50 protein-coding genes and 2 pseudogenes (2 of these 52 cut by a window edge) are annotated in these 56,969 nt (G+C 70.5%); 30 read left to right on the top strand and 22 right to left on the bottom strand.

The window, feature by feature from the left end:
* The 5 genes and pseudogenes from G4G93_RS09140 to G4G93_RS09160 form a co-directional block, all read left to right on the top strand.
* On the top strand, positions 1-363 hold the end of the coding sequence (locus G4G93_RS09140) for a transporter substrate-binding domain-containing protein (RefSeq protein ID WP_165083337.1). It extends 537 nt beyond the left edge of the window; only the last 363 of its 900 coding nucleotides appear in the window; its start codon lies beyond the left edge, outside the window; its stop codon occupies positions 361-363.
* Between the two features lie 90 nt (positions 364-453).
* A complete protein-coding gene (locus tag G4G93_RS09145) occupies positions 454-600 on the top strand; it encodes a hypothetical protein (protein ID WP_165083339.1) in 147 nt (48 codons plus the stop codon).
* An 879-nt stretch (positions 601-1,479) separates the two neighbouring features.
* Positions 1,480-1,860: pseudogene (locus G4G93_RS09150) on the top strand (transposase); the annotation flags it as partial.
* A gap of 283 nt (positions 1,861-2,143) precedes the next feature.
* Complete coding sequence (locus G4G93_RS09155; protein WP_165083341.1) at positions 2,144-3,601, top strand: aldehyde dehydrogenase family protein; 1,458 nt, start codon at positions 2,144-2,146, stop codon at positions 3,599-3,601.
* Positions 3,598-4,170 (top strand): UbiX family flavin prenyltransferase, encoded by a 573-nt coding sequence (locus G4G93_RS09160; RefSeq protein ID WP_165083343.1) that lies wholly within the window; start codon positions 3,598-3,600, stop codon positions 4,168-4,170. Before G4G93_RS09155 ends, G4G93_RS09160 begins: the two co-directional genes overlap by 4 nt.
* A 2-nt stretch (positions 4,171-4,172) precedes the next feature.
* Here the strand turns inward: G4G93_RS09160 and G4G93_RS09165 are convergent, their stop codons facing one another.
* The 11 genes and pseudogenes from G4G93_RS09165 to G4G93_RS35825 all read right to left on the bottom strand — a co-directional run.
* Complete coding sequence (locus tag G4G93_RS09165) at positions 4,173-4,655, bottom strand: TIGR02444 family protein (protein ID WP_165083345.1); 483 nt, start codon at positions 4,653-4,655, stop codon at positions 4,173-4,175.
* 99 nt (positions 4,656-4,754) lie between these two features.
* On the bottom strand, positions 4,755-6,101 hold the full coding sequence (locus tag G4G93_RS09170; RefSeq protein ID WP_165083347.1) for an MFS transporter: 1,347 nt from the start codon (positions 6,099-6,101) through the stop codon (positions 4,755-4,757).
* Positions 6,102-6,238: 137 nt separating this feature from the next.
* Positions 6,239-7,030: an enoyl-CoA hydratase/isomerase family protein gene (locus G4G93_RS09175; protein ID WP_165083349.1), complete on the bottom strand. Its 792-nt coding sequence runs from the start codon at positions 7,028-7,030 to the stop codon at positions 6,239-6,241.
* A 55-nt stretch (positions 7,031-7,085) separates the two neighbouring features.
* The gene (locus G4G93_RS09180) at positions 7,086-8,642 is read right to left on the bottom strand and encodes an AMP-binding protein (protein ID WP_165083351.1); all 1,557 of its coding nucleotides are present in this window, start codon (positions 8,640-8,642) and stop codon (positions 7,086-7,088) included.
* On the bottom strand, positions 8,635-9,159 hold the full coding sequence (locus G4G93_RS09185; RefSeq protein WP_165083353.1) for a (2Fe-2S)-binding protein: 525 nt from the start codon (positions 9,157-9,159) through the stop codon (positions 8,635-8,637). The genes G4G93_RS09180 and G4G93_RS09185 overlap by 8 nt, the downstream gene beginning before the upstream one ends.
* Positions 9,147-9,986, bottom strand: coding sequence for a xanthine dehydrogenase family protein subunit M (locus tag G4G93_RS09190; protein WP_165083355.1), 840 nt, complete (start codon positions 9,984-9,986; stop codon positions 9,147-9,149). The genes G4G93_RS09185 and G4G93_RS09190 overlap by 13 nt, the downstream gene beginning before the upstream one ends.
* Positions 9,983-12,940 (bottom strand): molybdopterin cofactor-binding domain-containing protein, encoded by a 2,958-nt coding sequence (locus tag G4G93_RS09195; protein WP_165083357.1) that lies wholly within the window; start codon positions 12,938-12,940, stop codon positions 9,983-9,985. The genes G4G93_RS09190 and G4G93_RS09195 overlap by 4 nt, the downstream gene beginning before the upstream one ends.
* Before the next feature lie 276 nt (positions 12,941-13,216).
* Entirely contained in the window at positions 13,217-14,074 is an 858-nt protein-coding gene (locus G4G93_RS09200; RefSeq protein ID WP_165083359.1) for an AraC family transcriptional regulator, read from the bottom strand.
* 60 nt (positions 14,075-14,134) lie between these two features.
* A complete protein-coding gene (locus G4G93_RS09205) occupies positions 14,135-14,656 on the bottom strand; it encodes a sodium:solute symporter family transporter (protein WP_312891833.1) in 522 nt (173 codons plus the stop codon).
* A 6-nt stretch (positions 14,657-14,662) separates the two neighbouring features.
* Entirely contained in the window at positions 14,663-14,893 is a 231-nt protein-coding gene (locus G4G93_RS35820) for a hypothetical protein (protein WP_246736638.1), read from the bottom strand.
* A 641-nt stretch (positions 14,894-15,534) separates the two neighbouring features.
* A pseudogene (locus tag G4G93_RS35825) lies at positions 15,535-15,663 on the bottom strand (IS256 family transposase); the annotation flags it as partial.
* Positions 15,664-16,034: 371 nt separating this feature from the next.
* Between G4G93_RS35825 and speB the strand changes: the two are divergent.
* Positions 16,035-16,949: an agmatinase gene (gene speB / locus G4G93_RS09210; protein WP_246736660.1), complete on the top strand. Its 915-nt coding sequence runs from the start codon at positions 16,035-16,037 to the stop codon at positions 16,947-16,949.
* Between the two features lie 191 nt (positions 16,950-17,140).
* Positions 17,141-17,770, top strand: coding sequence for a tyrosine-type recombinase/integrase (locus G4G93_RS09215; RefSeq protein WP_165083363.1), 630 nt, complete (start codon positions 17,141-17,143; stop codon positions 17,768-17,770).
* A gap of 319 nt (positions 17,771-18,089) precedes the next feature.
* On the opposite strand, the gene G4G93_RS09220 is transcribed toward G4G93_RS09215, so the two are convergent.
* Both G4G93_RS09220 and G4G93_RS09225 read right to left on the bottom strand, forming a co-directional pair.
* Entirely contained in the window at positions 18,090-19,958 is a 1,869-nt protein-coding gene (locus G4G93_RS09220) for a TRAP transporter large permease subunit (RefSeq protein WP_165083365.1), read from the bottom strand.
* Complete coding sequence (locus tag G4G93_RS09225; protein WP_165083367.1) at positions 19,955-20,980, bottom strand: TRAP transporter substrate-binding protein; 1,026 nt, start codon at positions 20,978-20,980, stop codon at positions 19,955-19,957. Before G4G93_RS09225 ends, G4G93_RS09220 begins: the two co-directional genes overlap by 4 nt.
* Positions 20,981-21,196: 216 nt before the next feature.
* On the opposite strand from G4G93_RS09225, the gene G4G93_RS09230 reads away from it, so the two are divergent.
* From G4G93_RS09230 to G4G93_RS09270, 9 genes are all read left to right on the top strand, one after another.
* Positions 21,197-22,102 (top strand): LysR substrate-binding domain-containing protein, encoded by a 906-nt coding sequence (locus tag G4G93_RS09230; RefSeq protein ID WP_165083369.1) that lies wholly within the window; start codon positions 21,197-21,199, stop codon positions 22,100-22,102.
* 203 nt (positions 22,103-22,305) lie between these two features.
* Positions 22,306-23,667 (top strand): NAD(P)H-dependent oxidoreductase, encoded by a 1,362-nt coding sequence (locus G4G93_RS09235; RefSeq protein WP_165083371.1) that lies wholly within the window; start codon positions 22,306-22,308, stop codon positions 23,665-23,667.
* Positions 23,668-23,732: 65 nt separating this feature from the next.
* Entirely contained in the window at positions 23,733-24,056 is a 324-nt protein-coding gene (locus G4G93_RS09240) for a putative quinol monooxygenase (protein WP_165083373.1), read from the top strand.
* The gene (locus G4G93_RS09245) at positions 24,056-24,943 is read left to right on the top strand and encodes an NAD(P)-dependent oxidoreductase (RefSeq protein ID WP_206289646.1); all 888 of its coding nucleotides are present in this window, start codon (positions 24,056-24,058) and stop codon (positions 24,941-24,943) included. The genes G4G93_RS09240 and G4G93_RS09245 overlap by 1 nt, the downstream gene beginning before the upstream one ends.
* Positions 24,944-25,222: 279 nt before the next feature.
* Positions 25,223-26,185: an alpha/beta hydrolase gene (locus G4G93_RS09250; RefSeq protein ID WP_165083375.1), complete on the top strand. Its 963-nt coding sequence runs from the start codon at positions 25,223-25,225 to the stop codon at positions 26,183-26,185.
* Positions 26,182-27,234 (top strand): alcohol dehydrogenase, encoded by a 1,053-nt coding sequence (locus tag G4G93_RS09255; protein WP_165083377.1) that lies wholly within the window; start codon positions 26,182-26,184, stop codon positions 27,232-27,234. The genes G4G93_RS09250 and G4G93_RS09255 overlap by 4 nt, the downstream gene beginning before the upstream one ends.
* Positions 27,235-27,353: 119 nt before the next feature.
* Entirely contained in the window at positions 27,354-28,520 is a 1,167-nt protein-coding gene (locus tag G4G93_RS09260) for an ABC transporter substrate-binding protein (protein ID WP_312891836.1), read from the top strand.
* Positions 28,521-28,657: 137 nt separating this feature from the next.
* Positions 28,658-30,322: an NAD(P)/FAD-dependent oxidoreductase gene (locus G4G93_RS09265; protein ID WP_165083381.1), complete on the top strand. Its 1,665-nt coding sequence runs from the start codon at positions 28,658-28,660 to the stop codon at positions 30,320-30,322.
* A 242-nt stretch (positions 30,323-30,564) separates the two neighbouring features.
* Entirely contained in the window at positions 30,565-31,155 is a 591-nt protein-coding gene (locus G4G93_RS09270) for a MarR family winged helix-turn-helix transcriptional regulator (protein WP_206289647.1), read from the top strand.
* Between the two features lie 6 nt (positions 31,156-31,161).
* On the opposite strand, the gene G4G93_RS09275 is transcribed toward G4G93_RS09270, so the two are convergent.
* Entirely contained in the window at positions 31,162-32,328 is a 1,167-nt protein-coding gene (locus tag G4G93_RS09275) for an acyl-CoA dehydrogenase family protein (RefSeq protein WP_165083385.1), read from the bottom strand.
* Positions 32,329-32,499: 171 nt separating this feature from the next.
* Here G4G93_RS09275 and G4G93_RS09280 point away from each other — a divergent pair, with 171 nt between their 5' ends.
* A complete protein-coding gene (locus G4G93_RS09280; RefSeq protein ID WP_206289648.1) occupies positions 32,500-33,534 on the top strand; it encodes an NADP-dependent oxidoreductase in 1,035 nt (344 codons plus the stop codon).
* 132 nt (positions 33,535-33,666) lie between these two features.
* On the opposite strand, the gene G4G93_RS09285 is transcribed toward G4G93_RS09280, so the two are convergent.
* The 4 genes from G4G93_RS09285 to G4G93_RS09300 are packed head-to-tail and all read right to left on the bottom strand — an operon-like array spanning position 33,667 to position 37,232.
* A complete protein-coding gene (locus tag G4G93_RS09285; RefSeq protein WP_165083387.1) occupies positions 33,667-34,599 on the bottom strand; it encodes a 3-keto-5-aminohexanoate cleavage protein in 933 nt (310 codons plus the stop codon).
* A gap of 18 nt (positions 34,600-34,617) precedes the next feature.
* Positions 34,618-35,874, bottom strand: coding sequence for an acetyl-CoA hydrolase/transferase family protein (locus G4G93_RS09290; RefSeq protein ID WP_165083389.1), 1,257 nt, complete (start codon positions 35,872-35,874; stop codon positions 34,618-34,620).
* 24 nt (positions 35,875-35,898) lie between these two features.
* A complete protein-coding gene (locus G4G93_RS09295) occupies positions 35,899-36,777 on the bottom strand; it encodes an HpcH/HpaI aldolase/citrate lyase family protein (RefSeq protein WP_165083392.1) in 879 nt (292 codons plus the stop codon).
* Positions 36,774-37,232, bottom strand: coding sequence for a MaoC family dehydratase (locus G4G93_RS09300; protein WP_060851021.1), 459 nt, complete (start codon positions 37,230-37,232; stop codon positions 36,774-36,776). The genes G4G93_RS09295 and G4G93_RS09300 overlap by 4 nt, the downstream gene beginning before the upstream one ends.
* 208 nt (positions 37,233-37,440) lie before the next feature.
* Here G4G93_RS09300 and G4G93_RS09305 point away from each other — a divergent pair, with 208 nt between their 5' ends.
* The 13 genes from G4G93_RS09305 to G4G93_RS09365 all read left to right on the top strand — a co-directional run bounded on the left by G4G93_RS09305 (position 37,441) and on the right by G4G93_RS09365 (position 53,406).
* The gene (locus G4G93_RS09305; RefSeq protein WP_165083394.1) at positions 37,441-38,835 is read left to right on the top strand and encodes a phosphotransferase family protein; all 1,395 of its coding nucleotides are present in this window, start codon (positions 37,441-37,443) and stop codon (positions 38,833-38,835) included.
* Complete coding sequence (locus tag G4G93_RS09310) at positions 38,832-39,776, top strand: hypothetical protein (RefSeq protein WP_165083396.1); 945 nt, start codon at positions 38,832-38,834, stop codon at positions 39,774-39,776. Before G4G93_RS09305 ends, G4G93_RS09310 begins: the two co-directional genes overlap by 4 nt.
* Positions 39,773-40,993 carry a CaiB/BaiF CoA-transferase family protein gene (locus tag G4G93_RS09315; protein ID WP_165083398.1) on the top strand — a complete coding sequence of 407 codons (1,221 nt, stop codon included), beginning with the start codon at positions 39,773-39,775 and terminating at the stop codon, positions 40,991-40,993. The genes G4G93_RS09310 and G4G93_RS09315 overlap by 4 nt, the downstream gene beginning before the upstream one ends.
* Positions 40,993-43,014: a hydantoinase/oxoprolinase family protein gene (locus G4G93_RS09320; protein ID WP_165083400.1), complete on the top strand. Its 2,022-nt coding sequence runs from the start codon at positions 40,993-40,995 to the stop codon at positions 43,012-43,014. The genes G4G93_RS09315 and G4G93_RS09320 overlap by 1 nt, the downstream gene beginning before the upstream one ends.
* Entirely contained in the window at positions 43,014-44,768 is a 1,755-nt protein-coding gene (locus G4G93_RS09325; RefSeq protein WP_165083402.1) for a hydantoinase B/oxoprolinase family protein, read from the top strand. The genes G4G93_RS09320 and G4G93_RS09325 overlap by 1 nt, the downstream gene beginning before the upstream one ends.
* A gap of 145 nt (positions 44,769-44,913) precedes the next feature.
* Positions 44,914-45,729: an SDR family NAD(P)-dependent oxidoreductase gene (locus G4G93_RS09330; protein WP_165083404.1), complete on the top strand. Its 816-nt coding sequence runs from the start codon at positions 44,914-44,916 to the stop codon at positions 45,727-45,729.
* A 10-nt stretch (positions 45,730-45,739) separates the two neighbouring features.
* Complete coding sequence (locus tag G4G93_RS09335) at positions 45,740-47,086, top strand: NAD(P)/FAD-dependent oxidoreductase (RefSeq protein WP_165083406.1); 1,347 nt, start codon at positions 45,740-45,742, stop codon at positions 47,084-47,086.
* 95 nt (positions 47,087-47,181) lie between these two features.
* Entirely contained in the window at positions 47,182-48,411 is a 1,230-nt protein-coding gene (locus G4G93_RS09340) for an ABC transporter substrate-binding protein (protein WP_165083408.1), read from the top strand.
* A 10-nt stretch (positions 48,412-48,421) separates the two neighbouring features.
* Positions 48,422-49,312, top strand: a complete 891-nt coding sequence (locus tag G4G93_RS09345) for a branched-chain amino acid ABC transporter permease (protein WP_165083410.1) — start codon at positions 48,422-48,424, stop codon at positions 49,310-49,312.
* Positions 49,299-50,366 carry a branched-chain amino acid ABC transporter permease gene (locus G4G93_RS09350; protein ID WP_165083412.1) on the top strand — a complete coding sequence of 356 codons (1,068 nt, stop codon included), beginning with the start codon at positions 49,299-49,301 and terminating at the stop codon, positions 50,364-50,366. Before G4G93_RS09345 ends, G4G93_RS09350 begins: the two co-directional genes overlap by 14 nt.
* A complete protein-coding gene (locus G4G93_RS09355; protein ID WP_165083414.1) occupies positions 50,363-51,088 on the top strand; it encodes an ABC transporter ATP-binding protein in 726 nt (241 codons plus the stop codon). The genes G4G93_RS09350 and G4G93_RS09355 overlap by 4 nt, the downstream gene beginning before the upstream one ends.
* Before the next feature lie 19 nt (positions 51,089-51,107).
* Positions 51,108-51,815: an ABC transporter ATP-binding protein gene (locus G4G93_RS09360; protein WP_165083726.1), complete on the top strand. Its 708-nt coding sequence runs from the start codon at positions 51,108-51,110 to the stop codon at positions 51,813-51,815.
* A gap of 370 nt (positions 51,816-52,185) precedes the next feature.
* Positions 52,186-53,406, top strand: a complete 1,221-nt coding sequence (locus G4G93_RS09365) for an ABC transporter substrate-binding protein (RefSeq protein ID WP_165083416.1) — start codon at positions 52,186-52,188, stop codon at positions 53,404-53,406.
* Positions 53,407-53,758: 352 nt separating this feature from the next.
* On the opposite strand, the gene G4G93_RS09370 is transcribed toward G4G93_RS09365, so the two are convergent.
* The 4 genes in view from G4G93_RS09370 to G4G93_RS09385 are tightly spaced (each overlapping or abutting the next) and all read right to left on the bottom strand, a layout consistent with a single transcriptional unit that may run on beyond the window.
* The gene (locus G4G93_RS09370; RefSeq protein WP_165083418.1) at positions 53,759-54,229 is read right to left on the bottom strand and encodes a ParB N-terminal domain-containing protein; all 471 of its coding nucleotides are present in this window, start codon (positions 54,227-54,229) and stop codon (positions 53,759-53,761) included.
* Entirely contained in the window at positions 54,226-55,434 is a 1,209-nt protein-coding gene (locus tag G4G93_RS09375; protein WP_165083421.1) for a type III PLP-dependent enzyme, read from the bottom strand. The genes G4G93_RS09370 and G4G93_RS09375 overlap by 4 nt, the downstream gene beginning before the upstream one ends.
* On the bottom strand, positions 55,431-56,213 hold the full coding sequence (locus G4G93_RS09380) for an HpcH/HpaI aldolase/citrate lyase family protein (RefSeq protein ID WP_165083423.1): 783 nt from the start codon (positions 56,211-56,213) through the stop codon (positions 55,431-55,433). The genes G4G93_RS09375 and G4G93_RS09380 overlap by 4 nt, the downstream gene beginning before the upstream one ends.
* Positions 56,210-56,969 carry the 3' end of an IucA/IucC family siderophore biosynthesis protein gene (locus G4G93_RS09385; RefSeq protein WP_165083425.1) on the bottom strand. 2,645 nt of this gene lie beyond the right edge of the window, so 760 of the gene's 3,405 nt are visible here — the last part of the coding sequence; its start codon lies beyond the right edge, outside the window; the stop codon is at positions 56,210-56,212. Before G4G93_RS09385 ends, G4G93_RS09380 begins: the two co-directional genes overlap by 4 nt.

Below are 56,969 nucleotides of genomic sequence, written 5' to 3' on the forward strand. Positions count from 1 at the left end.
CAGGGCAAGGACCACGCCGAGAGCTTCCTGCTCGTCGATACCGGGCGCGCCGCGGCGTTCATGGAGGACGACATCCTGCTCGCCGGCCTGAAGGCGAACGCCAAGGATCCGTCCCGGTTCAAGATCCTCGACAAGTCCTACTCGGCAGACCCCTATGCGCTGATGTTCCGCCGCGACGATCTGGCATTCAAGGCGCTGGTCGACGAGACATTGATCGGATTGATGACATCGGGTGAATTCGCCAAGCTCTACGCCAAGTGGTTCGAGTCGCCGATCCCGCCGCGCAATCTCAATATCGACTTCCCGATGTCGGACAAGCTCAAGTATCTGATCAAGTCTCCGTCCGACAAGGCGAATTCCTGATCATGTCTCGCGCCCGGCCGTACTTGGGCGGCCGTGGCGCCCGTCCGGCGGCCGATCTCCGGATGATACGTCGCTCGTGAGGATCCACCGATGATTTGGCAGGCCTACCGTGCGCTCGCACTTGAATTGGCAGCTCAAGAAGCCGCGATGAGACTGATCGTCAACAGCACCGTCGACCTCGAAATTGGCTCGACGTGGATACTGCCGGCGAATCCTTCTGTCTGGTTGGCTCGTTGATGTGGCGTCGTCATCCGACGCTCGCGGAGGCTCGTCATGTCGCTGCAGCCAAGCTCGTCCGCCGCGGTTCCCAGCCAGACCGCGGCCATGGCGAGAGCCGCGTTCCCGCGCGGCAATGCCGACCTGCGGCTGAGGGATGAACTCGGCACCGTGGTCACCGATGCACAGTTCACGGCGTTGGTCTCCGCCCGCGGCCGCCCGGCCGAAGCGCCCCGGCGGCTGGCGCTCGTCACCGTGCTGCAGTTTTCGGAAAACCTCTCGGATCGCCAGCGCGGCCGAGGCGGCGTGCGGCCGCATCGACTGGAAGTAGCTCCTGGGCCCAGACCTCACCGACCCGGGCTTCGACGCCTCGGTCTTGAGCGAGTTCCGCTCCCGCCTCGTGGCCGGCCACGCCGAGTCGCTCCTGCTCGACACGCTCCTGGCCCTGTGCCGCGAGCGCCGGCGCCTGGTGGCGCGCGGCCCCCAGCGCACCGACAGCACGCATGTCCTGGGCGCGGTTCGCAGCCTCACCAGCCTCGGCGGCGTCACCGAGACCCTGCATGCCGCGCTCAATGCCCTCGCGGTCGCGGCTCCCGAGTGGCTGCGTGCCCACGCCGAGAAGGCTTGGAGCGAGCGTTACGCCACACCCTCCGACGATCTGTACGTTCCGCAGGGCGAGGCGGCCCGTCGGGCTCATGCCGAACGGATCGGCCGCGACGGCTACAGGCTCCTGGCGGCCGTGTTCTCGCCCGACGCACCGGCCTGGCTGCACGAGATCCCAGCCGTGATCCTGCTCGGCCGGGTCTGGCTGCAGAACTTCCAGGTCGTCTCGGTCGATGACGAGACTGGCACGAAAGACGACGTGGATCATACAAAGCCGCAGACGATGCAGGTTGTCGCGCCGCTCATCGCGACCAGTCCCTCAAGGAGATCCGGCCCGAAGAATGGTTCCTCGTCGAATGGCCCCAGGACAAGGAACAGCCAGCAAAATATCGGCCGAGCCCCCTTCCCACCGACATGAGCTTTGCAGACCTCGTCGAGACCACGAAACTGCGCTGGCGCATCGAGAGAGATTACCAGGATCCGAAGCAACAGGTGGGCCGCGGTCACTATGAGGGGCGAGGATGGCGGGGCTTCCACCATCACGCTACGCTGTGCATCGCCGCCTACGGCTTCCTGATCACCGAACGCAGCGCTCTTCCCCCCTCAGGACGGCTCAGAGCCCGCAAACGCCCGCAGGTTGCCCTTCCTCCCCGCGGACGACCCCACCCCGCCGCTGCTGCGTCCCCAGCGCCACGTCGCGACCTCGATCGCCACCATGCGATGGCGCCTCGTCGTTGCACTCGCCAACACGCTCAGCCATCGTCCCTGCTGCCTGGCACCGCGCCGCAGACCCAGACCTCCACAGCGCTCGTGACGCAGTAAGACTAACCAGCGGCCCGACTTCCCGCTGATCGCCCGCATCATCCATCCTTATTCGACAGGAAAACACCCCCACCCCTACCATTCCGCCCCGACCCCGCGCGCAAGCCCGGGACGTACACCAAAGAGCGGGGAAGCGGGCATGGACGCGGTGGCACGCCACTGGATCGACGGGGAGGCCTACGGCCGGCCGGAGGCGGACAGCCTCGATCCGGCGAGCGGCGAGCGGGTCGGACACCTCGCGCAGGGTGGCGCCGGGGAGGCCGAAGCGGCCGTCGCCGCCGCGCGGCGGGCCTTCGACCGAGGCATCTGGGCGTCATCGCCTCGGTTGCGGCAAACGGTGCTGCTGCATTGGGCGGCCGCGCTCGAAGCCGACAAGGAGCCCCTCGCCGAACTCCTGACCCGCGACAACGGCAAGCCGCTCGCGCAGGCGCGCGGGGAACTCGCGGGCGCGATTTCCGAGATCCTCTACTACGCGGGCCTCGCCCGCCACATCCCGGGCCACGTGCTGGAACCCGAGCCCGGCGTGCTCTCGACCATGCTGCGCGAGCCGGCCGGCGTCGCCGGCATCATCGTGCCGTGGAACGCGCCCGCGGTGCTGCTCGTCCGCTCGCTCGCTCCGGCGCTGGCCGCGGGCTGCACCGCCGTCGTCAAGCCGGCGGCGCAGACGGCGGTGTTCAACGCGGCCCTGATGGCGCCGCTCCTGGCCGCCCCCGGGCTGCCGCCGGGCGTCGTCAACGTCGTGGTCGAGACCGGGCACGCGTGCGCCCAGCACTTGTCGGCGTCGCACGCCGTCGACGTCCTGAGCTTCACCGGGTCGACGGCGACCGGCAAGGCGATCATGCGGGCCGCCGCCGACAGCATGAAGAAGCTCTCGCTGGAACTCGGGGGAAAATCCGCCTGCCTCGTCTTCCCGGACGCGGAGATCGGCGACGTCGCGCGCAAGCTCGCCGCCGCTGCGACGATCATCTCGGGCCAGCAATGCACCGCCGCGCGGCGCGTCCTCGTCCACCGTGCGGGGCTGCCCGCGATGCGCGACGCCCTGGCCGGTGCCCTGGCCCACCTGCGGGTGGGACCGGGCCTCGAGGCTGGCACGCAGATGGGTCCGCTGATCGACCGGGCGAGCCGCGACGCGGTCGCGGCCCGGATGGAGGCGGCCTGCGCAGCGGCCGACCGGGTGCTGCTGCGGCCCACGATTCCCGACGGCGCGCGGGCGCGCGGCGCCTTCCTCACGCCGGCCCTCGTCGCGCACGACGATCCGCATGCGGACTTCGTGCAGGAGGAGATCTTCGGGCCCTTCGTGGTGCTCGAAGCCTTCGACAGCGAGGCCGAGGCGGTCGCGCGGGCGAACGATACCGTGTTCGGCCTCTCCGCCAGCGTCTGGACCCATGACGGGGCGCGGGCGCTGCGGGTGGCCCGGGCGCTGCGCAACGGCACGGTCTGGATCAACGACCACAACAAGCTGTTCGCCGAAGCCGAAACCGGCGGTTACCGGCAGAGCGGCCTGGGGCGCCTGCACGGCTACGACGCATTTCATGACTTCACGGAATTGAAGCACGTCTATCAGGCGCCGGGCCTCGTCGAGGGTACGGTGCCGTGACGAACCTGCCCCTGGTGGTCGGTATCTCGGGGGCCTCGGGCGTGATCTATGGGATCCGCCTGCTGGAGATCCTGCGCGACCTCGACATTCCGGCACATCTCGTGATGTCGCGTTCGGCCGAGGTGACGCTCGCGCAAGAGACCGACCTCAAGGTCTCGGAGGTGCGCGCACTGGCCGCCCGGACATACGCACAGGCCGATATCGGCGCAGCGATCTCCTCCGGTTCCTTCCGCACCCGCGGCATGATCGTGGCGCCATGCTCGATGCGCAGCATGGCGGAGATCGCAACCGGCGTGACCTCCGGCCTGCTGACCCGGGCCGCGGACGTGGTGCTGAAGGAGCGCCGCCGCCTCGTCCTGATGGTGCGCGAGACGCCCCTGCACACCGGCCACCTGCGCACCATGACGGCCCTATCGGAGATGGGGGCGATCATCGCGCCCCCGGTACCTGCCTTCTACGCGCGGCCCGTGAGCCTCGCCGAGATGATCGACCACACGCTCGGCCGGGTCCTCGACCTCTTCGAGATCGAATCCGGCCGGGTCCGGCGCTGGCGCGACGCCGGGTCCTGAGGTCAGGCTCCCGCCAAGGCGCGAAGCAGCGCCTCGCGGGGGCCTCGCGGCAGCGGCCGGCCGAGATGGCAGGCGTAAAGGTCGAGGTATCGGTTTGCCGCTGCGAGGGGCTCGGGAGCAGACGGCTGCGGAGCGGGCGCACTCGCCGCGAGCACCCCCAGGGCGAGGCGCTCCGCCTCGATCTCCGCGGCCTTGATCCTGTCCCGCAGCGGCTCCGTCGCGAGGCCGGGCAGGAGGGGCGCCTTCATGGCCCTGCGCACGGCCCTGAGCGGTGCGACCACGGCTGCGCGCCACGGTGCGACGGCGGCATCGGCCGACCGGACCGCTTCTGCATCGAGGGGGCGGCCGGTCTCCGCGCACCAGATCAGGTAGAGCACGAGGATCACGTCCGCCCCCGCCTTGTCCTGGAGGGCGAGGCAGGCCGGCGCGGCCCCCGGACGGCCGTAGAGGGCCAGGGCAAAGGCCCAGAGCGGGTGGTCGTCCATCACGCAACTCCGATCTCGGAAACGGGAACGACCGGCCAGGGGTGCCCCTGGCCGGTCGCGAGATCCGCCGCAGGTCCCGGTCTGCGGCGAAGGGAGCGCTCAGATGCGCTCGAGGTTGCCCCGCGTCTCCTCCGTCATGAAGGCGCCGACGAGGTAGACGGCGGTGACGGCGGTCGTGAAGATCGCGAGCATCATCGGGATCTGGCCGGGACCGTCGACCGCCAGCGACACCAGCGTCGGCAGCATGCCGCCCAGCGCGAAACCGACGTTCCAGGTCAGGCCGGTGCCGGTGGCGCGCAAAGCGGTCGGGAACTTCTCGTTGAGAAAGATCAAGAGCGGGCCGTAGCTCGCATTGGCGATGAGGGACAGGAGCATGACGTAGACCGTGAGGAGCGCGGTGTCCGTGGTCCGGGCCATGGCGAGGAAGAGTGCCGGGAAGGCCACCAGCCGCACCGCGCCCATGAGCAGGAAGCTCGACCGGCGTCCGATGCGCTGACTCAGCTCGCCGAGCGCGCAGGCGCCGAATGCGGCGGCGACGTTGGCGGCGATGAGCATCATCGACGCGGTCGCGTTCGGCACGCCGTTCACGAGCTTGAGGTAGGTCGGCAGGTAGCCGGAGGTGAGGTAGTAGGCCGCGCCACCGCCGAACGAGATCAGGGTCGAGACCAGGAAGGCCCGGATGTGCTCGGCCGAGAACAGGGCGCGCACCGGCGAGGCGACGACGGGCGCCCCGGCGCGGCGTGCCGACTTCTCGGCCTGGAGCTGCCGGAAGATCGGCGATTCCTCGAGGTTGCGGAACAGGATCAGGCCGATGGCCGAGGTCAGGAGCCCCGAGAAGAACATCGCCCGCCAGCCCCAGGAGGCGAAGGCCTCGCCGGGCGCGAGGAGGGAGATGACGTAGAAGACCAGCGAGGCCAGCAACCCGCCGATCGCCGCCCCGCCGCCGCCGACCGCGCCCGACATCAGGCCGCGCCAGCGCTCGGGGACGGATTCGGTGCCGATCGTGTGCGAGGCCGCGACCACGCCGCCGACGAAGATGCCCTGGATCAGGCGAAAGGCGAGGAAGATCGCCGTGGCGCCCCAGCCGATCTGGCCGACCGTGGGCAGGAGCCCGAAGGCCGCGGTCGAGATGCCGACCCCGACCACCGCGATCATCAGCGCGCGCCGCCGGCCGAGGCGGTCGGCGTAGGAGCCGAACAGGGCCGAGCCGAGGGGACGGATCAGCAGCGTGACGGCGAAGGACGCGTAGGCGCCCGCAAGCGACAGCATCGGCTTGTCGGCGGGGAAGAACAGCGTCCCGATGACGGGAGCGACGTAGAGCAGGATGAAGAGGTCGAACAGGTCGAGGCCCCATCCGAACAGCGAGGCCATCGCGGCGGTGGCGGTCTGGCGGGTCGTCGGCCTGGGCAAGGCCTCGGACACGGGAATCGTGGTGGCGGCGGACATCGGGTTTCCTCCTTCGGGCATGCGACCTCGTTGGCCCGGCCGGTGCGGCCGGGCCTTGCGATGGTCGTGAGGTCGGTTTCGGAATCGCCCGGCCGGTTCTTCGTGCTCGTTCTTGGCGCCGGCTCGGGCGGGCGGGGCTACGAGCCGCGGAAGCTCGGCTTGCGCTTGGCGTGGAAGGCCTCGACGCCCTCGCGGAAGTCGTCGGACTGGCGCAGGCGGCTGTAGCAGTGGCCTTCGAGCTCGATGGCGATCGAGAGGGTCGAGTCCTCGGTGTCGTTGAGGAGCTTCTTGGCCGTGCGCTGGGCGATGGGCGAGAAGCCGCGCAACTCCTCCACCAGCGCGTCGACGGCGGCTTCGAGTTCGCCGTCCGGCACGCACTCGGTGGCGATCCCCCAGTCCAGCGCCTGCCGGCCGGGAATGCGCTTCGAGCGCATCACGATGTCCTTGGTGCGGGTGATGCCGACGATCTTCTGCAGGCGGGCCGAGCCGCCGGAGCCCGGGATCTGGCCGAGCTTCTGCTCGGGAAGCGCGTACCGGCAGGTCTCCGAGACGATGCGGAAGTCGCAGGCGAGCGAGATCTCGAAGCCGACGCCGAACGTATAGCCGCGGTTGGCCGCGATCACCGGCTTGGAGCAGCGGGCCGGCGCGGCCATGTTCCAGGCGAGCTTGGACACGTGCTCGGGCGAGGCGTCGAGGAAGCCCTTGATGTAGCCGCCCGAGGAGAAGTGCTCACCCTCGGCGCGCAGCACGATCACGCGGACGCGGTCATCCTCGTCGAGGGCCTCGAATACCTTCCGGATCTGGTCGCGCTGGGGCATCTCGATCACGTTCATCGGCGGGCGGGCCAGGATGACGTCGGCGCGCTCACGGGCGGGATCGATCTCCACGCGAAAGCCGTCGAGGTTGGAAAGCCGGGGATCGCTGGTCATGGGGTCTCTCTTTCGTAGACCTTGGGTGCAAGGCCTTTGGGGGGAGGGAATTGCCTCAGGCGGCGGCGGAGGGGTCGCTCGCCGCCTCGGCCTCGGCCTCGTACGCGCCCGCGACGAGCTGGCGGCGCAGGAGCTTGCCGACCGGGGATTTCGGAATCTCGGCGACGAAGACGTAGGCGCGCGGGCGCTTGTGGCTCGGCAGTCCGGCCGCGCGGCAATGGGCGTCGAGGGCGGCTTCGTCGACGGGTGCACGGCGCTTGACGAAGGCGGCGACCACCTTCCCCCAGCGCGCGTCGGGCAGGCCGACCACGGCGATCTCCGAGACGGCCGGGTGCAGCGACAGGCAGCTCTCGATCTCGACCGGAGAGACGTTCTCCCCACCCGTGATGATCATGTCGTCGACCCGCCCGGTCACGAACACGTCGCCGTCGCCGTCCATGAAGCCGGTGTCGCCCGTGAAGTACCAGCCGTCGCGAAACGCCTTCGCGTCGGCCTCCGGGCGGCGCCAGTAGCCCTCGAAGGCCTCGTCGCCGCGCGCGATCACGGCGATCTCGCCCTCCTCGCCGGGGGCGGCGGCCGCATGCGGGTCGGTGGCCCCGAGCGGGACGATCCGCACCAGGGTGTTGAGGCCAGCCCGCCCCGCCGAGCCGGGCTTCACCGCGGCGTCCTGGTTGATCGTGAAGGTGTAGACCTCCGACGAGCCGTAATGGTTGACGAAGAGGTCCGGCCGGAACGCCTCGGTCAGCCGGCCGAGGAGGCCGTCCGTCATCGGCGCGCCCGCGAAGCCGAGCTTGCGCACCGACGACGTGTCGGTCCCGGCGAAGTCCGGATGGTGGACGAGGTCGTGGTAGAGGGTCGGCACGAGGTAGAGGTTCGTTACCCGCTCGGCCGCGATCAGGCGCAGCGCGCCCGCCACGTCGAAGCGCGGCAGGCACACGAAGGTGCCGCCGATGAGCGACATGGCGAGCAGCGAGCGCACCCCCATCGTGTGGTAGAGCGGCATGACGCCGAGGGTCCGCTCGCCGCGGCCATAGAGGTTCTGGGCCAGGTGGGCGAGGGCGGCGGCGCGCTCCGTGCGGTGGCGGCGCGGCACGCCCTTGGGCTTGGCCGTGGTGCCCGAGGTGTAGAGCATCAGAGAGACCGCCTCGGCATCGGCCCGCGGCGCGACCGGCTCGGCCGGCACGGCGGCGAGGTCGGCAAAGTGCGCCTCGCCGGGCTCGGGCTCCACGTCGACGACGATGCGCGAGCAGAGGCGAGCGGCGGCACTCGCCCGCACGCTCGCGGCCGAGACACCCTCGTAGGCGACCGCCTTCGCCTCCGCGTTCTCGACCACGAAGTCGATCTCGTCGGGGTTGGCCCGCCAGTTGACCGGCGTGAGCACGAGGCCGGCGAACTGGCAGGCCCAGTGGAGCGTCGCCGCTTCCAGGCGGTTCTGCAGCACCGTGACGAGGTGGTCGCCGGGCTGGAGGCCGAGCGCGTCGAGGGCCGCGACCACGGAGGAGATCAGCCGATACCACTCCGCGTAGGTGAGGCGGGTCTCCCCGTCGACGATGGCGATGCCCCGCGGGTCGCGGGACACGCTCGCCAGGAAGCTGGTGCCAAGGTCAAGCATAGGTCGGGGTCTCCTCGGTCGGTTCGCCGCGCAGCAGGGCGGCGGCCTCGACGGCCGCCGCGATGATCGGGGCGTAGCCGGTGCAGCGGCACAGATGCCCGCCGATCACGTCGGTGAGGTCGTCCCGCGTCGCGTGCGGGCGGTGCCGCAGGTAGGCGTCGAGCGACATCAGGATGCCGGCGGTGCAGAAGCCGCATTGCAGGGCGTGGTGGCGCCGGAAGGCCGCCTGGAGCACGCCGAGCCGGCCGGGTTCCGGCGCGAGCCCTTCGACGGTGCGCAGGTCGCAGCCCTCCACGGCGACGGCGAGCGTCAGGCAGGCGCGGGCGGGCATCCCGTCGATGGTGATCGTGCAGGCGCCGCAGGCACCGTGCTCGCAGCCGACATGGGTGCCGGTCATGCCGAGGCCGTGGCGGAGCGCGTCGGTGAGCAGCGTCCGCGGTTCGACCTCGACCCGGGCGGGGGCGCCGTTCAGCGTGAAGGCGACCTCGTGGCGTTGCGCTGCATTCAGCCTTGGCATCGGCGGGCCTCCTCTGCGGCCTGTTCGAGGACCCGGCGGCCGAGGCGGCGCACGAGGTCGCGGCGGTAGCGGGCGGTGGCGTGGAGGTCGTCCCCGGCGCCGAGGTCCCAGGCGAGGGCGTTGAGGGCGTCGTCGAGGGCGGCCCCGTCGAGGAGAGGCCAGTCGCGGGCGGTCGGCCGGTCGGCGACGCCACCCACCGCGAGGCGCATCCGCTGCCCGTCGACCACGCCCGCGCAGGCCACGATGGCGAAATCGCCGTGACGCCGGGCCATCTCCGCGAAGGCGTAGCCGGTGCCCGGCCTGCGCACGGGCAGGGCGATCGCCTCGACGAGTTCGTCGTCGGCCCGGTCGGTCACCATCATCCCGACGAAGAAGTCGTCGGCCCGCACCCGCCGCGCCCGCTTGGCGGAGCGCAGATGCACCTCGCCCTCGAGGGCGACGAGGCAGAGCGGGACCTCGGCGCTCGGGTCGGCATGGGCGACGGAGCCGCACAGGGTGCCCCGGGCCCGGGTCTGGACGTGGCCCACCAAGGGGAGGGCGGCGGCCAGCAGCGGTACCTCGTCGGCGAGGCCCGGCCGGTCGAGGAGCAGCGCCTGCCGCGTGCCCGCCGGGACGACGAGGGCGCCGTTCTCGCGGCGGGGCGCGCACAGCGTCTCGATCCGCATGAGGTCGACGAGCAGGGCGGGCTTCGTCAGCCGCATGTTCAGCATCGGCACGAGCGACTGGCCGCCCGCGACGATGCGGGCCTCGTCGCCGTGGCGGGTCAGCGCCTCCAGGGCCTCGTCGAGGCTCGCGGCGCGCAGGTAGTCGAAGCGGGCGGGCTTCATGCGGAGATTCCCAGGCGGGCGAGGAGCCGGCGCAGCAGGCCGGGCCGGGCCTCGCCGCCGGCACGGCGCGCGAGGGCGGAGAAGAAGCCGCCGATGATCACCCGGGCCGCCCCGTCGAGGAGCCGGCCGCCCACCGCCGCGACCTTGCCGCCGACGGAGGCCTCGTAGGCGTAGCCGATGCGCGTCCCGCCCCGGGCGTCCGGCGTCAGGGTGATCCGCCCGCTGCCGCCGCCGTTGCCGAGCGCCCCCGTCACGGTGCCCGACAACGTCGCGGCCCGGGGCGGATCGAGGTCCGAGAGCGTGATGTCGGCCTTGTAGCGGCCCTTCACGGGGCCGACGCCGAGGGTCACGTCGGCCCGGAAATGCGTGTCCGACAGCTTGCGCACGCCATGCGCGCCGGGGATCACCGAGGTCAGCACGGCGGGGTCGAGCAGCATTGCCCAGACCGCCTCCGGAGCCGCCGCCACCCGGGCCTCGCCCTCGCCGCGCATGGTCCGGTCGCCCGGGCGGGCGTGCGCCTGGGCGGCACGGCCCTGTGGTGGCGCCGGCTCGTCGCCGCGCGCGCTGAGCGCGGCGAGCTTGGCGGGCGTCAGCGGCAGGTCGATGGCGTCGATCCCGAGCGCGTCCGCCACCGCATTGGCGAGGCAGACCGGCGTCGACATGCAGTTGCCCTCGCCCACGCCCTTCGCTCCGAGGGGCGTGAAGGGGGAGGGGCTCTCAACGTGCAGGACGACGAGGTCGGGGATCTCGGTCGCGGTCGGCAGGAGGTAATCGGCGAAGGTGCCGGACAGGAAGGCGCCGTCCTCGCCGTAGGCGAGCTCCTCGTACACGGCAGCCCCGAGCGCCTGGGCGAAGCCGCCGCGCACCTGCCCCTCGACCATGCCGGGGTGGAGGATCCGGCCGCAATCGTGCATCGAGACGTAGCGGTCGATGACGAGCCTGCCCGTCGCCCGATCCACCTCCACGCCGCAGAAATCGAAGATGAAGCCGTGGCAGAGCGAGGAGTTGACGGCATCGCCCTCGTCGGGCGCGGTCAGCTCCGGCGGCGTCCAGAACGCCGTCTCGCGGATGACGGAGCCGGCCTCGTCGGGCACGAGGCCCGGCGACCAGTGGCTCGTCGCGGCGACGCGCGCGAAGGGCAGGGCGGCGTCCGGGTTCGTCCGCGAGGCCACGCGGCCGCCCGCGAAGACGAGGTCGTCGGCCCGCACGTTGATCTGGGCCGCCGCCACCAGGGCGAGCCGGTCGCGCAGGCGCGTGGCGGCCTGATGCGCCACACCGGCGACCGCGGCGGCGAAGCGGCTCGAATAGTTGCCCGAGGCGATCGACCACGCATCCTTGGCGGTGTCGAGATCCGCGGTCACCCGGACCTGATCGAGCGGGATGCCGAACACGTCGGCCACGACCTGGGCGAGAACGGTGCGATGGCCCTGGCCCTGCGGCACCGAGGCGACCTGCACGGTCACCGAGCCGACCGGATCGAGGGTGATCGTGGCGGTGGCCTGCGCGCCGTTCTTCGGCCCCGCCTTGGCGCGCTCCGCGGCGGTCAGCACCGTGGTGATGTAGCCCATGTTCGAGACGCTGGGCTCGACCGCGGCGGTGAAGCCGATGCCGTAGAGCCGGCCCTCGGCGCGGGCCGCCTCGCGGCGGCGGCGCAGAGCGTCGAGGCCGCCGTCGCGGACCGCCTCGCCGAGGGCGCGCTGGTAGTCGCCCGAATCGTACAATGCCCCGGTCGCGGTGCGGTACGGGAAGGCGTCCGCCGGGATCAGGTTCCTGCGGATCACGTCGAGCGGGTCGAGCCCGAGCGTCGCGGCGATGCGCTGCACGAGGCGCTCGAGAGGGTAGTAGACCTGCGGACCACCGAAGCCGCGCACGAGGCCGGTCGGCGTCTTGTTGGTGACGACCACCCGGTTGCGGATACGCACGTGCCGGATCGCGTAGGCGCCGGACATGTTGCCGTGCATCCGGTACAGGGTCGCCGGCTCCGGCGCGCGCAGGGTGGCGCCGCAATCCTCGACCTGGTCCCAGTCGAGGGCAGCGATGCGGCCCTCGCCGTCGAAGGCCGCCGTCAGGGTGGTGACGCGGTTCGTCGCCGAGACCGAGGCGGCGAGGTGCTCCATCCGGTCCTCGATCCACTTGACCGGGCGCCCGACCTTGCGGGCGGCGGCGCAGATCAGGACCGCGTAGGGGGCGACGCCCTGCTTCACGCCGAAGCTGCCGCCAGAATCCGGAGGCGTGCGCAGCCGCAGGCGGTTGCCCGGCACCTTGAGGGCGCGGGCCACCACGGCATGGATGCTGAAGGGGCCCTGGAAGTTTGCGAGGAGATCGTAGGAATCGTCGCTCGGGTCGTACTCGGCGACGACCCCGTAGGTCTCCATCGGCGAGCCGGTGTTCCGGGGGTAGCGGACCGTCACCGAGAGGGTGTGGGGGGCCTGCGCGAAGGCGGCCTCCGGGTCGCCGTATCGGAAGGCGCGGTCGCTGACGAGGTTGCGCCCGACGCCCTCGTGCAGGACGGGCGCGTCCTCGGCCAGCGCCGCCAGCGGATCGACCACCGCCGGCCGGGCGCGGTACTCGACCTCGATCAGGTCGCAGCCGTCCTCGGCGACGTAACGATCCTGCGCCACGACCACGGCGACCGGCTCGCCGACGTAGCGCACCCGGTCGACAGCGATCGCCCGTGCGTCCACGGCGGCGCGGAGCGCCGGGACGAGGGGACCGGCGACGTCGGCAAGATCGTGTCCGGTGAGCACCGCGACTACGCCCGGGAGCGCGCGGGCCGCTTCGGCGTCGGTGCCGAGGATGTCGGCGTGCGCGTGGGGGGAGCGCAGGATCGCCGCGTGCAGCGTACCGGGCTTGTGCCCGAGATCGTCGATGTAGCGTCCGCGTCCGGACAGCAGAGCGGCGTCCTCGACGCGCTCGACCGACTGCCCGATGAAACGGCTGTGCTCGATGCCCAATGCTCGCTTCCTCGTTCGAGGCTCTATGGAGGCCTCGTGGGTGCAAACTGCATCGACGCCGCCGCGGGACGTGAGACGCCCCCGTCTCACGACTTACCGAAACGTCTCAAAATCCACGGGCCGGCATCGCGTCGTCCGGGCGGGCTTACCGGTGCCAGGCTGCGACCCTCGCTGTCCCGGCGCACGGGACAGGCGAGGGTCGCAGCCCGTCCGGCGATGGGCGGATGTCGTGCGGGCGATGGGATGGTGTCGGCGCTTGAGCCGCGGCTGAAGGGATCAGGCCGCGAAGCCGGCCGAGCGGCGGACGATGCCGCGGAAGACGCTCGGGGGCACGCTGACGTGATCGCGGAAGAAGCGCGAAAAATGCGCGGGTGCCGCGAAGCCGAGCTTCGTGCCGAGATCCGAAAGGCTCTCGTCGCCCGCGACGATCGCCTCGACGGCGCGCTCGATCCGGATCGAGTTGAGGAAGACGTGCGGCGAGGCGCCGGTCGTCTGCTCGAACAGGCGGTAGAAATGGGCGCGCGACAGGCCGGCCTCGCGGGCCAGGGCTTCGGCGCTGAGGCCGAGCCCGTCCTCGCCGCGCATCCGGGCGATGGCCCGCTGCACGCGCCAGTCTCCCCGCGGGCGCCGCCCTGCTTCGCGCAGGGAGGTCCCGATCTCGCGCCACTTCGTGAACCGCTCGATCAGGGCGATCATCAGTCCAGGCAGCAGCTCGCCTCGGATGCGCGGCGAGCCCGGGGTGTAGACCATCTCAGCGGCGAGGTCCCGCACGAGACCGCGGATCGCCGCGGTGATCAGCCCGGCGGGCTCGTCGAAGAAGCCCGGTGCGGCGCTCGCCGACCAATTGTGCCGGAATGCCCCGAGCCACGCCGGCTCGATGTACAGCGCGAGGATCATCGACGGCTCGCGGCGCGGATCGTGGACGTAGGCGTGGGTCTCCCATGCGTTGACGAGGACCGCCTGGCTGTCGGTCAGGCTGACCACCCGGTCGCCGACCAGGAACTGCGTGTCGTCGCCCTCGACCTTCAGCAGCACGTGGCAGTGCGGATGGGCGTGGCGAACCAGCCCGCGATCCATGTCGAGCAGGGCAACCCGGCCGAAATCTCCGTACGCGATTTCGAGAGCATCAGACATGAGAAGAGCCTAGCACCCGGTACCGAACGCAACCAGCCGTGGCCATGCCCATCCTCGCTTCTACTTCTGTCGCCGGGATACCGCCACAGGGGCCGGGACGTCCGCGCCTGACCGCTTCAGCAGGTGATCCGTCGCCATCACGACCAGCGGGATGACCAGCGCCACGTAGGCATTGTCGATCCCGAATGGGTCGCGCGCCAGGAACCAGCCGATCGTCAGGACCAGGGACGCGACGATGCTGATGAATGCGGCCCGCGGCCGCTTGACGAGGGCGTGCAGTACGTTGGTGTAAATCACCGAGCGCATGCCGACGATGCCGACGTAGAACGTCGCCACTGCACCGGTCATGACGATCGCCGTGGTACGATCCGCCCCGAGCAGACCTGCCCGGAAGAAGCTGCCGCCCGCGTAGGTCGAGATCGCCATGATCTGCAGGGCGAAGATCATGATGACCGGAGTGGTGAGCTTGGTCGGACGTCCATAGGCGCGGGCCAGCGCGCCCGAGACGGTGTTCTCGCCGATCGTCTCGGAGCGACGGGCCAGGAAGAAGGCGTACAGCATGAAGCCGATGCCGAGGGCCACGATGGTCTAGGCCGCCGTGAGGCCGACCTTCACTGCGGTCTGCGTCGTGCCGACGCTCGCCACCGTGCCGATGAACTCGGACATGAGCAGGAAGCCGATCAGGATTGCCGGGTAACGCGCTCCTCCTAACGTGAAGCTGCCGGCGCTCCCGGCGTGACGGCGCGCGACGACGCTGATCAACCCCATCGCTGCCAAGCAGGCCATCGTGAGCGACAGCACGACCCAGTTCGGCAGCATGATGCCGCTGTCCGTCAGACGTCAGCGAATGTACGCAGGTCGCAGTAGTTGGGCATGATCCCTCCGGTTGTTCTTTCGGGCGACCGCGCGTGACGGCGTTCTTGTATGCAAAAATTCGGAATGATTGTGCGTGCAGAACAGTTATCAATCAAATAAAGAAAAATGATGCAGGTGATCATAAGCCATGATGGCTCCGGCTTCACACACATGGCCAGTCGGTGACCGTCGAGCCGTGGCGGGGGTGCGGAACCGTTGCTGATCATGAGACGATCAACGTGGATGGGGGATGCTGTCGCAGCGCCTGCGTGATTGGGACCATGTCAAGCATGTGCCGTCGGACCGGCTGCAGGGGGCGGGCCGGGATCGGTGGAAGCGTGCGCCGCAGCCCCGGCGCAGCTCGACTGCAACGACCCCGATGTCCCAGCAAGGCGGCAGCCGCCGCGAGAGTGACTGCGCAGCCCTTGGAAACGCCGCCCCCACATGCGCCCGGGCAGTCCGGACGACGGAAACGAGTTCGCCGCCCTGCCCGGCCTCGGCCGCGCGTACCTTCGAGCGCAGGTGCGCTCGCCTTCGCCATGCCAGCGTGACGCCCTAATCCCTTTCGTCGCAATTTCCGCTGAGTCCAAGGTCGGCAGCGTTCTACTCTTCCCCATAGCCATGACGATCTTGAAAATCATTAGCTTGGCGGTTGACGCTAAGGGCGCGCCCCTAATCTATATTGTGCGGTGCCTGACCACCGCGAACACGCTGTCGATGGGGTTTGTGTTCCGGTGATGGAATTCGTCGGCCTGCGAAAAGTCCGCTGTCAGGTGATGAGCCGCCGATCCAGCCGATTCCGTCGAAGGTCAGAAAGTGGCGCATGGATTGCGCTGAAGGGATGGGGATGGTTTGTACCTCATCCGATATTCATTCTTGGTGCTTGCATTCAACACTTCCGACAGCCCTTGTAGCATGGCTTGTGCTGGGTTGGATGGACACGGTGGCCCGGCCGTGCAGCATGCTTCTCGTACGCCCACTGAGGCCAGCCGACGTCGATCGACGTTGCAGGTATGGAGATCAAAGCTTGACCGACGCACCATCACATCGGTTCCATCCGCTGGACTCAGGCATCGTGCCGCGCTTCGCCGGCCCTGCAACCTTCATGCGGTTGCCTATCGCCGACCCCGGCGAGGTCGACATCGCCCTGGTCGGCGTTCCCTTCGACGGAGGAACCACGAACCGGACCGGCGCGCGACACGGTCCGCGCGAGATCCGCAACCAGTCTAGCCTCGTGCGCCGGGTCCACCACCTGACCGGGCTGTCGCCCTTCGACATCCTACGCGTCGCGGATTGTGGCGACGCGCCAGTCAATCCGCTCGACGCGGCAGAAAGCCTTGCTCTGATCGAGAACTACTTCCGCCAAATCCACGCGGGCGGCGCTCGTCCGCTGACAGTTGGCGGCGACCACCTCATCACGCTTCCGATCCTGCGCGGACTGCGATCCACGGCGCCACTCGGACTCATCCATTTCGACGCCCATTCCGATACCTACGACTCATTTTTCGGCAATCGCTACAACCACGGTACCCCGTTCCGGCGGGCAGTCGAGGAAGGGCTACTCGACCCGAAGCGGATGATCCAGATTGGCATTCGTGGGGCCGTTTCGGATGCCGCGAACTACGACTGGGCGCGGGCTGCCGGCATCCGCATAGTCTTCATGGAGGAGTTCATCTCCAGGGGGCCAGCTGACGTCATGGCGGAAGCCGGCGCCATCGTCGGCGACCGACCGACCTATGTTTCCTTCGACATCGACGGCATCGACCCCTCGATGGCGCCAGGAACAGGGACCCCTGAGATCGGAGGCTTCACGACGCGCGAGGCGCAGGCGCTCATCCGTCTGCTCGGCGGCATCAATATCGCCGGCGCCGACCTCGTGGAGGTTTCACCACCACTCGACCCGTCGGGCCTCACAGCCCTGACAGGGGCGACCATGCTGTTCGAAATCCTCTGCGCCATGGCTACGCGGGATCAAACACCAGCATATGGTTGTGGGTGTACCCCCGGCGCGGAAGGGTAAGGGGCCCCCAGGCTCCTGGTTGAAGGCGGCGAGAGTGCAGCCGCTTTCACCGATACACCATCGGGTCTGAGGTACCGGATCAGCGTCCGCGACTTTCTTTTCGGCTTTCACAGAACCGAACCGCCATCTGAGTTTGGCTCGGCGGCATCAGCAGACGTTTCCTGACTTGCTCCTCAACCCAGGAGCTTGTGATGCAGGAAACCTCAATCATTCCGCCCACCACGCGTGTTCCGTGGAACCGTGGCCGCATCATCGGACCGAAATCACCCCTGAAGCCCAAGCACATCTGGGCCTTGCGAACCCGCCTGCAACTCGCCAACCGCACGCGAGACCTTGCCCTCTTCAATATTTCCGTCGATAGCAAGCTGCGTGGGTGCGATCTTGTCCGCTTACCCGTAAGCGACGTTCATCTCGGTGATGCGGTGCGCCTTCGAGCGACCGTGTGCCAGCAGAAGACCGGAAGGCCGGTGCCCTTCGAGATCATCGAGCCGACACGCGAGGCACTCGCGGATTGGCTGACGTCGCGCAGCTTACGGGCGGGCGACGGGCTGTTTCCGAGCCGCTCTCGGCGCGGTCAACACCTCACGACGAGACACTACGGTCGGCTTGTTGACCAGTGGGTTGCCTTGATCGGCCTGGACCCGGCAGCCTACGGCACTCACAGCCTGAGGCGAACGAAGGTCGCGCTGGTCTACAAGCGCACTGGTAACATCCGTGCCTGTCAACTGCTGCTTGGCCATACCAAGCCGGAGAGCACGGTGCATTACCTCGGCAATGAAGTCGACGATACGCTGATCCTATTCGAGCAGACTGAGATATGATTCGGACGCCGCGGTCAGACTGACCGCGGCGTCTCAGGAGGAGATGTGCCTTCAGGATTCCGAATGACCCAAAGCGGCCCCTCGCAGGCTGTGTCATTAATGACCGGTTCTGAGTGCGTGCCAGCCGTTTGGTTTTCTTGACCCACCACACTGACGTTGACCATCACGCAGTGCTCTCACGTCGAACGCTTCGGCCATGAACGTCGCAATCCGGTTTGCGCTTGATGGCAGGGGGTGTCCCATTGGGCGCTCCTTCATGAGAAATACAGCGAAGTCCGGAAGTGCGTCCGGACTTCGCGCGATCGCTGGTCGTGGTCCCTTAGAGGAACCCGATCGAGAACCATGGCACGAAGGTGAGCACCAGGAGCCCGAGGAAGAGCGCGCCGAGATAGATCCAGATCCGCCGCATCCCGGCCTCGGGCGCCACCCCGCCGATGATGCAGGCGGCGTAGTAGCAGAGGCCGAAGGGCGGGGCGAACAGGCCGAGGCCCATCGCCAGGATCACGATCATGCTGTAGTGGACCTCGTGGATCCCGAACTGATGCGCGATCGGGAACAGCAGTGGGCCGAACAGCACGATCGCCGGGATGCCTTCGAGCAGGCTGCCGAGCACGATGAAGGCCACCACCGAGATCAGCAGGAACCCGGTCTTGCCCCCCGGCACCGCCGCCATCGCCCGGGCGAGGTCGTGCGAGAAGCCCGACTGGGTCAGCGCCCAGGCCATCGCGCTCGCAGCACCCACGATGAACAGGATCGCCCCCGACAGCGAGGCCGTCCGCGCCAGCATCGGGATCATCTCCCGCCACTTCAGCCCACCGCGATAGATCAGCAGTCCGAGCACCAGCGAGTAGGCGATGCCGATCGTCGAGACCTCGGTGGCGGTGGCTACACCCTCCACCACCGCGGTACGGATCAGGAACGGCAGCAGCAGGGCCGGCAGCGCGACCAGCAAGGTCTTGCCCACCACCGACATCGGCGCGCGCGGGATCGCGACCGCGTTCTCCTCGCGCCCGGCGCGGTAGCGGGCGACCACCGCCAGCACCAGGGCGAGCACCAGGGCCGGCAGGATCCCGGCGGTGAACAGGGCGGCGATCGACACGCCGGTGGCGGACGCGATGGCGATCAGCACGATCGAGGGCGGGATCGTCTCGCTCATCGCCCCCGAGGCAGCGAGGATCGACAGCAATTCGCCGTCCTTCATCCCGCGCTTACGCATCTCGGGGAACAGCACCGGGGCCACCGCCGCCATGTCGGCGGTCTTCGAGCCGGAGATGCCCGACACGAGCAGCATCGCGCCGAGCAGCACGTAGGACATCCCGGCCTTCACGTGGCCGAGCAGCGAGGCGAGGAACGCCACCATTACCCGGGCCATCCCGGTCGCGTCGACGAGCTGGCCGAGCAGCACGAAGAGCGGGATCGCGAGCAGGATCAGGCTGCTCATCCCCTCGTCCATCCGCCCGACCACCACGGTGAGCGGCGTCGAGGTGGTGGTGAGCAGGTAGGCCGAGGTGGCGAGCGCGAACGAGAACGCGATCGGCACGCCGGCCAGGATCCCGACCCCGAGCAGCCCGACGAAGAAGACCAAGAGCGCCCAGTTGCCCATCCCGGTCAGCACCGGCGCCCCGAGGGCGAGGAGCGTCACGAGTCCGAGCAGCACGGCGCCGACGCCGAGGAGGTCGGCCGGGCGGTGGCGGGCGAGGCGCAAGGCGCAGGCCAGCAGCGCCAGCACGAAGCCGACCGGCACCGCGAGCGCCCGCACGATGCCCGACCAGCCGAGTGCCGGCGTCTCCACGAAGGACTGGTCTTCGGTGTAGTCGTAGGCCGCGTGCATGAGGAGCGCCAGGAAGGCGAAGACCGTGCCGACCGCCAGCGCCTCGCACCAGGCCCGGGCCCGGGGCGACAGGCCGCCGACCACGAAGGTCAGCCGCATGTGCTCGCCCCGCTGCACCGCCACGACGCTGCCGAGCATCGCGAGCCAGAGGAACAGGATCGACGCGAGCTCGTCGCTCCAGATGATCGAGTGCCCGATTGCCCGCGAGACGATGCCGGCGAGCAGGATCACCGCCTCGGCCGCGACGAGGAGGGCCGCCGGCACCTCGACGGCGAGGCGCAAGGCCCGCTCGGCGGAGGAGAGCCAGTCGGCGGCAGGGGCGGCGGGCGGGGCGTGGGTCTGGGCGAGCGCGCTCATGCCAGGTCCCCGGTCACGGCCTCGAGCGCCTTCCACGCCTCGGGCCCGAACTTCTCCTTCCAGTCGCGGTAGAAATTGGCCTGGGTCAGGGCCTTGCGGAAGGCCGGCTTGTCGGCGGCCTCGAAGGTGAGGCCGCGGGCGGTGAGCTGCGCCTTCAGCGTGCCGGTCAGGCGCACGATGTCCTCGCGCTCCTCCATCGCGGCCCGGTCGAGCTCGCGCCGGACGACCTCCTGCAGCGCCTCCGGCAGCTTCCCGAAGGCGCGCCGGTTGGCCACGATCCAGAAGGGATCCCAGATATGGTTGGTCTCGGAGACGTATTTCTGGACCTCGTAGAGCTTGCCGGCCTCGATCGTCACCAGGCCGTTCTCCTCACCGTCGACCAGCCGGGTCTGCAGCGCGGTGTAGAGCTCGTTGAAGTTGATCGAGGTCGGGCTGGCGCCGAGCGCCGAGAACAGCGAGGTGAAGATTGGTGCCACCGGCACGCGAATGCGGTAGCCCTTGAGGTCGTCGGGCGTCTTGATCGGCTTGGCGTTCGAGGTAATCTGGCGAAAGCCGTTATCGGCGGCTTTCGCCGCGACGATCAGGCCGGCCTTCTCGATCTGGGTGCGGACATACTGGCCGACCGGCCCGTCGACCCCGCGCCAGACGTGGTCGTAGTCGGAGAAGGCGAAGCCGACATTGGTGATCGCCGCGCCCGAGGCCACGGTCGAGATCACCGAGCCGGCGATGTTCAGGAACTCGATCCCGCCGCTGCGCACCTGGGTGATCAGGTCGGTGTCGGAGCCGAGCTGGCTCGCCGGGAAGAACTTCAGCTCCATCCGCCCGCCGGAGGCCTCGCGGATGCGCTGGCAGGCCTGGTCGAGCCGGGCGTTGATCGGCTGCGTGAGCGACTGGCCGGTGGCGAGCTTGTAGTTGAACTCGGCGGCGCGTGCCGGGCCTGTCCGGATCGCGACGAGCGGCACGGCGGCGGCGCCGGCCAGGAACAGGCGGCGCGAGGGTCCGGATTCGGGCTTGGACGTCATGGGGTTCCTCCGGCGTGCCGGCATCCGCGGGGCTCGCGGTGCGGCATCGTTCAGGCCGAGACGGAGGAGGCGCGAGATTGGTGCTCGTCGTCCTCTCTATGCGGCACCCCTGTTCCGGAGTGTTCCGCCTCGCTGGGTGCCGACACTACGGAACGGCGTCCCTGTAGGACAATCCAGATTATTTGCGCATCCGTGAAGCGCCGCTAAACTGTCGGCATGTCGGTTCCGCTTCGCGCCATCACGGTCTTCCACGCCGTCGCCCGCTCCGGCAGCATCACCCGGGCCGCCGAGGATCTCGGCGTCACGCCCTCGGCGGTGAGCCAGCAGATCCAGGCGCTGGAGGTCAGCCTCGGCACCGCGCTCGTCGGCAAGGCCGGGCGCAACATCGTGCTGACGGAAGCCGGCGAGCGCTACTTCGAGATGATCGGGTCCGAGATCGACCGGATCATGGAGGCGACCCAGCGCATCCAGGGCTTCCGGTCGGTCACGACGCTGACCGTGCGGGCCACCCCGAGCCTGTCGACGAAGTGGCTGCTGCCGCGGCTCGCCGGCTTCATCACGGCCCATCCGGACATCGAGCTGCGCCTCGACGGCACCAACGAGCCGACCGCGTTCCAGAAGGAGAACGTCGACATCGAGATCCGCCACGGCACCGGCACCTGGCCCGGCCTGTTCGCCGAGGGACTGGTCGAGGAGAGCTTCCGGCCGGTCTGCGCCCCCACGCTTGCCGCGCCCGGCAGCCTCGCGGCGGCGGACCTGCCCCGGCACCTTCTGATCCACTCGGTGAAGTCGCAGGTGCAATGGCCGCACTGGTTCACCCGTGCCGGGATCGCCCCGGCGGCACGTTGGCGCCGCCTCCTGTTCGACCGGACGCACATGGCGATCGACGCCGCCGCCGGCGGGCTCGGCATCGCGCTCGAGAGCGACCTGATGCTGTGGGGCGACCTGCGGGCCGGGCGCCTGGCCTGCCCGCTCGCCTCGCCCCCGCAGATCACCCTCGTCACCCAATGGGTGACGTGCCCGCCCGACTACCTGCGCCACCGCAAGGTCCGGGTCTTCCTCGACTGGATCCGCCGCGAGCGGGACGCGTGGGCCATGGAGCGCGACGCCGCCAGCCTTTAGCGCCGCTTCACGATCGGCTTGGAAAACTGGATTGTCCTTCACGAAGCCGGCTTCTAGCTTTCCGGCCGTCGGATCCCGCCGGGCCGTTCGCGCCGCCGGGATCTCGCCGAGACCGACCCCGCTCGTCCCTTGAGGACCGGCGGCGAGAGCCGGTCGGCCCGAAGAGCCGGTTGGCCCAAGAAGAGACCCGCTGGAGGAAACCGATGAACCTGTCCACCCTGCTCCTCGCGCGCGCTGCGTCCGGCCGTCCGGTCCGCGTCGGCCTGATCGGCGCCGGCAAGTTCGGCTCGATGGTGCTGGCCCAGGCCCAGCGCATCGAGGGCATGCACGTCGTCGCCGTCGCCGACCTCGATGCCGGCCGCGCCCGCGCCTCGCTCGCCCGCGTCGACTGGCCCGAGGAGCGCTACGGCGCGACCTCGATCGGCGACGCCGTCAAGTCCGGGCGCACCTTCGTCACCGAGGATGCCGGGGCGCTCGCCGCCTGCGACGAGATCGAGTGCATCATCGAGGCGACCGGCCACCCGATCGCCGGCATCCGCCACGCCATCCAGGCGATCGACGCCCGCAAGCACGTCGTGATGGTCAACGTCGAGGCCGACGTGCTGTGCGGCCCGCTGCTCGCCGAGCGAGCGCGCCGCCAGGGCGTCGTCTACTCGATGGCCTACGGCGACCAGCCGGCGATCATCTGCGAGCTGGTCGACTGGGCCCGCTCCTGCGGCTTCGAGCTGACCTCGGCCGGCAAGGGCATGAACTTCGAGCCGCGCTACCGCTACTCCACCCCCGACACCGTCTGGGGCTTCTTCGGCTGGTCCGAGGAGGAGGTGCGGAAGGGCGACTTCAACCCTAAGATGTACAACTCGTTCACCGACGGCACCAAGGCGGCGATCGAGATGGCGGCGGTGGCCAACGGCACCGGTCTCGACTGCCCCGATGACGGCCTCGCCTTCCCGCCGACCGGCCTGCAGGACCTCGCCCGGGTGTTCCGCCCGGTCGCCGACGGCGGTCGCCTGCCGCGCTCGGGCCTTGTCGACATCGCGGCGAGCCAGGAGCCAGACGGGCGCGAGGTGTTCAACAACATCCGCTACGGCGTGTTCGTCACCTTCAAGGCAACGAGCGAGTACACCAGGGCCTGCTTCAAGCAGTACGGGCTCCTCACCGATCCGTCGGGCTGGTACGGCTCGATGTGGCGGCCGTTCCACATGATCGGGCTCGAGACCAGCGTCAGCGTGCTCTCGGCGGTGCTGCGCAACGAGCCGACCGGCTGCTCGAAGGAGTTCCGGGGTGACGCGGTCGCTACCGCCAAGCGCGACCTGAAGCCCGGCGAGATGCTCGACGGCGAGGGCGGCTACGCGGTGTGGGCCAACGCCATTCCGGCCGGCAAGAGTCTCGCGCTCAACGCCCTGCCGATCGGGCTCGCCCACAACGTCAAGCTCAAGCGCGCGGTCGCCCGCGACACGATCGTCAGCGTCGACGACGTCGAGCTCGTCGCCGACCTCGACGTGGTGGCCCTGCGCCGCCAGATGGAGGACACCACCCGGCAGATGGCGGCCCCGCAGGCGGCCTGATGCCGGACCGCGCCGGCCGGACGGTCCGGCCGGCACCCCGCGATCCTCATCCGGACGGGACACCGATGTCTTCCTCACGCCGCTTCGTGGTGATCGCCGAGTTCCGGGTGAAGCCCGGCTCGCTCGACGCCTTCCTCGCCCTCGCCCACGACGACGCCCGCTCATCCGTGGCCGACGAGCCGCGCTGCCGCGCCTTCGACGTCGCGGTGAGCGAGAGCGACCCGCTCACGGTGGTGTTCTACGAGGTCTACGACGACCGCGCCGCCTTCGACGCTCATCTCGAGACCCCGCACCTCGCCCGGTTCCGCGCCGGCTTCCCGGCCCTGATCGAGGAGGAGCGGCCGGTCCGCTTCCTCGCCCTCACCCTGTCCGGGGCGGAGCCCCGCTGATGGCTCCCCTGACGGTCGGCTTCCTCGGCACCGGCATCATGGGCGCTCCGATGGCGCGCCACCTCTGCCGGGCCGGCCACGCCGTGCGCGCCTGGAACCGCTCGCCAGCGAAGGCCGCCGTCCTCACGGAGGCGGGGGCGAGCCTCGCGGCCGATCTGGCCGACGCGGTCCGCGGCGCCAACGCGGTGATCTGCATGCTGAGCTCCGGCCCGGTCTGCGACGAGATCCTGCTCGGGCCCGGGGGCGCGCTCGCCGCGATGGCGCCCGGCAGCCTGCTGGTGGTGATGAGCTCGATTCCGGTCGAGACCGCGCAACGCCAAGCCGCCGCTGCTGAGGTGGCCGGTTTCCACTACGTCGATGCCCCGGTCTCGGGCGGCGAGCGGGGCGCCGTCGCCGGCACGCTCGCGATCATGGCCGGCGGCAGCTCGGAGGCGTTCGCGCGAGCCGAACCGCTGCTCGCCGTGATGGGCCGCCCGACCCATGTCGGGCCGGCGGGCTGCGGGCAGCTCGCCAAGCTCGCCAACCAGGCGATTGTCGCCTCCACGATCGTCACGGTGGCCGAGGCAATCACCTTCGTCGCCCGTGGCGGGGCCGATCCGGCCAAGGTCCGCGAGGCGCTGCTCGGCGGCTTCGCCGATTCGACGATCCTCAAGCAGCACGCCCTGCGGATGATAGAGCGCGATTTCGCGCCGGGCGGTCCGGCGAAGTATCAGGTCAAGGACACCGGAACGGCGCTCGCCCACGCGGCGACGCTCGGTCTGACGCTGCCCGTCCTGTCGCTCGTCGATCAGGTGTTTTCGGACATGGTCGCGCACGGCGACGGTGATCTCGACCACAGCGCCGTCCTACGCGAGCTTCACCGCCGCAACAGCCTGCCTCTTCCATAGGAGCGCCACGGGTTCCCTGTCGGGAAGCTGGCATGGATCGCTTCCTCCACCGTCGCCGCCGAGCAAGCGCCGAGCCTGCGCGCCGCCACATGCCGACAGATAGGATAGTAGCACACCGTACATTGACTTACTAAATTTTTGATGGCTCCCTTACCGGATACGGCGGCCCCGAAGAGCCGCCCGGCATCCCAGGGGAGGGTTCGTGGGCCGCTTCGCAGCGCAGCAGGAAGCTCGTCCGCCGATGCCCCGGCGACCGCCTGCGGGCTTGGGCTGATCGCGATGCCGCTCGCCCCCGCCGTCTCGGCCCTCCTCGCGCAGGCTGCCGCCGCCGGCCGTCCGGCGCTCTCCGCCGGCACGCCGGACGACGCCCGCGGGCTTCTCGCCGCCGGCCGCGCGGCCCTCGGGCAGGGCCCGGATCTTGACCGCATCGAGGATCTCGCCGTCCAGACCCGGGCAGGTCCTCTGCCGGCCCGGCTCTACGTGCCGGGTCCTGCGCCGGCCGGCCTCGTGCTCTACCTGCATGGCGGCGGATGGGTGCTCGGCACCATCGAGGACTACGATGCCTTCGCGCGGCTCCTCGCCCGCCGCAGCGGCCTCGCCGTTCTGCTGCCCGAGTACCGGCTGGCTCCGGAGCATCCCTTCCCCTGCGGCCTCGAGGACGCCATCGATTGCCTCGACTGGGCGAACCGGCGGGCTGCCGACCTCGTCGGTCCGGGTCTCGACCTCGTCGTCGCCGGGGACAGCGCCGGTGCCAACCTCGCCACCGTGGCCGCCGCCGAACGGATCGGTCGTGTGCCCCTCGCCCGACAGGTGCTCGTCTACCCCGTCGCCGACTGCGACGTCGACCGGCCCTCCTACCTCGACCCGGAGAATGCCGGCCTCATCACGCGCCGCGACATGCTCTGGTTCTTCGACCACTACGCCGGCGCCGGGAACCCTGCCGATCCGCGGGTCTCGCCGCTGCGCCGGGCGAGCCTCGCGGGACTGCCGCCGACCCATGTCGCGACGGCGGAGTACGACGTGCTGCGCGACGAGGGCGAGGCCTACGCGCACCGTCTGGCGCAGGCCGGCATCGCGACCACGCTGACGCGCCACGCGGGCTTGCCGCACGGCTTCGTGCGTCTGTTCAACCTCGTGCCGGAGGCCGACCGGGCGGTGGCGGAGATCGCCGATGCCGTCGCCGGTCGTACGGCCGGTCGCCGACCGACATCCGCAACGACATCGCAAGGAGAGGCCCCATGAAGGCTTGGGCCGTCGTCCGTCACGAAGCACCGCTCGCCTGCATCGAGGTGCGCGATCCGGAAGCTTCCGGCACCGAGGTCGTACTGGAGGTCGAGCGGTGCGGCGTCTGCCATTCCGACCTGCATTTCTGGCACGGCGTCTACGATATGGGCGGCGGAAGGGTCCTGCGTCTGGCCGATCGCGGAGTGACCCTCCCGCGGGCGCCGGGTCACGAGATCGTCGCCCGCGTGGCCGCCGTCGGTCCCGATGCCGTGGGTGTCGCCGTCGGCGAATCCCGCATCGTCTACCCGTGGATCGGGTGCGGACACTGCCCACGCTGCCTGGCCGAGGAGGACAACCTCTGCCTGGCGCAGCGCAGCCTCGGCGTCGTGCAGGATGGCGGCTTCGCCGAGCGGGTGAAGGTGCCGCATCCGCGCTACCTCGTCGATTACGGGGATCTCGACCCGTCGTTCGCCGCGACCTGCGCCTGCTCCGGGCTCACGGTCTATTCCGCGATCGGCAAGATCATGCCGCTCGCCCCGGACGCGCCGGTGCTGCTGGTCGGGGCCGGCGGCCTCGGGCTCGCGGCCATCGCCATGCTGCGGGCGCTCGGACATCGCCGCATCGTCTCCGCCGATCTCGGGCCGACGAAGCGCGAGGCAGCGCTCGCGGCCGGCGCCACGGCCGTCATCGACCCCGCCGGGCCCGACGTGGTCCGCCGGATCCACGAGGCCGCGGGCGGACCCGTCGCCGCGGCGATCGACTTCGTCAACGCGTCCGGGACCGCACGCTTCGCCTTCGACAGCCTCGACAAGGGCGGCCGCCTCGTCCTCGTCGGCGTGGCCGGCGGCGAGATGACCCTGTCGCTCGCCGGGATGATCTTCCGGGCGCAGTCGGTCGTCGGCAACAACACGGGCTCGCTCAAAGAGCTCCGCGCGGTCGTGGCGCTCGCCCGCGAGGGCCGCCTCACGCCGGCCCCGATCCGGGAATTTCCGAGGGACGCCGCCAACGACGCGCTGCGCGCGCTCGAGCGCGGGGAGATCACCGGGCGGGCCGTTCTGGTCGGCTGAAGGCGGGCGGCGAATCCGGGTGAGACCGGATCGCCAGAGAGGCGGAGGATCGGATGGGACGCGGCAGCACGCCCTTCGGCAGGGCTTGGTTGGGGGGCTTCATCGGGATCGTCGGTGCCGTGCTCGCGTCACCTGCGGCGGCCCAGGAGTCGTCGACGATCGAGCCGCTGAAGATCGGGCTTCTGTCCGACATGTCCGGGATCGTCGCCGACCTCTCGGGTCCGGGCTCGGTCGCCGCGGCCCGCCTGGCAATCGAGGATCACGGCAAGGTGCTCGGCCGCCCGGTCGTGCTGCTCACCGGCGACCACCTCAACAAGCCCGATGTCGGGCTGCCCATCGCCCGCCAATGGTACGACGAGGGCGTGCGGGCGATCTTCGACGTGGGCATCACGAGTGTCGCCCTCGGCGTCCAGAAGCTGGCGAGGGAGAAGGACCGCATCGTCGTGTTCGGCTCGACCGCGTCGGCCGACATCACCGGGACCGCCTGCTCGCCCAACGGCATCCACTGGACCTACAACAGCTACTCGCAGTCGCGCGGCGTCGTGCGCGCGCTCGCCGCCGAGAACGCCAAGAGCTGGTACTTCCTCACCGTCGACTATGCCTACGGCAAGCAGGTCCAGCGCGACACGACCGCCATGGTCGAGGCGCAGGGCGGACGGGTCCTCGGCGCGGTCGCGCACCCGTTCGAGACCCGGGACTTCTCCTCGTTCCTGCTCCAGGCCCAGGCCTCGAAGGCGGAGGTGGTGGGGCTCGCGACGACGACCAGCCACGCTGCCAACCTCATCAAGCAGGCCGACGAGTTCGGCATCCGCGACGGCGGCCAGAAGCTTGCCCCCCTGAGCCTGACGCTCCACGACGTGAAGGGGCTCGGCCTGAAGGCGGCGCAGGGACTTCTCGTCACCGAGGCCTATTACTGGGACCAGAACGACGAGACCCGCGCCTTCGCGACCCGCTACAAGGCCAGGGTCGGCAAGATGCCCAACATGATCCAGGCCGGGATGTACGGCGCGGTGCTGCACTACCTGAAGGCTGTGAACCGGGCCGGCACCGACGACACCGCCAAGGTCGTCGCCGCCATGCGGGCCATGCCGATCAACGACTTCATGACCAAGGACGGCGGCATCCGCGAGGACGGGCGCGTCATGCGCGACCAGTACGTCCTACGGGTGAAGGCGCCGGCCGAGTCGAAGGGAGAGTGGGACCTCTACTCCGTGGTCGAGCGGCTGCCGCCCGACGTGGCCTTCGCCCCGGCCGATCCGAAGGCCTGCCCGCTGGTCAAAGGATGACGGTGCGGTGACCGGCCCGCAACGTCGCCGGCGGGGCCGCGGCATCGCCCCGTCCGGGCGATCCGGGGCCGGTGACCGATCCCGCGGCCTGGCCGGCCGCGCATCACGGCCGACGGAGCCTGACGATGGAGGCAGGAATGGAAGGGGACAAGGCAGCGGTCCGGCGGGTCGACGGACCGGGGGAGAGCCTCGACGTCGTCATCGTGGGCGCGGGTTTCGCCGGGCTCTACATGCTCCACCGGGTCCGCGCGCTCGGGCTGAGCGTCCGCGTCTACGAGGCGGGCTCCGACGTCGGCGGCACCTGGTACTGGAACCGCTATCCCGGCGCGCGCTGCGACGTCGAGAGCATGCAGTACTCCTACTCGTTCGACGAGGCGCTGCAGCAGGACTGGCGCTGGAGCGAGAGGTTCGCCGGCCAGCCGGAGATCCTGGCCTATGCCAACCACGTCGCCGACCGCTTCGACCTGCGCCGCGACATCGCCTTCGACACGAGAATCGAGGCCGCGCACTGGGACGAGGCCGCATCCTCCTGGCGCCTCTCGCTGCCCGCGGGACGGCGGGCCGCCGCCCGCTTCCTCGTCCTGGCGACCGGCTGCCTCTCGGCCGCCAAGATGCCGGAGATCCCGGGGCTCGGCAGCTTCGCCGGCCCGGTCTACCATACGGGAACCTGGCCGCGCGACCCGGTGGACTTCGCGGGCAAGCGGGTCGCGGTGATCGGCACCGGTTCGTCGGGGATCCAGGCGATCCCGGTGCTGGCCGAGGAGGCGTCGCACCTGACCGTCTACCAGCGCACGCCGAACTACTCGCTGCCCGCCGGCAACGGCCCGATGACGGCAGAGTACGAGGCGGGCTGGAAACGCGACTACGTCGAGCGGCGGCGCCTCGCCCGCACCACCAAGTCCGGTACGATCTACGAGTTCGGCACCCGCTCGGCGCTCGCCGTCGACGCCGAGGAGCGATCGCGCGAATATGCGGCGCGCTGGGCGAAGGGCGGCGCCAATTTCATGCACGCCTTCAACGACCTGGCCTTGAGCCAAGAGGCCAACGACACGGCCGCCGAGTTCGTGCGCGAGCGCATCGCCGGCCTGGTGGAAGATCCGCGCAAGGCCGCGATCCTCTCGCCCCGCGACTATCCGATCGGCACGAAGCGCATCTGCCTCGACACCCGCTACTTCGAGACCTTCAACAGGGATGATGTCGACCTCGTCGACCTGCGTGCCGACCCGATCGAGGCGATCACGCCACGGGGCGTGCGCACGCGCTCGGGCGAACGCGCCTTCGACGCGCTGGTGCTGGCGACGGGCTTCGACGCCATGACCGGCGCGCTGCTGGCCATCGACCTCACGGGCCGCGACGGCGAGCGCCTGGCCGACAAATGGGCGGCGGGACCGCGCAACCATCTCGGCCTGATGCCGGCGGGCTTTCCGAACCTGTTCACGATCACCGGACCCGGGAGCCCCTCGGTGCTGTCGAACGTAATCGTTTCGATCGAGCAGCACGTCGAGTGGATCGCCGGCTGCCTCGGCTACCTCAAGGATCACGGCTACGCGGTGATCGCGAGCGAGCGCGACGCCGAGGACGCCTGGGTCGCGCACGTGAACGAGGTGGCGCATCGGACGCTCTACCCGCGCGCGGCCTCCTGGTACATGGGCGCGAACGTGCCCGGAAAGCCGCGGGTGTTCATGCCCTATATCGGCGGCGTCGGTGCCTACCGCGAGCATTGTGCGACGGTCGCAGCCAAGGGCTACGAGGGCTTCACGCTGGAGCATGGGATCGGACGATACGGCAACCCGACACCCTGATGCGGTGGCGAGCCGACATCCTCGACGGGCGAGAGGGCAGGACGGCGAGGGAGGATATTCGGGCTCCGATACGGTGTCCGCTTGGTCTGTCCCGAATTCAATCAAGCGCGGGATCGATCGAGGGCGGTCCGGGGTGAACGCGAATCCGGCAAACTCGGACGGAAGACGCCGGATGATAGTACGTCAGTGTATGGTATGCTATCCTCGCAGGCACGAGGCGCCACCCGATCGACCGAGGTATGATGAGTTCCGACAAGGTTCCCCAGGAAGTCCGGATCGGATTTCTCGTCCACGACGTCTCGCGCATGCGCCGCACCCTGTTCGATCAAGCGATGAGGCCGCTCGGCATCACCCGGTCGCAATGGTGGGTCCTGAGCCAGCTGTCGCGGCACGTGAGCTCGGGGATGCTGCAAACGGAGCTCGCGCGCGACCTCGACGTCGGCAAGGTGACGGTCGGCGGCTTGATCGACCGGCTCGAGGCGGCGGGCTACGTCCGCCGCGTGCCCGATCAGGTGGATCGCCGCGCCAAGCGCATCGTGGTCACGCCGCAGGGGCGCGACATCCTCGACCAGATGGTCACGGTCGGGCGCGGCCTCAACGAGATCATCCTGGCGGGACTTGCCCCAGCCGAGATCGAGGCGGCGGAGCGGGCGCTCGAGGTGATGAAGGACAACATTCGCCGCGCCGTGGTGGAGCGCGACGACATCGACCTGCCGGTGGGCATCGCCGCGCCGGACGAGGCCGCCCAAGAACCCACGCCTGTAGAACCAACGCCTGTAGAGCCCACGCCGGTCCGCCGGCCCGCGAAGCGGGCCGCGCGCGGCGCAGCGTGAGCCGCCTCAGTACGATTTCGGCAGATCGAGCACCCGCTCAGCCAGGAACGAGAGGATCAGCTGTTCGGTGACCGGGGCGATCCGGGTCAGGATCGATTCCCGGAACAGCCGCTCGACTTGGTATTCCCGGGCGTATCCCATGCCGCCATGGGTCATGACGGCCCGTGTCGCCGCGTCGAAGGCGGCGCGGCCGGCCAGGAACTTCGCCGCGTTGGCCTCGGCGCCGCAAGGGCGGCCGTTGTCGTAGAGCCAGCCGGCGCGCAAGACCATCCAGTAGGCGGATTCGAGATAGGTCCAGCTCTCGGCCAGCGGGTGCTGGATGCCCTGGTTCTGCCCGATCGGGCGGCCGAACACGACCCGCTCGCGGGCATAGGTCGCCGCCCGCCGCAGCGCGTCGCGGCCGACGCCGATCGCCTCGCTCGCCACCAGGATGCGCTCGGGGTTGAGGCTGTCGAGGATGTACTTGAAGCCCTGGCCCTCCTCGCCGATCCGATCCTCGTCCGGCACGAACAGGTCGTCGATGAACACGGCGTTCGAGTCGACGGCGTTGCGGCCCATCTTGTGGATGCGGCGCACCTCCACCTTGGTCCGGTCGAGGTCGGTGTAGAACAGGGTCATGCCGTCGGTCGGGCGCTTGCACTCCTTCTTCGGCGTGGTGCGGGTGAGCAGCAGGATCTTGTCGGCGACCTGCCCGGTCGAGGTCCACATCTTGCGGCCCTTGACCCGGTAGCCGGCATCGGTGCGCGCCGCGAAGGTCTTGATGCTGGTGGTGTCGAGGCCGGCATCGGGCTCGGTGACCCCGAAGCAGGCCTTCTGCTCGCCCTTGATCAGCGGCACGAGCCAGCGTGCCTTCTGCTCCGGCGTGCCGTGCACGACGATCGCGTGCGGGCCGAACATGTTGATGTGGATGGCGGACGCCGCCGAGTAGCCGCCGTTGCTCGAGGTCGCGGCGTGCATCATGACGGCGGCGTCGGTGACGCCGAGGCCGGACCCGCCGAGCTCCTCCGGCATCGTGATCCCGAGCCAGCCGCCCGCTGCCATCGCCTGGTAGTACTCGTGCGGGAAGCGCGCCTTCTCCTCGCATTCGGTCCAGTACGCGTCGTCGAAGGCCGCGCAGACCTTCCGCACGCCCTCGTCGATGGCGACCTGCTGCTCGGTGAGCTGGAAATCCATGCGGTCCTCCCCCGGCCATCGCGGCGACCAAGGATCGTGCGTGGCGCCGTCGTGGGTCGGCGAGGCACCGGCGAGGTGAGACACCGACGTTAATATATGCTAGCGTACTATACGCTTTCGTAGTTTAAGGCAAACACGAAACCGCCGCCGGAGCGGTCCAAGGAGACGCCGATGACGCCGACCGCGATTCCCGCCTATGGACTGCCCGCGCGCAACCGCCGAGTGCTCCTCGCGCGCCGTCCCGCCGGCATTCCGCAACCGGAGGATTTCAGCCTCGATGCGGTCGCCGTCCCGGAACCGGAGCCCGGTCAGATCCTGGTGCGCAACATCTACCTGTCGGTCGATCCGGCCCAGCGCGGCTGGGCGAGCGCCGAGGCGAACTACTCGCAGCCGGTGCCGCTCGGGGCGCCGATGCGGGCGCTCGCCGTCGGCCGCGTCCTGCGCTCGCGGGCCGAGGGCGTCCGCGAGGGCGAGTTCCTGTACGGCTGGTTCGGCTGGCAGGATTACGCCGTCGTCGCTCCGCAGGCGATCGTCCGCCGGGCGGCCGAGGCGGTGCCGCTCTCGGCCCATGCGGGGCTCCTCGGCATCAACGGGCTGACCGCCTACATCGCGCTGACCGAGCTCGGGCGGCCGGCGGCGGGCGACACCGTGCTGATCTCGACGGCCGGCGGGGCGGTCGGCGCCTTCGTCGGCCAGATCGCCCGCAACCTCGGCTGCCGGCCCCTCGGCCTGACGGGCGACGACGCCAAGGTCGACCTCTGCCGGTCGCGCTACGGCTACGCGGAGGCCTGGAACTACAAGACGACCGATTGGGCCGCGCAACTCGATGGCGCGGCGCCGGGCGGGGTCGATGTGTACTTCGACAATGTCGGCGGCGTCATCCTCGACACGACGCTGCGCCGCATGGCGGCGGGGGGCCGCGTGGTCCAGTGCGGCACCGCCTCGGTCGCGAGCTGGAACCCGCCGCCGACGGGCCCGCGCAACGAGCGCGAGATCCTGACCCGGCGCCTCGTCTGGAGCGGCTTCGTGATCTTCGATCACGCCGCCCGCTTCGCCGCCGCGAGCGCGACCCTGGCCGCCTGGTACGGTGACGACCGCCTGACCTACGACGAGGACATCGCCGAAGGGATCGAGCAGGCGCCCGATGCGATCAGGGCGCTCTACGCCGGCGAGAATCGCGGCAAGACGCTGATCTACGTCGGCTGATCCCGATCTCGGACGCGGTGCGGCGGCGCAGGGACGACGACCGTCACGAGCGGTCGGGTCGGTCGCCGTCAGGGCTGCGAGCACCGTCATGAGGCGCCTCGTCGTTTCCTCCTGTCGCCCTCTTCGGCAGCGTCAGAAGCCGACGTTGCTGCGGCCCTTGGTATCCAGCATCACCCGGGCCTCGTCGGGCGTTGCGATCTCGAGCGACAGCTCCTCGAGGATGCGGCGGATCTTGCGGACGCCGTCGGCGTTCGACGTCGCGAGCTGGCCGCGGCCGAGATACAGGTTGTCCTCGAGGCCGACGCGAACGTTGCCGCCCAGGATCGCCGACATCGTCACGAGCGGAAACTGGTGACGCCCGGCGCCGAGTACCGAGAGATAATAGTCGTTCCCGAACAGCCGGTCGGCCGTCGCCTTCATGTGCATCAGGTTCTCGGGCTCCGGGCCGATCCCGCCGAGGATGCCGAAGATGCACTGGATGAAGAAGGGCGGCCTCACCAGGCCGCGCGAGACGCAATGCGCGAGGTTGTAGAGGTGTCCGACGTCGTAGCATTCGAACTCGAAGCGCGTGCCGTGCTCGCCCAACTCGCGCATGCCGCGCTCGATCTGGTCGAAGGTGTTCGACAGGATGAAGCCGGTGGTGGAGGCGAGGTAGGGCTGCTCCCACGCGTGCCTGAAGGCGCCGATGCGCGTGCCCGCGCCCGAGATGTTGAAGTTGAACGAGCCCATGTTCATCGAGGCGATCTCGGGCTTGGCCCAGTTCGCGGCGGCGAGGCGCTCGTCCATGCTCATGCCGAGACCGGCGCCCGTCGTGATGTTGACGATGCCGTCGCAGCGCTCGGCGATCCGCGGCAGGAACTGGCGATAGACCGCCGTGTCCTGGGTCGGCTTGCCGGTCTCCGGCACGCGGGCATGCAGGTGAACGATGGCGGCACCCGCCTCCACCGCCCCCACCGCCTGGTCGGCGATCTCGTCCGGCGTGACGGGCAGATGAGGCGACATCGACGGCGTGTGGATCGATCCCGTGACGGCGCAGGAAATGATGACCTTGTCGGCGCGTCGCATGCCCGTTTCTCCCGTTTCCTACAGCCGGTCCCGGATCGCGTGCCAGGCCGTCAGCAGGTCGGCCCGGAATGCCGGGGCGGCGATCGCGATCAGCGCCTCGGCCCGCTCGTGCACGCTGCGTCCGCGCAGGTCGGCAAGCCCGTGCTCGGTGACCACAACGTCCACCGCGTGCCGCGGCAGGGAGGCGATCCCGTCCTCCAGGCGCGGCACGATCCGTGATCGCGGCTCCCGGCCGAAGGAGGCGGGCAGGGCGACGACGCTGATCCCGCCGCGCGACAGGCGCGCGCCCAGGGCAAAATCCGCCGCGCCGCCGACGCCGCTCACCGCCCGGCCCTGCGCGTGTTCGAGGTTGGCCTGGCCGAACAGGTCGACGGACAGCGCCGAGTTCACGGCGACGAATCGGTCGAGGGCGGCGAGCCGGCGCAGGTCGTGCGTGATCTCGCAGCCCGCCACCGTGAAGCCCGCCCGGCCCTCGAGGGCGCGGTAGAGGGCGGCGCTGCCGACCCAGACGCAGCTCGTATGCGCGAAATCCGGGTCGAGGGCGCCGGCTTCCGCCAGCGCTAGCGCCCCGTCGCTCAGCATGCCCGAGTGCAGGCGCAAGGCCCGCCGGTCGTGCAGGAGGCCGAACAGCGCCTCCGGCACCTTGCCGAGGCCGGCCTGGAGCGCTGTCCCGTCCTCGACCAGGGTGGCGACGGCGGCAGCGATCGTGGCCGCCTCCCGGCTCTCCGTGCCGACGTCGTAGATCGGCAGCGGCGTGCCGGCTTCCGTCACGAGATCGAACGCGTCGAGGGCGACCGAGGCCGCGCCCGGGATCGCCGGCATCATGGGATTGAGGACGGCGAAGCGGCGCCGACTGCGCGCCAGCGCGAGCGGCGTGAACTCGACCGCGGCGCCGAGCGAGCAGCGGCCGGCGGCGTCGGGCGGCGCGACCTGAACCAGGCAAGCATCGAAAGGCTCGGCCGTGGCGAGGTGGTCGACGAAGCCGGAGAAGGGCAGGGGCAGGTGACGGAAGCGGCCCTCTCCTTGAGCGGCCCGGAAGGCCGGCTGCATGAACAGCCCGGTGACCGTGGCGCTCGCCGCGACGTCGTCGGGCCCGAACCGATTGATGCCCGGCACGGCGGTCGTGACGACGTCGAGGCCGGGCAACCGCTCGGGGTCCCGCGCCAGGGCATCGAGGACCGCGCGGGGCTCGCCGGTCGAGCCGGGGACGTAGAGCCGGCTCCCCGGCGCGATCGACGCCAGGACGGCGTCGGCGGAGACCGTCCGGGGGGTCATACGAACCTCTCGGCCGTCTCGATGTCAGCTTGCATGGCTCTCGTGCCGCTCCAGGATGCGCCGGGCCTGCTTGAGGTGCGGGATGTCGAGCATCCGCCCGTCGAGGCCGACGGTGCCGGCCTCGGGCTCGGCCGCGAAGGCCGCGACGACCCGGCGGGCATGGGCGACCTCCTCGGGCGAGGGCGAGAAGGCGGCGTTGATCGCCGCGACCTGCGCCGGATGGATCGCGATCCGGCCCGAGAACCCCTCCCGCGCCGCCGCCTCGCTGTCCCGGCGCAGGCCGGCCTCGTCGCGGAAATCGGCGTAGAGCGTCTCCACCGCCTCGACGCCGGACGCCTTGGCGGCGAGCAGCATCAGGCTTCGCACCATCCGGTAGGTGAGCGCGAGGGTCCCGTCGGCGGTGCGGTTGGTGCTGGCGCCGACCGCGGTGCTCAGGTCCTCCGCCCCCCAGGTCAGGCCGTAGAGCCGCGGCAGGGCATGGTCGGCAAAGGCGCCGAGCCCGAAGGGCGCCCGCGCCGTCTCGGTGGCGACCGGCAGGATGCGCACGCCGCCCGGTTCCATGCCCTCCCGGCGCTCCAGCGCGTCGAGGCCGTGGCCGAGGCGGACGACGTCGCCGGGCCCGTCGATCTTCGGGAGCATGATCCCGTCGAGGCCGGGCCGCACGATGCCGGCGAGGTCGTCGAGCCCGCCCTCGTCGAGGGGGTTGATGCGCACGTAGAGCTTGGGCGCCCGTCCCGGGCGCGCGGCGAGGTAGGCGGCGACGAGGTCGCGGGCGAGCGCCTTGCGGGACGGGGCGACCGCGTCCTCGAGATCGAGGATCAGGGCGTCCGCGCCCGACCCGGCGCCCTTGCCGAGCTTCTTCTCGCTGTCGCCGGGGACGAAGAGGAGCGAGCGCAGGGTCATGCCGCGGGCCTCTTGAGCTGGAGGCCGGAACGCCGGCAATGCGCCACGAGCTCACCCTTCTGGTTGAAGGCGCGGTGCAGGAAGGTGACGATCCCCTGGTTCGGGCGCGACTTCGACTCGCGCAGCTCGACGACCTCGGTCTCCACCCGCACCGTGTCGCCGTGGAACAGCGGCTTGGGGAAGCGCACCTCGTCCCAGCCGAGATTGGCCACCGCGGTGCCGAGCGTCGTGTCGCCGACCGAGATGCCGACCATCAGCGCCAGGGTGAAGGCGCTGTTGACCAGCCGCTGGCCGTACTCGGTCTGCGTGCGGCAGTATTCCTCGTCGAGGTGGAGCAGGGCCGGATTGTGGGTGATCGCCGAGAACCAGACGTTGTCGGTCTCGGTGATGGTCCGCCGGATCGGATGCTGGAACACCTGGCCGACCGTGAGCTCGTCGAAATAGAGGCCCGGCACGCGCACCCTCCCTTTGACCGTCGGTGCCGCCTTGCCGGCGGTCGCCCGTATGATGGATGCTCGACGGCACCCATCGGCAGCATATAATTCGCTTGCCGATCGTACGCTAGCTGTTTAATTTGAAGTGACGACGGCGGGCTCGATCCCGTCGCGCCGAAAGGACAGCGTCCCCGGCCGAACGGGACGCGAGGGAGGAAGCGGAATGGGCGTGAGCGGCGCCTTGCCGAATCCGGACGTCGCCACGACGGGCGGCGACGCCGCCGAGGAAGCGGCCCTGTTCGCCTGGGTCGAGGCGGTGTGCGGCGGGCGCCTCTCGGCGGTGCACCGGACCTCGGGCGGCAATCGCGCCCGGTCCTGGGCGATCGATGTGGCGCGACCGGACGGGGCCGTCGCCGAGGTCTTCCTGCGCTACGCCCCGCCGCGCGCCCCGGGCGCCGAGCCCTACACGATCGCGCGCGAGGCCGAGGTCTATCGGGTGATCGCGGCAGCCGATCTTCGCGCGCCCCGCCTGATCGCCGCGCATCCGGACGGCAACGCCATCCTGACCGACCGCGCGCCCGGCATCGCCGAGTTCCGGCGCCTTACCGACGCGCAGGTGAAGCAGGCCATCGCCGCCGAGGTGATGGCCGACCTCGCGCGCCTGCACGCCCTCCCGGTCGGCGACCTGCGCCTGACGGGTGGGGGGGCGGGCGGCCGCATCGCCGACCACGTACGGGCCGAACTGGCGATCTGGCGGGCGATGTACGCGGAAGCCGGGACGCGCGACGGCCTGATCGAGCTGGCGCTCGGTTGGCTCGATGCGACCCTGCCCGATCCCGACGGCCCGGTCGCCCTCGTCCACGGCGATGCCGGGCCGGGCAACTTTCTGTTCGCCGACGGGCGCCTCACCGCCCTGATCGACTGGGAGCTCGCGCATCTCGGCGACCCGATGGAGGACCTCGCCTGGTTCTCGATGCGCTGCGTGATGGAGCCGGTGCCGGACTTCGGCGAGAGCCTGCGGGATTACGCCCGGGCGGCCGGAGCGCCGATCGATCGGGCGCGGATCCTCTACCACCGGGTCTTCGTCTCGACCCGGGTCGTGATCATCCGCCACCGCGCGGTCACCGGCGAGCCGGCGAACGCCATCGTGTCGCGCGCCCTCAACCGCCGCCTCCTCGTCGAGGCGCTGGCGGAAGCAAGCGGCACGCCTCTCGACTGGACCCGGATCGAGTCCGTGCCCCCCACTCCGCGCTCCGCCCTGTTCGCGCAGGTCCTCGACGACCTGCGCGACGTGATCGTGCCGAGGAGCCGGGATTCCCAGGCCGTGGCGCGGGCGAAGAGCGCCGCCAAGGTGCTGAAGTACCTCGAGGCCTGGGACCGGGCGGGCGCCGACTTCGCCGGGCGCGAGCGCGCCGACCTCGAGGCCCTGCTCGGCCGCGCTGTCGCGGACGAGACCGCGGGCCAGCTCGCGCTCGCCGACGCGATCGCCTCCGGCCGCGTGTCGTTCGGGCGGGCGCTCGCCTTCTTCGCCGGCCAGGCCGCCCGCGAGGCGCATCTGGCGGCCGGCGCCTCCGGCGGCATCGCCACCCGCCACTACCCGGCGATCCGAGAAGGGAACCGATGAGCACGAGCTTCGCGCCGCGGGACGACGACTTCCATTTCGCCGAGATGGGCGACCGCTGGTGGATGACCGAGACCAGCTGGTTCTCGTTCTGCAACCCCGAGCAGAAGCTCGGCGGCTGGCTCTACACCATGGCGCGGCCGAACATCGGCACCGTCGCGGGCGGCGCCTGGGTGTGGGACGACACGGCCCACCTGCCCTGGGAGGTCCTGTACAACGCCAACTATACGGCGCTGCGCCTGCCCCGCGACCAGGACCTGTCCGATATCCGCCTGCCGACCGGCGTCTCGATCCGGGCGGTGGAGCGCACCCGGGTCTACGACCTCGGCTTCGAGGACGACCCGCATTGCCGGATGAGCCTGCGCTTCGAGGGCGTGATGGCGCCGCGGCCGTTGCGCAAGGCGGGTTCGCCCTTCGGGGGAGCGAGCCACTTCGACCAGTTCGGCCGCGTCACCGGCGAGGTGCGGCTCGGCGACCGGGTCGTGCCGATCGACTGCCTGGCGATGCGCGACCGCTCGTGGGGGCCGCGGCCGGAGCACCGGCCGAAGAGGAGCGCCTACGTCACCGGCGTCGCCTCGCCCCGCGACGCCTTCCTGGCGGTCACGCGCTGGGAGGACGAGCGTGAGGTGATCGCCTACGGCTTCATGATCCGCGACGGCGAGACCGCCGACCTCGTCTCGGGCATGCGGGAGGTCGAGCGCGACCCCGCCACCGGCTTCGTGACCCGCATCGGCATCACCGGCCAGGACGCGCTCGGGCGGCGGCTCGAGGCCGAGGGCACGCGGCTCTCGGGCCTCGTCATCAACCGGCACAGCTTCATCGATTCGAACGGGCTGATCGCCTGGTCGATCAACGGCCACGAGGGCCACGGCGAGGACCAGGACATGTGGCCGATCCACGACTGGGCGGCGATGCGCCGGGCCGCGCGCGGGAGGACCGCATGAGCGAGACCCAGCCGAACCCAGACTCCCGGCCGCTGCCGCTCGCCGGCGTCACGGTCGTGGACCTGAGCCAGATCTACAACGGCCCCTACGCCACCTTCCTGCTCGCCGCCGCCGGGGCCGAGGTCGTCAAGATCGAGCCGCCGGGCGGCGAGTCCCTGCGCCGGCGCGGGGTCGTCGGCGGCGCCGCGTTGCCCTTCGCGATGCTCAACGGGTTCAAGCGGAGCCTCGTCCTCGACCTGAAGACCGAGGACGGCAAGGCGATCCTGCGCGAGCTGGCTGCCGGCGCCGACATCGTGGTCGAGAACTTCGCCCCCGGCGTGATGGACCGCCTCGGCCTCGGCTGCGACGCCCTCCAGGCGATCAACCCGCGGCTGATCTACGCCCAGAGCTCGGGCTACGGCTCGTCCGGCCCCTACCGCGACTACCCGGCGATGGACCTCACCGTGCAGGCCATGGCCGGCGTGATGAGCATCACCGGCTTTCCCGACCGGCCGCCGGTCAAGGCGGGCCCGGCGCTCTGCGACTTCTTCGCCGGCACGCATCTCTACGGCGCCATCGTCACCGCCCTCTACGAGCGCGAGCGCACCGGCACCGGCCGGCGGGTCGAGGTGGCGATGCTCGATGCCGTCTATCCGTCGCTGTCGTCGAGCCTCGGCCTGCATTTCGGCACCGGCGGCGAGGTTCCGCCGCGGACCGGCAACCGCCACGGCGGCCTCGCCGAGGCGCCCTACAACGTCTATCCGACCCGGGACGGCTTCATCGCGATCATCTGCGTCGGCGAGGGGCACTGGCGCGCGCTGCTCACCGCCATGGAGCGGCCCGACCTCGCCGACGATCCGCGCTTCGGCTCGCTGAAGGATCGGGTCGCCCATGTCGAGGAGATCGACCGGATCGTCGGCGCCTGGACCGGCGGCTTCGACAAGCAGCCGCTGTTCGAACTGCTGATGCGCCACCGCGTCGCCTGCGCCCCGGTGCGGGACCTCGCCGAGGTGGTCAACGACCCGCACCTTCACGCCCGCGGGTCGCTGCAATGGATCGACCACCCCGATCTCGGCCGCATCGTGGTCCAGCACTCGCCCCTGCGCTTCGACGGCTCCGAGCTGCGCCCGCTCGCGCCGAGCCGGCGCCTCGGGGCGGACGGCGAGGCGATCCTGAAGGAGCGGCTCGGCCGGACGCCCGAGGCGGTCGCGGCGCTCAAGGCCAGAGGGGTGATCTGATGGCTGGCATCGTCGGAATCGACGTCGGCGGCACCTTCACCGACCTGTACTATTCAGCCGACGGCACCACCGTCGACCGGGTGCTCAAGGTGCCCTCGACGCCGGACGATCCCTCCCGCGGCCTCGTCGATGCGCTCGCGGCGGCCGGGATCGCGCCCGGTGCGGTCGACCTCATCCTGCACGGCACCACCATCGCCACCAACGCGGTGATCGAGCGCAAGGGCGCCCGCTGCGCCCTCGTCACCACGAAGGGCTTTCGCGACATCCTCGAGCTCGGACGGCGCGACCGGCAGCGGATGTACGGCCTCACCGGGGTGCAGCACCCGCTGATTCCCCGCGCCGACCGCTTCGAGGTCGACGAGCGCCTCGACCACCAGGGCCGCGTCGTGCGCCCCCTCGACGAGGACGCGGTGCGGGCGCTCGCCGATGTGCTGGCGGGCCTCGACGTCGAGGCGGTGGTGGTCGCCCTGCTGCACGCCTACGCCAACCCGGACCACGAGGAGCGGGTGCGCGACATCCTGCTCTCCCGCGAACCCGCCTGGCAGGTCGTGACCTCGGCGAGCGTCGTGCGCGAGTACTACGAGTTCGAGCGCACCTCGACCGCGGCCGTCCAGGGCTACCTCCAGCCCCTCGTGGCACGCTACGCCGACAACCTGTCGGCGAAGCTCACGGAGCGGGGCTTCCGCACCCAGACCCTGGTGATGCAGTCGAATGGCGGCCTCGTGCCGCTCGCTCACCTCGGCAGCAGGGCTGCGAACATCGTGCGCTCCGGCCCCGCGGCGGGCGTGATGGCGGCCGCCCGCCTCGCCGCGCAAGCCGGGTTCGACAACGTCATCACCGGCGACATGGGCGGCACCAGCTACGACGTCGCGGTGGTGGTCGGCGGGAGCCCGTCGGTCGCCGAGACGACCGAGCTCGACTTCCGCGTCCCCTTGCGCCTGCCGATGATCGACGTGCACACGATCGGGGCCGGCGGCGGCTCGATCGCGCATCTCGACCGCGGCGGCATCCTGCAGGTCGGGCCGGAGAGCGCCGGCGCGGTGCCGGGGCCGGCCTGCTTCGGGCGCGGCGGCACGCGGCCGACCGTGACCGACGTCAACGCCGTGCTCGCCCGCATCAACGCCGAGCACCCGATCGGGCTCAAGCACCTCGACCGGCTCGACATTCCGGCGGCGCGCCGGGCGATCGGCGACCTCGGCGAGCGCCTGGGGCTCGGCGTCGAGGAGACCGCGGAGGCGATCCTCGCCATCGTCAACCAGCGCATGGCCGGGCGCACCCGCCTGCTCTCCGTCGAGCGCGGCCTCGACCCGCGCGACTTCGTCCTCGTCGCCTTCGGGGGGGCCGGTCCGCTGCACGGCGCCGCGATCATGCGCGAGGTCGGCATCCGCACCATGCTGATCCCGCCCCATCCCGGCGTGCTCTGCGCGCTCGGCTGCGCCATCGCCGACCTGCGCCACGACCTCTCCCGCACCATCGAGCGCCGCGCCGCCGACCTCGACGCCGGCACGGTGGCGTCGGTCCTCGCCGAGCAGCGCCGCGAGGGCGAGGCGCGGCTCGTGCAGAGCGAGGCGCGGCTCGTCGGGACCGAGGTGAGTCACCACGCCGAGATGTCCTATGCCGGCCAGATCCACACCCTGCGGGTGCCGGTCGAGCCGGGCTGGGGCCCCGAGCGCCTGGTCGCGGCCTTCCACGACGCCTACCGGGCCGAGTACGGCAACACGCTCGGCGACATCCCGGTCTCGGTCGTCAGCCTGAAGACCGCGGTGCTCGGGCGCCGGGCCGGGACACGTCCGGAGGCCGCCCGGGAGGTGGCGCCGTCGCCGGCGCGGCCGAGCGGACGCCGCCCGGTCTATTTCGGCGGCTGGATCGACACCGCGATCTACGACCGCGCGACGCTCGTCCCCGGCGCGACCTTCACGGGTCCGGCGATCCTGGAACAGGCCGACACCACCACGGTGATCGAGCCCGGGATGCGCGCCCGCGTCGATTCCTTCGGCAACGTCCTCGTCGAGATGGCCTGATGGATCCCGTGACCCTCGCCGTCGTGCGCGGCGCCCTCGATCAGATCACCGACGAGATGGACCTCCATCTCATCCGGGCAGCGCTCTCGCCGATCATCTCCGAGACCAACGACTGCGCCCACGGGCTCTACGACGCCGCGACCGGCGAGACCATCGCGCAGGGCGGCTACGGCCTGCCGCAATTCCTCGCCAACATGCAGTCGACGGTGATCCGGGTGATCGCCGCGGCCGCGGCCGAGGGGGGCTTTGCGGAGGGCGACGTCTGGATCGTCAACGATCCCTACATCAGCGGCACCCACCTCAACGACGTCGTGCTGGTCTCGCCGGTCTACGTCGGCGGGCGGCCCTTCGCACTCTTCGCCAATACCGGCCACTGGATGGACATGGGCGGCAGCGTGCCCGGCGGCTGGGCGCCCTCCGCGACCGAGATCCACCAGGAGGGGATCATCATCCCGCCGCTGCGGCTGTGCGAGGCCGGCCGCACCAACGCGGCACTGGTACGCCTCATCACCGCCAACGTGCGCCTGCCCCAGCAGCTCCAGGGCGACCTCGCGGCGATGCTCAACGTCTTCGCGGTCGGGCGGCGCGGTCTCGACGCGCTGGTCGCCAAGTACGGCGAGGCGACCTTGCGCGCCTGCATCGACGAGCTGCTCGCCCGCTCGGAGACGCAGATGCGCTCCTACCTCGCCGAGATCCCGGACGGCACCTACGCGGTCGAGGACTGGTTCGACAACGACGGCGTCACCGACGCGCCCCTGAAGGTCCGCCTCGCGCTGACCGTGTCGGGCTCCGACCTCCACTTCGACTTCACCGGCACCGCGCCGACGACCCGCGGCCCGATGAACATCTCGGACGGCACGACGCAGTCGATGTGCCTCGTCGCCTTGAAGCACGTCTTCCCCGACGTGCCGGTGAACGGTGGCGCCTTCCGGCCGGCGCGCTTCACCATCCCCCCGGGTACGATCCTGGCGGCGCAGTATCCGTCTCCGGTCGGCGGCACGACCGACGTGGTGCAGCGCGTCGTCGACGTCGTCTTCGCGGCCCTCGCGCAGGCCATCCCCGAGCGGGTGCCCGCCGCCCCCTTCGGAACCACCGGCGTCGCCACCGTGTCGGGCCGCCATCCGGAGACCGGCGCCACCTTTGTGGCGGTCTATCCCTATCCGGGCGGCTACGGCGCCAGCCGCGAGTCCGACGGCCTCGTCAACGGCACACCCCCCGGCTCGATGGCGAAGTTCATGTCGGTGGAGATGTCGGAGCACCGCTATCCGCTCCGCTTCGAGCATTACGCCATCCGGGAGAATTCGGGCGGCGCCGGCCTGCATCGCGGCGGCTGCGGCTCGACCTACGCCATCACGGCGCTCGGCGACTGCGTCGTGTCGATCCTCGGCGACCGGGTCGACCATCGCCCGCCCGGCATCGAGGGCGGCGGTCCCGCCGCGCCCAACGACGTGCGCCTGCGCCTCGACGGCCGGGAGTGGGTGCCGCCCCTCCGCTCGAAGGCCGAGCGGGTGCCGCTCAAGGCCGGCGACAGCGTCCGCCTGGCCTCGCCGGGCGGGGGCGGCTACGGCGACCCGTTCGCCCGCGATCTCGCTCTGGTCGAGCAGGACCTGAATGCCGGGCTCATCGACCGGGCGACGGCGGAGACGGCCTACGGCGCCGTGGTGGCGGAGGCGCGGGCGGTGGGCGACCGGCAGATCTATCGCCTCGATGCCGCGGCGAGCGAGGCGCAGCGGCGGGGAAGGCGGATCGGGTGAGGCGTCGGTCGTCCCCGGATCGTCGATCCTCGGCCTGCGGCTCCGCACGATGGGGGCGCGCATCTCCTTTCCCCGCGGGCGGGGAGAGGAGAAGTCCCACGCATTCCTCGTCCCCGGACCAACCCCGCACCACAGGGAGCGAACCATGCCGTGGCTCGAACTCGAAGGCCGCACCGCGATCGTGACGGGGGCCGGCGGCGGCATCGGCCGAGCGAGTGCCCGGGCGCTCGGCGCCGCCGGGTGCCGCATCGCCTGTCTCGACCGAGCCGAGCCCGAGGCCGAGATGACGGCGCTCCAGATCCGCGAGGCCGGCGGCACCGCCGTGATGGTGCCGTGCGACGTCGCAAATCCGGAAAGCGTTGCGAACGCCGCCGCCACGACCGCCGCGGCGTTCGGGCCGGCGGACGTGCTCGTCAACAATGCCGGGCTGCTGCGGCCGGGGCCGCTCGCCGACCTGCCGCTGCATGAGTGGAACGCGCTCCTCGCGGTCAACCTCACCGGCTACTTCCTGTGCGCGCAGGTTTTCGGGCGGCAGATGCGCGAGCGGGGAGGGGGCGGCAGCCTGATCCACGTCGCCTCGATCGCCGCCGACCACGCCACGCCCTTCGGCGGGGCCTACAGCGTCGCCAAGGCCGGGGTGACGATGCTGTCGCGCCAGCTGGCGATCGAGTGGGCGGAGGACCGCATCCGCAGCAACGTGGTCCATCCCGGCATGATCCGCACCCCCCTGAGCCAGGCCTTCTACGAGGAGCCCGGCGCGACCGGGCGGCGCGTGGCGGTGATCCCGTCGCGCCGGATCGGCGAGCCGCAGGACATCGCCGACGCGGTGCTGTTCCTCGCCTCGCCCCGCTCGTCCTACGTCAACGGCGACGCGATCACCGTCGACGGCGGCTACGTCCGCAACGTGATGAGCCTGATCCCGCGGGCCGGCTACGAGCCGGCGCCGGGCCCGCGGGCGTGAGGAGGGGGCCATGCCGCGCATCGCCGTGATCGGGGCCGGCGCCGCCGGGCTCTGCGCCGCCAGGCACCTCGTGTCGCGCGGCTGCGCCGTCACGATCTACGAGCTCGGCTCGCGGATCGGCGGGCTGTGGGTCTACGAGAACGACAACGGCCTGAGCCCGGCCTACCGCTCGCTGCACCTCAATTCCGAGAACCGCGTCACCGCCTACCGCGACTTCCCGTTCCCGGACGACGCACCGCTCTATCCCGACCACGCCCAGGTCGCCGCCTATCTCGAGGCCTATGCCGACCGCTTCGCCTTGCGCCCCCTGATCCGCTTCGACGCCCGGGTGACCGCGGTCGAGCCGGAGGACGAGGGCTGGCGCGTCAGCCTCGCCGACGGGTCGGCGTCGCGCTTCGACGCCGTGGTGGTCGCCTCCGGCCACCAGGGCACGCCGAAGCACCCGCCCTTCTCGAAGGATTTCACCGGCACGTACCTGCACGCCCACGCCTATCGCGAGCCCGAGCCGTTCCGCGGCAAGGACGTGCTGGTCGTCGGCGTCGGGAACAGTGCCTGCGACATCGCCGCCGACATCTGCACGGTCACCGCCTCGACCACGATGGCGGCGCGCTCGCCGGTGCTGTTCATGCCCCGGATGATCCTCGGCGTGCCGACGGCGCGCGTGCTCGCCCGGGTCGAGAAGCCGTGGATGCCCTGGCCCCTGCGCCGGCGCCTCCGCGAGCTGATCGCCCGAGTCGCGCATGGGCGCATGGAGCAGTGGGGCTTCGTGACGCCCAAGACCCGCACCCATCCGGCCGGCCATCACCTGCTGATGGCGCAGTTCATCTGGGGCCGGGTCGCGGCGAAGCCCGGCATCGCCACCGTCTCCGGGCGCGAGGTGACCTTCACCGACGGCTCGACGCGCTGCTTCGACGCGATCATCGCCGCCACCGGCTACGAGGTCGACCTGCCGTTCCTCGCGCCCGCCCTGTCGCCCATGGAGGGCCGCCACCTCGCCCTCTACCGCCGCGTGGTGCCGCCGGGCATCCGCGGGCTCTATTTCGTCGGCTTCTTCAACGTCACCGGTGGCGGCAACATCCGGATGATGGACGACCAGGCCGAGTGGGTCGCCGCCCTCGTGGCCGGCGAGGTCGACCTGCCGGACCGTGCCGCGATGGAGGCCGACATCCGCGCCGAGCACGCCCGCATCGCGAAGCTCTACCCCGACAGCCCACGCTACGGTCTCGAGCTCGACCCGCGCGAGTACCGGGCGGCGCTCGCGCAGGAACGCCGGCGCGCCCTCAAGGCCCGCGCCCGGCACGCCGGCGCGGGAGGTCCGGTCGCCCGGGAACCGGGGCAGTCGCGCCCGGCGCATTAATTCGCTTGTAGATCGTACGCTAGCTGCTAATTTAATGCTGCAGAGCCGGGCGCGAGATCCGGTCGCTTGCGGGGAAATGTCGGGAGAGAGGCAGCATGAGCACGCTGTGGACGAGGCTGCGTGTCCTGACGGCCGCCGTTCTCACGGGTGGGGCAGCCCTGGTGACGGGGGCGGCCCTGGCGCAGGACCTCAAGATCGGGGTCGTCAACCCGTTCTCCGGCGGCATGGCGCTCTACGGCGACGAGATGACCCGCGGCTACGAGATCGCCGTCGCCCAGGCGAATGCCGGGGGCGGCGTCCTCGGGCGCAAGATCGCCCTCGTGCGCGGCAGCGCCACCAACCCGCAGGAGGCGATCGCCGCGGTCGAGCAGCTCGTCGGGCGCGACAAGGTCGACCTGCTCTCGGGCACCTACGTCACGGCGATTTCGAACGCGGCGAGCGAGGCCGCCCTCAACAACGGCAAGCTCTACTGGGAGACGAACGCGCTCGCCCGCGACCTTACCGACCGCGGCCTGCCGAACTTCGCCCGCTCCGGGCCCGACAGCCGCAGCTTCGCCCAGCGCTCGGTGGAGGGCGTGCTGCAGCTCGCGATCCCGAAGCTCGGCAAGGCGCCCAAGGAGACGAAGGTCTGGATCGAGCACGAGGATTCGGCCTTCGGCACCTCGATTGCCAAGGAGCAGGAGCGCCTGCTCAAGGCGGCCGGCGTCGGCACGACGCTCTCGGCCCACAACGCCCGGGCGATCGACCTGTCGGATTCGATCCTGCGGGCGAAGAACGCGAACCCGGACATCTGGCTCTCGACCGGCTACGTCACCGACCACAACCTGCTCCTGCGCACCGCCCGCGAGCAGGGATTCCGCCCCAGGGCGATGATCCTCACCGGCACCGGCGACACGTTCGAGACCCGCGACGCCGTCGGCAAGGACTTCCTCGACGGGATCCTGCTCGTCTCCTATCCCCGCGGCGACATCGGCGAGGCCTACGGCCCGGGGGCGGGCGCCTTCCTGAAAGCCTACCGGGAGAAGTACGGCCGCGACCCGATCGCCCCGCAGGCGATGAGCGCCTTCGTCGGGCTCAAGATCCTGATCGAGACGATGGCGGCGGCGAAATCGACCGAGTACGAGAAGGTGATCGCGGCGGCGGCCAAGATGGACAAGCCGTTCGGCAGCTACGAGACCGGCTACGGCGTCAAGTACGACGAGACGATGCAGAACACCCGCGCCCTGCCGGTGATCGCGCAGTGGCAGGGCGGCGAGGTCAAGGCCGTCTACCCCAAGGAGGCGCTGGCCCCCGGGGTGACGATGATCGACCTCGGACGCAAGTGACGGGCGGGACATGGCCGATCTCGCCAACATCCTCGCCGTCGGCATCCTGCTCGGGGGCACCTACGCCCTGGTCAGCGTCGGCCTCAACCTGATCTTCGGCGTGATCCGGGTCGTGAACTTCGCCCAGGGCGAGTTCGTGATGCTCGGCATGTACGGCGCCTATGCGGCCTACGCCGTGCTGGGGCTCGATCCCGCGGTCGCACTGCTGGTCGTGCTGCCGGCCCTGTTCGTCCTCGGCGCCGCGCTCCAGCGACTGGTGCTCGCCCGGCTGCGGACCGAGCCGACGATGCAGATCTTCGCCACCTTCGGCCTCCTGATGCTGATCGAGAACGCGGTGCTCGCCGCGACCCGGGGCACCGCCTACAGCGTGCCGAGCGCGGTGGCGCAGGCGAGCCTCTCGGTCGGGGGCGTCCAGGTCGGGGCGAGCCGGCTCCTGGCGCTCGCCGCCGCGACCCTGGCGGCGGCGGGGCTCGGCCTGTTCCTCCGCCGCACCATGCTCGGGCGCGCGATCCGGGCGGTGGCCCAGGACAGCGCCGCGGCGCGCCTGATGGGGGTCGACGTCGAGCGGATCTACTGGCTGACCTTCGGCATCGGCACGGCGCTCGCGGGTCTCGCCGGCTGCCTGCTCGCGCCGATCTACTCCCTGTCGCCGCAGATCGGCACCAGCTTCATCCTGCCGGCCTTCGCGGTGGTGGTCCTCGGGGGCTTGGGCAGCGTGCTCGGCGCCTATGTCGGCGGGTTCATCGTCGGCCTGACCGAGGCCTTCGCCGGCTACTACCTCGATCCCGCGCTCAAGCACGCGGTGCTGTTCGCGGTGTTCATCGGCGTCCTGATCGTGCGGCCGTCCGGCCTGTTCGGGCAGGTCGGGGCAGAGGAGGTCGGGCTGCGTGAGCAATCCTGAGATGGCGATACCGATCACCCGGGCGCCGCCGGTCGCCGCCGCCACCGCCGCCCGCGCGCCCCTGCGCACATTCTGGGGCGAGCTGCCGCGGGCGCTCCTGCTTCTCGCCGGACTCGCCGCCCTGGTCTACGCGGCCTCGGGCGACAATTTCAGCCTGAACATCCTGGCCTCGAGCTTCCTGTTCGCGGGGCTCGCGAGCGCCTGGAACATCATCGGCGGGTTCGGCGGCCAGTTCTCGCTCGCCCACAGCGTGTTCTTCGCGGTGGGTGCCTACACCACCGCCAATCTCTACCTGAAGCTCGGACTCTCGCCCTGGCTCGGGCTCGTCCCCGCCTTCCTGCTCGCGGCGGCGGTCGCGATGCTGGTGTCCTGGCCGGTCTTCCGTCTGCGGGGCCCGTTCTTCGCCATCGCCACCATGGCCTTCACCGAGGTGGCGCTCGCCATCGGCAACTATGCCGAGTGGCTGACCGGCGGCACGCGCGGCCTGTCGATCCCGTTCCGGCTCGGCGTCGGCAACATGATCTTCCGCGATCGTATGTCCTACGCGCTCCTGATGCTCGGATTCTGCGCGCTGACGCTGATCGTGGTGGTGGCGGTGCACCGCTCGCGGCTGGGCTACTACCTCCAGGCGGTGCGCGACAACGAGCAGGCGGCCCGGGCGTCCGGCGTGAGCGTGCTGCGGGTCAAGCTCACCGGCATGGCGATCAGTGCCGGGCTGACGGGAATCGGCGGCGGCCTGTTCTTCATGCAAGTGCGCGTCGCCGATCCGGCGGCTTTGCTGTCGCTGTTCGATTTCGGCGTGAAGTTCGCCCTCATCGCCCTCATCGGCGGCTTGGGGAGCGTCTACGGGCCGGTGCTCGGCGCACTCGTCATCATCCCGCTCGAGAGCTGGCTGCGCGCCGAGCTCGGCGGCCTCCTGCCGGGGGCGAACCTGATCGTCTTGAGCCTCCTCCTCATCGGCGCCGCCCTGTTCATGAAGCACGGCATCGTCGGGCTCGGCCGCGGCCTCGCGGCACGCGTCGCGGCGGGTCGGTCGACGGGAGATCGGGCATGACCGCGCTCCTCTCGGTCGAGGGCCTCTCCAAGCGCTTCGGCGGCCTGCTGGCCGTCAACGACGTGAGCTTTTCCGTCGCCCCGGGCGAGCTCGTCAGCATCATCGGGCCGAACGGGGCCGGCAAGACCACCCTGTTCAACCTGCTGACCGGCCAGCTCCTTCCGAGCACCGGCCGCGTGCGCTGCGACGGCCACGACATCACCCGCCTGTCGCCGAATCGGCGCGCCCGGCTCGGGCTGGGCCGCACCTTCCAGATCTCGCAGACGCTGACCTCGCTCACCGTGCTGGAGAACGCGATGGTCGGCGCCTTCCTGCACCACCGCGGCCTCAAGGATGCCGCGCGCAAGGCCGAAGAGGCGCTCGCCCTCGTCGGCCTCGATCACCGCGCCGGGGTTCGGGCCGGCATCCTCACCCTGAGCGAGCGCCGCCGCCTCGAGGTCGCGCGGGCGCTGGCGCTGGAGCCGCGCATCGTCCTCCTCGACGAGGTCATGGCCGGACTCAATCCCACCGAGGTCGAGGAGATCGTCGCCCTGGTCGAGCGCCTGAACGCGGAGGGCCACACCTTCCTGGTCATCGAGCACAACCTGAAGGTCGTGCGGCGGTTCTCGCGCCGGGTGATCGTGATCGAGCGCGGCGCGATGCTCGCCGACGGCACGGCCGCCGCGGTGCTCGACGATCCGCGGGTCGTCGAGGCCTATATCGGCCGCCCGCGCGCGGCGTGAGGAGAGCGTCATGAGCACGATCCTCACGGTCGAGGGCGTCACCGCCGGCTACGGCGACGCGACGGTCCTGTTCGACGTCTCCTGCACGGTCGCCGCCGGCGAGATCGTGGCGGTCGTCGGCGCCAACGGCGCCGGCAAGACCACCCTCCTCTCCGCCATCGCCGGCCTCGTGCCGGCCCGCGCCGGCCGGATCACCTTCCGGGGCGAGGACATCACCGGCCGGCCGGCGCATTGGCGGCCGGGGCACGGCCTCGCCCTGGTGGCGGAGGGCGGCCGCCTGTTCCCGTTCATGACCGTCGAGGAGAACCTGCTGCTCGGCGCCTACGCCCCGCGGGGCCGCGCGATCCTGAAGGAGCGCCTGGAGGAGGTGATGGCCGTCTTCCCGATCCTGCGCGAGCGCCGCGAGCAGGCAGCCGGCAAGCTGTCCGGCGGCGAGCGCCAGATGGTCGCCATCGCCCGCGCGCTGATGTGCCGCCCGGACCTCCTGATGCTGGACGAGCCGTCGGTCGGCCTCTCGCCGCTGATGGTCGGACGCGTGTTCGAGATCGTCGAGCGCCTGGCGCGCCGCGACGGTCTCACCGTGATCCTCGTGGAGCAGAACGTGACCGAGGCGCTGGCCGTGGCCGACCGTGCCTACGTGCTCGACCACGGCCACATCACCCGCGCCGGCGCCGCCGCGGTTCTGCGTGGCGAGCGCGAGATCCAGGAGGCGTATATGGGGGTCTGAAGCATTGTCCGACGAGGTGGAGACCGGTCCATTCCAGAAAATGCGGCAAAATCTAAGACCCAGAGCGCTGCCCGATTGCAACGCGATCGGGCAGCGCTCTGGGAACATCGCCGTAACGAGCAGTGTCCGGCAGGGACGGCGCTCGCAACGGAACGACCTCGCAGCGAGCGGACCGCACACCGTTCCGGACCGGCGACGATGCGCCGACAGAACGAGGGGCAGGCACCTTCCGTGATCGGCAAAGGTGACCGTTTCGTCTTCGCCGGAATTGCCGGCCGTCGACCTCATTCTTACTCGGTGGCTGAACCGTCCGAGATATGCAGAAAAATACAACACCGGGACATGTGTCGATCAACAACAGGATGCAACGATGAGACGCCAACCCAGGCATCGTTCGATAGGATTGGCGGCCTTCCTGGCGGCTGTCCTGGGAATAGCGGCTGGCTCGGCCGCTTCCGCGCAGGAGCCGCTGAAAATCGGACTGCTGACCGACATGTCCGGCTTCATCGTCGATTATTCAGGGCCGGGCTCAGTCGTGGCAGCGAAGCTCGCGATCGAGGATTACGGCGGAAAGGCACTTGGCCGTCCAGTCGTTCTTCTCCAGGGCGACCATCTCAACAAACCCGATGTCGGCGTGTCGATGGCGCGAGAATGGTACGACGGAGGCGTGCGGGCGATTTTCGACATCGGCATCACGACGGTCGCACTCGGCGTCCAAAATCTGGCACGGGAAAAAGACCGGATCGTCGTTTTCGGATCGACCGGGTCGCCCGATATCACCGGATCCGCCTGTTCGCCGAACGGGATCGCGTGGACTCACAACAGCTACACACAATCGCTCGGTGCCGTGCGCGCTCTTGCTGCCGAGAACGCAAAGAGCTGGTTTTTCCTCACGGTCGACTACGCCTATGGGCGTCATGTCCAGCGTGACACGACCGCAATGGTCACAGCATTGGGCGGGCATGTCCTCGGCGCGGTCGCTCACCCCATCGATACCCGCGATTTCTCCTCATTTCTGCTTCGGGCCCAGGCGTCGCAGGCGGACGTCATTGGGCTTGCGACGACAACCGCGCACGCTGCCAACGTCATCAAGCAAGCCGACGAGTTCGGTATTCGTGCAGGAGGCCAGAAGATCGCGCCTCTCAGCTTCTCGCTTCATGACGTGAAGGGTCTGGGATTGACGTCTGCACAAGGGTTGATCGTCACGGAAGCATATTATTGGGATCTGAACGACGCCACACGCGCGTTCGCAGATCGGTACAAATCAAGATTTGGAAAAATGCCGAATATGGTGCAGGCCGGCATGTACGGGGCGGTTCTGCATTATCTCAAGGCAGTAGATAAGGCCGGCACGGATGATACCACCAAGGTGCTTGCCGCGATGCGCAGCTTGCCGATCAACGACTTCATGACGAAAGACGGTCGCATCCGCGAGGACGGCCGTGTGATGCGCGATCAGTACGTGTTCCGCGTGAAATCGCCCTCCGAGTCCAAAAGCGAGTGGGACCTCTACTCCTTCATCGAGCGCTTGCCCGCGGAGGTGGCTTTCCCATCGGCGGAGGCGAAGACCTGCCCGTTGATGAAGGGCTGAGGCACTGCCCGGGTTCGGCTGCAAGGATGACGATGGAGGTGCAGTCGGCGAAATGTGGTGTCAATCGACACCGAACCGGGACCCGGGTTTGGATCGGCAACAAGCCACCGACGTGATGTCGAAATTTTCCGTCAAGGCGGGGTCCCGACCGGCGCCGATCGAGACCCCGTCTGGAAGTCGTCTTCTAATTTCGACCCAATGATCAGGCCAAGATGCTAACGGGGACCCACACCCGCGCTGACACACACCGACGCGCGCTATCATGCCCACGCCAGCAATCAGGCCGTGGCCGCCTGACCGCCGCCTGACCCAAGACAACAGGCCTCCGAAAAACCTGGAGCGGTTCGGTCGATCAGCCAGGATGGAGCGGGACGGTGCCGGTCCGGAGGCGCCGGGAGGATACTTCGTCGCGCAGGATGGGGTCGCGTTCAGGTCCGCCGAGCAGCCGCCCAAGCCCGACGGTCGCGAGCGGCTCGGGCGCAAAGGTGTGGCGGGTGGTTTTGGGAGGGTAGAGCTGCCCGGCGAGCGCCCGGCGCAGAACCTCGTCGCGGGTCGGCTGGATCTCGGGACGCCAGGAGGCCAGCGGCACCGTGGCGTAGTCGTAGGTCCGGACCGGCACCCGGCCAAGGCCGAGCTGGATCGCCGCGGCCAGGCGGTGATGGCCGTCGAGGACCGCGAGCGTGCCGCGCTCGACGCGGATCGGCTGCGTCCAGGCCTGCTCGTCCAGGATGAGCCCGATGACCTCGCCGATCCGGCTGCGGATCGTCTCTTCCGTCGGGCGCAGCACGAGCGGCGGGAGCAGGAACGGCTCGGCCATGCTCATGCGGCCGCCACGCCGTCCTGGTCGAGGAACAGCCGCTCCGGGTGGGCATGGCAGAGGAAATCGTGGTGGGAGATGTCCCAGCCGTAAGCCCCGGCCATCTCGAACTGGACGAGGTCGCCCACCCGTATCCGCGCCACCGGGACGTCGCGGGCCAGGACGTCCTTGGGTGTGCACAGCTCACCGGCGAGAGTGACCCGCATGTCCGTCAGTGCCGGCCGCGCCCACGGGTGAGGCCAGGCCTCGCGCGGGACGATCCGGAACGGATGGTCGTGCGACCAGGAACTCGGCAGCCGGAAATGGTGCGTGCCCCCGCGCAGCAATGCGAAGGACCGGCCATGCGTGCGCTTCAGGTCGAGGACCTCGCACAGATAGACCGCGTGGTAGGCGGCCACGACGCGCCCGCACTCGAACTGCAGGGCCGGACCATCCGTGGCAAGGTGCGGGGCGAGGGCGCGTGCAAAGGCGGCCGCGTCGAAGCGCCAGGCGGGATCGGCATAGTCGACCCCCCAGCCGCCGCCGAGATTGACGATGCGCAGGTCGACCCCGTGCTCCCGGGCCCAGGATCGGGCGAGGGCGAGTTCGGCCGCGCAGAGCGCCACGTGGCCGGCCGCGTCGCGGTTGTTCGAGACCGTGTGGAAATGGAAGCCTTCCAGGCGCAGGGCCGGGCAGTCCCGCGTGATCGCGATCGCGTCGGGGATCGCCGCCTCCTCGATGCCGAACTGAGTGGCGGCGCCGCCCATCGTCAGCGTCGCCCCCGGCACGGGGCCGGCGAGATTCACCCGCAGCAGGACCGGCAGGACGACCCCTGCCCGCGCCGCCGCCGCGTTCGCCAGGCGGAGCGCGTGCAGGCTCTCGACGTGGAGCCGCTCGACCCCGTGGGCGAGGATCACCCGCATGTCGTCCTCGGTCCGGGCCGGCCCGCCCATGACGATGCGCGCCGCAGAGCCGACCGCGTCGCGCACCCGCAGCACCTCGCCCGAGGACGCGACCTCGAACCCGCTCACGCAGGGTGCGAGCGCCCGCAGGACGCGCGGATCGCTGTTGGCCTTGACGGCGTAGAAGAAATCGGTGCCGGGCGGGAGCGGCGCGGCGAGGCTCCTCGCCTGGCACCGCAGCGCGTCGAGGTCGTGCAGGAAGGCGCAGACCGGCCGATCTCGTTGCGTGAGAGCGGCGATGGTCTCGGCCGAGGGCCTGAACAAGGTCATCGAGAAGCCTCCAGGATGGTGCGCCAGCCGCGGTCGGCCTCGCTCAGGGCGCGGCGCAACAGGCCGCGGTCGTTGGCAACGAGGAGCCCGCGCACGCCCTCGTCCCGCAGCCGCGGCAGGTCCGCCTCGCTGCGGACGATGGCGAAGGCGTGGATCCCGGCCTCGCGGCAGGCCCGCAACACGGCCGCGCCCGCCTCGGCCACCGCCGGGGCGCCGGTCTGCCAGGGCAGGCCGATCGCCTGCGAATAGTCCGCCGCCCCGAAGAGCAGCCCGTCGAGTCCGTCGGTCGCCGCGATGGCGGCGGCCGCCGCGAGCCCGGCGGTCTCCTCAATCATCGCCACGACCAGGGTCTGCGCGTCGAGGCGGGCGGGCAGGCCGGGCAGGTCGCAATCGCCGTAGCGGCCGAGGCGCCCGGCATTGAGGCCGCGGATCCCGCGGGGCGCGTAGCGGGCCCGCCGGACCGCCTCGGCGGCCTCGGCGGCCGATGAGACCCGCGGCACCACGATGCCGGCGGCGCCCGCGTCGAGGCTCTGCAGGATCCGTTCGGAGCCTGCGCCCGGCACCCGGACGAGGGCGCTGACGCCGGCCCGGTCGGCGGCCGCGATCATCCGCTCCAGGTCTGCCCCGTCGATCAGGGTGTGCTCGAGGTCGACCAGCACGAAGTCGAAGCCCGCGACCGCCGCGATCTCGACGATCTCCGGGGCGGGGATCGACACGAACAGGCCGCCGGCCGGCCGCCCGGCCTCGAGCCGGTCCTTGAGGCGAAGGCGGGCGCTCATAGCCGGTGCGCCAGGGCCGCGAGCGGGTTGGGCCTGCGCCGGCCGCTCGCATGGGCCGGATCGAGCCGGCGCCGCGCCAGGTCCTCGACCACCAGGGTGTCGGCGGCGAGGCGGTAGCGCAGGGCCCCGGCCCGGGCCGCCGGATGCGCCGCGCAATGCCCGGCCAGCGCGGCAACGACGCGATCCCAGAAGCGTGTCTCCGGGTAGCCGAACCAGAGGTCGAGACCGTAGCCGAGCTCGGCGAGGTTCACGCCGAACAGGGCGTCGACCATGAAGTCGCGTACGTCCTCGACGTCCGCGGCCTCGACGTAGGAATTGGCGTTGACGCGGGCGTGCTCGGGCGGCGTCGGCGTGAGGCGCGGGCGCCGGGCGACGTGGTCGGGGATGAAGCGGATCCCGTCGTGGAAGTCCTTGAGGGCGACGCGCGTGGGCCAGCCGTCGCGGTGGAACAGCACCATGTTCTGCTGGTGACTCTCGAGGGCGATGCCCTCGGCGAGGAGGAAGTGGACCACCGGCAGCATCGCGACGGCGAGCAGCCGGTCGAGCCAGGGCTCGACCCCGTGCCGGGCGATCCAGCCGGCGATGAACGGAGCCGGCCCGTCGCAGTGGGTGAGCGCCGCGAACGGAACCGCGCCCTCGCCCTCGCGCAGGTGCGGCGCGACGGGATCGCGCCAGATCGCCGAGAGGGCGCCGCGTGTCGCGCCGTCGCGGTCCCAGATGGGCAAAGCCGTGACTGCGACGCCCATCCGCTCGGCC

This window comes from Methylobacterium sp. DB0501 (assembly GCF_011043735.1).
GTDB lineage: Bacteria > Pseudomonadota > Alphaproteobacteria > Rhizobiales > Beijerinckiaceae > Methylobacterium > Methylobacterium alsaeris.

Bases quoted from the DNA above. Each gene is read 5' to 3' on its own strand.
- G4G93_RS09240 (WP_165083373.1), top strand. From the start codon at position 23,733: ATGTCTTCCTCACGCCGCTTCGTGGTGATCGCCGAGTTCCGGGTGAAG.
- G4G93_RS09365 (WP_165083416.1), top strand. From the start codon at position 52,186: ATGAGACGCCAACCCAGGCATCGTTCGATAGGATTGGCGGCCTTCCTG.
- G4G93_RS09225 (WP_165083367.1), bottom strand. From the start codon at position 20,980: ATGACGTCCAAGCCCGAATCCGGACCCTCGCGCCGCCTGTTCCTGGCC.
- G4G93_RS09245 (WP_206289646.1), top strand. From the start codon at position 24,056: ATGGCTCCCCTGACGGTCGGCTTCCTCGGCACCGGCATCATGGGCGCT.
- G4G93_RS09250 (WP_165083375.1), top strand. From the start codon at position 25,223: ATGCCGCTCGCCCCCGCCGTCTCGGCCCTCCTCGCGCAGGCTGCCGCC.
- G4G93_RS09285 (WP_165083387.1), bottom strand. From the start codon at position 34,599: ATGCGACGCGCCGACAAGGTCATCATTTCCTGCGCCGTCACGGGATCG.
- G4G93_RS09165 (WP_165083345.1), bottom strand. From the start codon at position 4,655: ATGGACGACCACCCGCTCTGGGCCTTTGCCCTGGCCCTCTACGGCCGT.
- G4G93_RS09315 (WP_165083398.1), top strand. From the start codon at position 39,773: ATGAGCGAGACCCAGCCGAACCCAGACTCCCGGCCGCTGCCGCTCGCC.
- G4G93_RS09340 (WP_165083408.1), top strand. From the start codon at position 47,182: ATGAGCACGCTGTGGACGAGGCTGCGTGTCCTGACGGCCGCCGTTCTC.
- G4G93_RS09375 (WP_165083421.1), bottom strand. From the start codon at position 55,434: ATGACCTTGTTCAGGCCCTCGGCCGAGACCATCGCCGCTCTCACGCAA.
- G4G93_RS09330 (WP_165083404.1), top strand. From the start codon at position 44,914: ATGCCGTGGCTCGAACTCGAAGGCCGCACCGCGATCGTGACGGGGGCC.
- G4G93_RS09370 (WP_165083418.1), bottom strand. From the start codon at position 54,229: ATGAGCATGGCCGAGCCGTTCCTGCTCCCGCCGCTCGTGCTGCGCCCG.
- G4G93_RS09170 (WP_165083347.1), bottom strand. From the start codon at position 6,101: ATGTCCGCCGCCACCACGATTCCCGTGTCCGAGGCCTTGCCCAGGCCG.
- G4G93_RS09380 (WP_165083423.1), bottom strand. From the start codon at position 56,213: ATGAGCGCCCGCCTTCGCCTCAAGGACCGGCTCGAGGCCGGGCGGCCG.
- G4G93_RS09295 (WP_165083392.1), bottom strand. From the start codon at position 36,777: ATGACCCTGCGCTCGCTCCTCTTCGTCCCCGGCGACAGCGAGAAGAAG.
- G4G93_RS09180 (WP_165083351.1), bottom strand. From the start codon at position 8,642: ATGCTTGACCTTGGCACCAGCTTCCTGGCGAGCGTGTCCCGCGACCCG.
- G4G93_RS09320 (WP_165083400.1), top strand. From the start codon at position 40,993: ATGGCTGGCATCGTCGGAATCGACGTCGGCGGCACCTTCACCGACCTG.
- G4G93_RS09235 (WP_165083371.1), top strand. From the start codon at position 22,306: ATGAACCTGTCCACCCTGCTCCTCGCGCGCGCTGCGTCCGGCCGTCCG.
- G4G93_RS09335 (WP_165083406.1), top strand. From the start codon at position 45,740: ATGCCGCGCATCGCCGTGATCGGGGCCGGCGCCGCCGGGCTCTGCGCC.
- G4G93_RS09275 (WP_165083385.1), bottom strand. From the start codon at position 32,328: ATGGATTTCCAGCTCACCGAGCAGCAGGTCGCCATCGACGAGGGCGTG.
- G4G93_RS09255 (WP_165083377.1), top strand. From the start codon at position 26,182: ATGAAGGCTTGGGCCGTCGTCCGTCACGAAGCACCGCTCGCCTGCATC.
- G4G93_RS09345 (WP_165083410.1), top strand. From the start codon at position 48,422: ATGGCCGATCTCGCCAACATCCTCGCCGTCGGCATCCTGCTCGGGGGC.
- G4G93_RS09145 (WP_165083339.1), top strand. From the start codon at position 454: ATGATTTGGCAGGCCTACCGTGCGCTCGCACTTGAATTGGCAGCTCAA.
- G4G93_RS09190 (WP_165083355.1), bottom strand. From the start codon at position 9,986: ATGAAGCCCGCCCGCTTCGACTACCTGCGCGCCGCGAGCCTCGACGAG.
- speB (WP_246736660.1), top strand. From the start codon at position 16,035: ATGCGGTTGCCTATCGCCGACCCCGGCGAGGTCGACATCGCCCTGGTC.
- G4G93_RS09220 (WP_165083365.1), bottom strand. From the start codon at position 19,958: ATGAGCGCGCTCGCCCAGACCCACGCCCCGCCCGCCGCCCCTGCCGCC.
- G4G93_RS09230 (WP_165083369.1), top strand. From the start codon at position 21,197: ATGTCGGTTCCGCTTCGCGCCATCACGGTCTTCCACGCCGTCGCCCGC.
- G4G93_RS09355 (WP_165083414.1), top strand. From the start codon at position 50,363: ATGACCGCGCTCCTCTCGGTCGAGGGCCTCTCCAAGCGCTTCGGCGGC.
- G4G93_RS09290 (WP_165083389.1), bottom strand. From the start codon at position 35,874: ATGACCCCCCGGACGGTCTCCGCCGACGCCGTCCTGGCGTCGATCGCG.
- G4G93_RS09155 (WP_165083341.1), top strand. From the start codon at position 2,144: ATGGACGCGGTGGCACGCCACTGGATCGACGGGGAGGCCTACGGCCGG.
- G4G93_RS09280 (WP_206289648.1), top strand. From the start codon at position 32,500: ATGACGCCGACCGCGATTCCCGCCTATGGACTGCCCGCGCGCAACCGC.
- G4G93_RS09215 (WP_165083363.1), top strand. From the start codon at position 17,141: ATGCAGGAAACCTCAATCATTCCGCCCACCACGCGTGTTCCGTGGAAC.
- G4G93_RS09265 (WP_165083381.1), top strand. From the start codon at position 28,658: ATGGAAGGGGACAAGGCAGCGGTCCGGCGGGTCGACGGACCGGGGGAG.
- G4G93_RS09175 (WP_165083349.1), bottom strand. From the start codon at position 7,030: ATGACCAGCGATCCCCGGCTTTCCAACCTCGACGGCTTTCGCGTGGAG.
- G4G93_RS35820 (WP_246736638.1), bottom strand. From the start codon at position 14,893: ATGCTGCCGAACTGGGTCGTGCTGTCGCTCACGATGGCCTGCTTGGCA.
- G4G93_RS09310 (WP_165083396.1), top strand. From the start codon at position 38,832: ATGAGCACGAGCTTCGCGCCGCGGGACGACGACTTCCATTTCGCCGAG.
- G4G93_RS09200 (WP_165083359.1), bottom strand. From the start codon at position 14,074: ATGTCTGATGCTCTCGAAATCGCGTACGGAGATTTCGGCCGGGTTGCC.
- G4G93_RS09270 (WP_206289647.1), top strand. From the start codon at position 30,565: ATGAGTTCCGACAAGGTTCCCCAGGAAGTCCGGATCGGATTTCTCGTC.
- G4G93_RS09185 (WP_165083353.1), bottom strand. From the start codon at position 9,159: ATGCCAAGGCTGAATGCAGCGCAACGCCACGAGGTCGCCTTCACGCTG.
- G4G93_RS09325 (WP_165083402.1), top strand. From the start codon at position 43,014: ATGGATCCCGTGACCCTCGCCGTCGTGCGCGGCGCCCTCGATCAGATC.